General features: G+C 71.2%; 52 protein-coding genes and 1 tRNA gene (1 of these 53 only partly in view). 44 read left to right on the top strand and 9 right to left on the bottom strand.

Annotated elements, in window-relative coordinates; translation table 11 throughout:
• The 4 genes in view from B1H29_RS17630 to B1H29_RS17615 are tightly spaced (each overlapping or abutting the next) and all read left to right on the top strand, a layout consistent with a single transcriptional unit that may run on beyond the window.
• Positions 1-140 carry the final stretch of an ArsR/SmtB family transcription factor gene (locus tag B1H29_RS17630; RefSeq protein ID WP_055418785.1) on the top strand. 169 nt of this gene lie to the left of the window's left edge, so the window shows 140 of its 309 coding nt (coding positions 170-309); its start codon lies beyond the left edge, outside the window; it ends in the stop codon at positions 138-140.
• A complete protein-coding gene (arsB, locus tag B1H29_RS17625) occupies positions 137-1,246 on the top strand; it encodes an ACR3 family arsenite efflux transporter (protein WP_055418784.1) in 1,110 nt (369 codons plus the stop codon). Before B1H29_RS17630 ends, arsB begins: the two co-directional genes overlap by 4 nt.
• Positions 1,246-1,455 (top strand): hypothetical protein, encoded by a 210-nt coding sequence (locus B1H29_RS17620; RefSeq protein ID WP_055418783.1) that lies wholly within the window; start codon positions 1,246-1,248, stop codon positions 1,453-1,455. The genes arsB and B1H29_RS17620 overlap by 1 nt, the downstream gene beginning before the upstream one ends.
• Positions 1,452-2,510: an ArsO family NAD(P)H-dependent flavin-containing monooxygenase gene (locus tag B1H29_RS17615; RefSeq protein ID WP_055418782.1), complete on the top strand. Its 1,059-nt coding sequence runs from the start codon at positions 1,452-1,454 to the stop codon at positions 2,508-2,510. The genes B1H29_RS17620 and B1H29_RS17615 overlap by 4 nt, the downstream gene beginning before the upstream one ends.
• A gap of 278 nt (positions 2,511-2,788) precedes the next feature.
• Here the strand turns inward: B1H29_RS17615 and B1H29_RS17610 are convergent, their stop codons facing one another.
• A complete protein-coding gene (locus B1H29_RS17610) occupies positions 2,789-3,157 on the bottom strand; it encodes an ArsR/SmtB family transcription factor (protein ID WP_055418781.1) in 369 nt (122 codons plus the stop codon).
• A 315-nt stretch (positions 3,158-3,472) separates the two neighbouring features.
• On the opposite strand from B1H29_RS17610, the gene B1H29_RS38155 reads away from it, so the two are divergent.
• From B1H29_RS38155 to B1H29_RS17540, 13 genes are all read left to right on the top strand, one after another.
• A complete protein-coding gene (locus tag B1H29_RS38155) occupies positions 3,473-3,640 on the top strand; it encodes a hypothetical protein (RefSeq protein ID WP_159027834.1) in 168 nt (55 codons plus the stop codon).
• A 56-nt stretch (positions 3,641-3,696) separates the two neighbouring features.
• Positions 3,697-5,052 carry an NAD(P)-binding domain-containing protein gene (locus B1H29_RS17600; protein WP_055418780.1) on the top strand — a complete coding sequence of 452 codons (1,356 nt, stop codon included), beginning with the start codon at positions 3,697-3,699 and terminating at the stop codon, positions 5,050-5,052.
• A 29-nt stretch (positions 5,053-5,081) separates the two neighbouring features.
• Positions 5,082-5,531, top strand: coding sequence for an ArsI/CadI family heavy metal resistance metalloenzyme (locus tag B1H29_RS17595; RefSeq protein WP_055418779.1), 450 nt, complete (start codon positions 5,082-5,084; stop codon positions 5,529-5,531).
• An 830-nt stretch (positions 5,532-6,361) separates the two neighbouring features.
• A complete protein-coding gene (putP, locus tag B1H29_RS17590) occupies positions 6,362-9,970 on the top strand; it encodes a sodium/proline symporter PutP (protein WP_055418778.1) in 3,609 nt (1,202 codons plus the stop codon).
• Between the two features lie 418 nt (positions 9,971-10,388).
• Positions 10,389-10,628 (top strand): PIN domain-containing protein, encoded by a 240-nt coding sequence (locus B1H29_RS17585; protein WP_234393041.1) that lies wholly within the window; start codon positions 10,389-10,391, stop codon positions 10,626-10,628.
• Positions 10,629-10,865: 237 nt separating this feature from the next.
• On the top strand, positions 10,866-11,132 hold the full coding sequence (locus B1H29_RS17580) for a hypothetical protein (protein WP_234393040.1): 267 nt from the start codon (positions 10,866-10,868) through the stop codon (positions 11,130-11,132).
• A 1,212-nt stretch (positions 11,133-12,344) separates the two neighbouring features.
• Positions 12,345-12,812 (top strand): type II toxin-antitoxin system RelE/ParE family toxin, encoded by a 468-nt coding sequence (locus tag B1H29_RS17570; protein WP_409350913.1) that lies wholly within the window; start codon positions 12,345-12,347, stop codon positions 12,810-12,812.
• 9 nt (positions 12,813-12,821) lie between these two features.
• Positions 12,822-13,172, top strand: coding sequence for a helix-turn-helix domain-containing protein (locus tag B1H29_RS17565; protein ID WP_055418776.1), 351 nt, complete (start codon positions 12,822-12,824; stop codon positions 13,170-13,172).
• Between the two features lie 1,077 nt (positions 13,173-14,249).
• Positions 14,250-14,510 (top strand): hypothetical protein, encoded by a 261-nt coding sequence (locus tag B1H29_RS17560; RefSeq protein ID WP_055418775.1) that lies wholly within the window; start codon positions 14,250-14,252, stop codon positions 14,508-14,510.
• A 96-nt stretch (positions 14,511-14,606) separates the two neighbouring features.
• Positions 14,607-15,263 (top strand): PadR family transcriptional regulator, encoded by a 657-nt coding sequence (locus tag B1H29_RS17555; protein ID WP_055418774.1) that lies wholly within the window; start codon positions 14,607-14,609, stop codon positions 15,261-15,263.
• 204 nt (positions 15,264-15,467) lie between these two features.
• Entirely contained in the window at positions 15,468-16,208 is a 741-nt protein-coding gene (locus B1H29_RS17550) for an ABC transporter ATP-binding protein (RefSeq protein ID WP_030856708.1), read from the top strand.
• Positions 16,205-19,072 (top strand): FtsX-like permease family protein, encoded by a 2,868-nt coding sequence (locus B1H29_RS17545; RefSeq protein ID WP_055418773.1) that lies wholly within the window; start codon positions 16,205-16,207, stop codon positions 19,070-19,072. Before B1H29_RS17550 ends, B1H29_RS17545 begins: the two co-directional genes overlap by 4 nt.
• A gap of 77 nt (positions 19,073-19,149) precedes the next feature.
• Positions 19,150-19,293 (top strand): hypothetical protein, encoded by a 144-nt coding sequence (locus tag B1H29_RS17540; protein WP_234393039.1) that lies wholly within the window; start codon positions 19,150-19,152, stop codon positions 19,291-19,293.
• Between the two features lie 79 nt (positions 19,294-19,372).
• On the opposite strand, the gene B1H29_RS17535 is transcribed toward B1H29_RS17540, so the two are convergent.
• Positions 19,373-19,446: transfer RNA gene (locus B1H29_RS17535), tRNA-Gly, on the bottom strand.
• A gap of 609 nt (positions 19,447-20,055) precedes the next feature.
• Between B1H29_RS17535 and dcd the strand changes: the two genes are divergently transcribed.
• The 4 genes from dcd (at position 20,056) to B1H29_RS17515 (ending at position 22,983) form a co-directional block, all read left to right on the top strand.
• Positions 20,056-20,631 (top strand): dCTP deaminase, encoded by a 576-nt coding sequence (dcd, locus tag B1H29_RS17530; protein WP_055418772.1) that lies wholly within the window; start codon positions 20,056-20,058, stop codon positions 20,629-20,631.
• Positions 20,632-20,644: 13 nt separating this feature from the next.
• On the top strand, positions 20,645-21,154 hold the full coding sequence (locus B1H29_RS17525; protein ID WP_055418771.1) for a phosphoribosyltransferase: 510 nt from the start codon (positions 20,645-20,647) through the stop codon (positions 21,152-21,154).
• Between the two features lie 220 nt (positions 21,155-21,374).
• Positions 21,375-22,028, top strand: coding sequence for a DUF1326 domain-containing protein (locus B1H29_RS17520; protein WP_055419015.1), 654 nt, complete (start codon positions 21,375-21,377; stop codon positions 22,026-22,028).
• Positions 22,029-22,155: 127 nt separating this feature from the next.
• Positions 22,156-22,983, top strand: a complete 828-nt coding sequence (locus B1H29_RS17515) for a DUF2182 domain-containing protein (protein ID WP_055418770.1) — start codon at positions 22,156-22,158, stop codon at positions 22,981-22,983.
• 27 nt (positions 22,984-23,010) lie between these two features.
• Here the strand turns inward: B1H29_RS17515 and B1H29_RS17510 are convergent, their stop codons facing one another.
• From B1H29_RS17510 to B1H29_RS17500, 3 genes are all read right to left on the bottom strand, one after another.
• A complete protein-coding gene (locus B1H29_RS17510; RefSeq protein WP_055418769.1) occupies positions 23,011-24,093 on the bottom strand; it encodes a class I SAM-dependent methyltransferase in 1,083 nt (360 codons plus the stop codon).
• Positions 24,094-24,361: 268 nt separating this feature from the next.
• Positions 24,362-25,390, bottom strand: a complete 1,029-nt coding sequence (locus B1H29_RS17505) for a Yip1 family protein (RefSeq protein ID WP_055418768.1) — start codon at positions 25,388-25,390, stop codon at positions 24,362-24,364.
• Between the two features lie 537 nt (positions 25,391-25,927).
• Positions 25,928-28,210, bottom strand: a complete 2,283-nt coding sequence (locus B1H29_RS17500) for a heterodisulfide reductase-related iron-sulfur binding cluster (protein WP_055418767.1) — start codon at positions 28,208-28,210, stop codon at positions 25,928-25,930.
• Positions 28,211-28,544: 334 nt separating this feature from the next.
• On the opposite strand from B1H29_RS17500, the gene B1H29_RS17495 reads away from it, so the two are divergent.
• The 7 genes from B1H29_RS17495 to B1H29_RS17465 all read left to right on the top strand — a co-directional run bounded on the left by B1H29_RS17495 (position 28,545) and on the right by B1H29_RS17465 (position 36,511).
• Positions 28,545-29,711 (top strand): MraY family glycosyltransferase, encoded by a 1,167-nt coding sequence (locus B1H29_RS17495; RefSeq protein WP_055419014.1) that lies wholly within the window; start codon positions 28,545-28,547, stop codon positions 29,709-29,711.
• A gap of 94 nt (positions 29,712-29,805) precedes the next feature.
• On the top strand, positions 29,806-31,659 hold the full coding sequence (gene dnaK / locus B1H29_RS17490) for a molecular chaperone DnaK (protein ID WP_055418766.1): 1,854 nt from the start codon (positions 29,806-29,808) through the stop codon (positions 31,657-31,659).
• Positions 31,656-32,327, top strand: a complete 672-nt coding sequence (grpE, locus tag B1H29_RS17485) for a nucleotide exchange factor GrpE (RefSeq protein ID WP_055418765.1) — start codon at positions 31,656-31,658, stop codon at positions 32,325-32,327. The genes dnaK and grpE overlap by 4 nt, the downstream gene beginning before the upstream one ends.
• A gap of 33 nt (positions 32,328-32,360) precedes the next feature.
• Positions 32,361-33,557, top strand: a complete 1,197-nt coding sequence (gene dnaJ, locus B1H29_RS17480) for a molecular chaperone DnaJ (RefSeq protein ID WP_055418764.1) — start codon at positions 32,361-32,363, stop codon at positions 33,555-33,557.
• A 5-nt stretch (positions 33,558-33,562) separates the two neighbouring features.
• A complete protein-coding gene (locus B1H29_RS17475) occupies positions 33,563-34,018 on the top strand; it encodes a heat shock protein transcriptional repressor HspR (protein WP_055418763.1) in 456 nt (151 codons plus the stop codon).
• Between the two features lie 176 nt (positions 34,019-34,194).
• Positions 34,195-35,313: a sugar ABC transporter substrate-binding protein gene (locus tag B1H29_RS17470; RefSeq protein ID WP_055418762.1), complete on the top strand. Its 1,119-nt coding sequence runs from the start codon at positions 34,195-34,197 to the stop codon at positions 35,311-35,313.
• A gap of 151 nt (positions 35,314-35,464) precedes the next feature.
• On the top strand, positions 35,465-36,511 hold the full coding sequence (locus B1H29_RS17465; protein WP_055418761.1) for a helix-turn-helix transcriptional regulator: 1,047 nt from the start codon (positions 35,465-35,467) through the stop codon (positions 36,509-36,511).
• On the opposite strand, the gene B1H29_RS17460 is transcribed toward B1H29_RS17465, so the two are convergent.
• Positions 36,462-37,457: a helix-turn-helix transcriptional regulator gene (locus B1H29_RS17460; RefSeq protein WP_055418760.1), complete on the bottom strand. Its 996-nt coding sequence runs from the start codon at positions 37,455-37,457 to the stop codon at positions 36,462-36,464. The two genes, B1H29_RS17465 and B1H29_RS17460, sit on opposite strands and share 50 nt — an antisense overlap.
• Complete coding sequence (locus B1H29_RS17455) at positions 37,457-38,470, bottom strand: hypothetical protein (RefSeq protein WP_055418759.1); 1,014 nt, start codon at positions 38,468-38,470, stop codon at positions 37,457-37,459. The genes B1H29_RS17460 and B1H29_RS17455 overlap by 1 nt, the downstream gene beginning before the upstream one ends.
• Positions 38,471-38,584: 114 nt before the next feature.
• Here B1H29_RS17455 and B1H29_RS38150 point away from each other — a divergent pair, with 114 nt between their 5' ends.
• From B1H29_RS38150 to clpB, 3 genes are all read left to right on the top strand, one after another.
• Complete coding sequence (locus B1H29_RS38150; RefSeq protein ID WP_159027833.1) at positions 38,585-38,791, top strand: hypothetical protein; 207 nt, start codon at positions 38,585-38,587, stop codon at positions 38,789-38,791.
• 5 nt (positions 38,792-38,796) lie between these two features.
• Positions 38,797-39,132, top strand: coding sequence for a hypothetical protein (locus tag B1H29_RS17450; protein WP_055419013.1), 336 nt, complete (start codon positions 38,797-38,799; stop codon positions 39,130-39,132).
• A gap of 317 nt (positions 39,133-39,449) precedes the next feature.
• Positions 39,450-42,050, top strand: coding sequence for an ATP-dependent chaperone ClpB (gene clpB / locus B1H29_RS17445; RefSeq protein WP_055418757.1), 2,601 nt, complete (start codon positions 39,450-39,452; stop codon positions 42,048-42,050).
• 102 nt (positions 42,051-42,152) lie between these two features.
• On the opposite strand, the gene B1H29_RS17440 is transcribed toward clpB, so the two are convergent.
• A complete protein-coding gene (locus B1H29_RS17440; protein ID WP_159027832.1) occupies positions 42,153-42,680 on the bottom strand; it encodes a hypothetical protein in 528 nt (175 codons plus the stop codon).
• Positions 42,681-42,817: 137 nt separating this feature from the next.
• On the opposite strand from B1H29_RS17440, the gene B1H29_RS17435 reads away from it, so the two are divergent.
• Entirely contained in the window at positions 42,818-43,354 is a 537-nt protein-coding gene (locus B1H29_RS17435; protein ID WP_055418755.1) for a YbjN domain-containing protein, read from the top strand.
• A gap of 112 nt (positions 43,355-43,466) precedes the next feature.
• Here the strand turns inward: B1H29_RS17435 and B1H29_RS17430 are convergent, their stop codons facing one another.
• Positions 43,467-44,657, bottom strand: coding sequence for a pyridoxal phosphate-dependent aminotransferase (locus B1H29_RS17430; protein WP_055419012.1), 1,191 nt, complete (start codon positions 44,655-44,657; stop codon positions 43,467-43,469).
• A 174-nt stretch (positions 44,658-44,831) separates the two neighbouring features.
• Here B1H29_RS17430 and B1H29_RS17425 point away from each other — a divergent pair, with 174 nt between their 5' ends.
• The 12 genes from B1H29_RS17425 (at position 44,832) to kynU (ending at position 56,910) form a co-directional block, all read left to right on the top strand.
• Positions 44,832-45,080, top strand: a complete 249-nt coding sequence (locus B1H29_RS17425; RefSeq protein ID WP_055418754.1) for a hypothetical protein — start codon at positions 44,832-44,834, stop codon at positions 45,078-45,080.
• A 396-nt stretch (positions 45,081-45,476) separates the two neighbouring features.
• Positions 45,477-46,013, top strand: a complete 537-nt coding sequence (locus B1H29_RS17420; protein ID WP_055418753.1) for a DUF2617 family protein — start codon at positions 45,477-45,479, stop codon at positions 46,011-46,013.
• A 463-nt stretch (positions 46,014-46,476) separates the two neighbouring features.
• The gene (locus tag B1H29_RS17415) at positions 46,477-48,048 is read left to right on the top strand and encodes a polyamine aminopropyltransferase (protein ID WP_234393038.1); all 1,572 of its coding nucleotides are present in this window, start codon (positions 46,477-46,479) and stop codon (positions 48,046-48,048) included.
• Between the two features lie 441 nt (positions 48,049-48,489).
• The gene (locus tag B1H29_RS17410) at positions 48,490-49,761 is read left to right on the top strand and encodes a sensor histidine kinase (protein WP_055418752.1); all 1,272 of its coding nucleotides are present in this window, start codon (positions 48,490-48,492) and stop codon (positions 49,759-49,761) included.
• On the top strand, positions 49,758-50,495 hold the full coding sequence (locus B1H29_RS17405; protein WP_055418751.1) for a response regulator: 738 nt from the start codon (positions 49,758-49,760) through the stop codon (positions 50,493-50,495). The genes B1H29_RS17410 and B1H29_RS17405 overlap by 4 nt, the downstream gene beginning before the upstream one ends.
• A gap of 52 nt (positions 50,496-50,547) precedes the next feature.
• Positions 50,548-51,546 carry an SRPBCC domain-containing protein gene (locus tag B1H29_RS17400; RefSeq protein ID WP_055418750.1) on the top strand — a complete coding sequence of 333 codons (999 nt, stop codon included), beginning with the start codon at positions 50,548-50,550 and terminating at the stop codon, positions 51,544-51,546.
• A gap of 70 nt (positions 51,547-51,616) precedes the next feature.
• Positions 51,617-52,405, top strand: coding sequence for an aldose epimerase (locus B1H29_RS17395; RefSeq protein WP_055418749.1), 789 nt, complete (start codon positions 51,617-51,619; stop codon positions 52,403-52,405).
• 10 nt (positions 52,406-52,415) lie between these two features.
• Positions 52,416-52,964 (top strand): orotate phosphoribosyltransferase, encoded by a 549-nt coding sequence (gene pyrE, locus B1H29_RS17390; protein ID WP_055418748.1) that lies wholly within the window; start codon positions 52,416-52,418, stop codon positions 52,962-52,964.
• A 167-nt stretch (positions 52,965-53,131) separates the two neighbouring features.
• A complete protein-coding gene (gene fbaA / locus B1H29_RS17385) occupies positions 53,132-54,163 on the top strand; it encodes a class II fructose-bisphosphate aldolase (RefSeq protein WP_055418747.1) in 1,032 nt (343 codons plus the stop codon).
• 102 nt (positions 54,164-54,265) lie between these two features.
• Positions 54,266-54,679 carry a DUF3151 domain-containing protein gene (locus B1H29_RS17380; RefSeq protein ID WP_055418746.1) on the top strand — a complete coding sequence of 138 codons (414 nt, stop codon included), beginning with the start codon at positions 54,266-54,268 and terminating at the stop codon, positions 54,677-54,679.
• Positions 54,680-54,917: 238 nt separating this feature from the next.
• Positions 54,918-55,733, top strand: a complete 816-nt coding sequence (locus B1H29_RS17375; RefSeq protein WP_055418745.1) for a tryptophan 2,3-dioxygenase family protein — start codon at positions 54,918-54,920, stop codon at positions 55,731-55,733.
• Entirely contained in the window at positions 55,726-56,910 is a 1,185-nt protein-coding gene (gene kynU / locus B1H29_RS17370) for a kynureninase (RefSeq protein ID WP_055418744.1), read from the top strand. The genes B1H29_RS17375 and kynU overlap by 8 nt, the downstream gene beginning before the upstream one ends.
• Positions 56,911-56,951: the final 41 nt, after the last annotated feature.

Genomic DNA, 56,951 nt, shown 5'->3' with positions numbered 1-56,951 from the left:
GTGTCGTGGAGACGGAGCCGTGCGGCCGTTACACGTACTACAAGGTCCGCCCGGACGTCATCGCCTCGCTCGCCGGCCAGTTCGCCGACCTGGCCGAGTCCGCCCGTACCGCCGCCGAGAACAAGAGGGCCTGTCCGTGACCCGCACCGAGGCACCCGCGACGACCGTCGAGGAGTCCTCCGTCGTCGCGAAGCTGTCGACGCTCGACCGCTTCCTCGCCGTATGGATCCTCATCGCCATGGCCGTCGGCCTCGGCCTGGGTCGAGCCGTCCCGGGCCTCGACGACGCCCTCGCCAAGGTCGAGATCGGCGGCATCTCCCTGCCGATCGCCATCGGCCTGCTGATCATGATGTATCCGGTCCTGGCCAAGGTCCGCTACGACAAGCTCGACGCCGTCACGGGCGACCGCAGGCTCATGGCCTCGTCGCTGGTGATCAACTGGATCGTCGGCCCGGCGGTGATGTTCGCGCTCGCGTGGATCTTCCTGCCGGACCTGCCCGAGTACCGCACCGGCCTGATCATCGTCGGCCTGGCCCGCTGCATCGCCATGGTCATCATCTGGAACGACCTCGCCTGCGGTGATCGCGAGGCGGCGGCCGTCCTGGTCGCGCTGAACTCGGTCTTCCAGGTGCTGGCGTTCGGCCTGCTCGGCTGGTTCTACCTCGACCTGCTGCCCGGCTGGCTCGGCCTGGGCGACGGCGAACACCTCGACATCTCCATGTGGAAGATCGCCCTGAACGTCGTCATCTTCCTCGGCGTCCCGCTGCTGGCCGGGTTCCTCACCCGCCGCATCGGCGAGAAGAAGCTCGGCCGCGAGAAGTACGAGGCCGACTTCCTGCCGAAGATCGGCCCCTGGGCGCTCTACGGCCTGCTGTTCACGATCGTCATCCTCTTCGCCCTCCAGGGCAAGACCATCACCTCCCAGCCCCTCGACGTCGTACGCATCGCGCTGCCGCTGCTGGTGTACTTCGCCGTGATGTGGGCCGGCACCTTCCTGCTGGGCAAGGCCATCGGCCTCGCCTACGACCGCACGGCCACCCTCTCCTTCACCGCCGCCGGCAACAACTTCGAGCTGGCCATCGCCGTCGCCATCGCCACCTTCGGCGTCACCTCCGGCCAGGCCCTGTCCGGCGTCGTGGGACCGCTGATCGAGGTCCCCGTCCTGATCGGCCTGGTCTACGTGTCCCTGGCCTGGCGCAAGAAGTTCGCCCCGTCCGCTGTCACCACCGCCGGCAGGGACTACTGATGCACCGCTTGGACCACCGCGCACAGGGAGCGGCCGGCACGGCCGTCGGTGTCCGCCACGACTGCGGAGCCGTCGTCCGCCACGAGCACACGCACGTCGCCGACCGCGTCGTGCGGGAGGGTCCCCTCCTCGGACGACCCGGTGAGGTCACGGCCCGCACCGTCCGGTGCACCGATTGCGCGGCGGCACAGGCGGCACAGGCGGCATGACACAGCACACCGACGTGGTGGTGATCGGCGGCGGCCAGGCAGGGCTCGCCGCCGGCTACCACCTGCGCCGCCGGGGCCTGGACTTCGTCGTCCTCGACGCCCAGGCCACCCCGGGCGGGGCCTGGCAGCACGTCTGGGCCTCCCTCCACCTGTTCTCCCCGGCCGCCTTCTCCTCCCTCCCGGGCCGCTTCATGCCGCCGCAGCCCGGCGAGGAGTACCCGGACGCCGGGCACGTGGTGACGTACCTGAGCGACTACGAGAAGCGGTACGAGCTGCCGGTCCAGCGGCCGGTCCGGGTCCTCGGCGTACACGAGGACGGCCGGCTGCTGCGGGTGGAGACCGACTCCGGCACCTGGCACGCCCGCGCGGTGATCAGCGCGACCGGCACCTGGTGGCGCCCCTTCCTCCCCGCCGTCCCCGGCCGCGGGGACTTCGAGGGGCGGCAACTGCACACGGTCTCCTACCGGCGGCCGCAGGACCTCGCGGGCCGCCGCGTCATCGTCGTCGGTGGCGGCAACTCGGGCGCCCAGATCGCCGCCGACCTCGCGTACGACACCGAGCTGACCTGGGTCACCCAGCGCCCGCCCCGCTACCTCGCCGACGACATCGACGGCCGCGCCCTCTTCGACGCGGCCACCGCCCGCCGCCGGGCTCTCGACGCCGGCCGCACCGACACGGGAGGCGTCGCCTCGCTCGGCGACATCGTCGCCGTACCGCCGGTCCGTGAGGCTCGCGACGCTGGTCGGCTCAAGGCGTCACCCATGTTCGAACGCCTCGACCGCGAGGGAGCCGTCTGGGCCGACGGCACGCGGGCGCCCGCCGACGCGGTCATCTGGTGCGCCGGCTTCCGCCCGGCTCTCTCGCACCTGGCGCCCCTCGGTCTGCGCGGCGGGCGCGGGCACATCACCACCGTGGGTACGCGGGCCGCGGACGAGCCACGCCTGCACCTCCTCGGCTACGGCGACTGGACCGGACCCGCCTCCGCCACCCTCATCGGAGTCGGACGACCGGCCCGCGACGCCGCCCGTGAGATCGCCGGGCTCCTCGACGCCTGAGGTTGATGCACGCGTCATCGGCTCAACGTGCTGACGACCTTGCGCACGTCGGCGGTAACGGACTCCGGCAGCGGAGCCCCCTTCACAAGACAAACGGGTGGCAGGTCGACTGCGGTGCCGCGGCCTGGCCGTCGCGCTCACCCCACCCGCCAAGACATGGATGCTTGCCCATGTGGCGCCGGTGTTGGTGGCGCGGAGGCGAACGTCTGCTGACGCGCTCTTGTCGCCCAGGGGGCGATCCGTCGCGGGCGGGCGGCCGGAACTACGCCCAGAGCGGGCTACCGGACGGTCAGCAACTGTCCCATGGCCGCCAGCACCGACGGTTCGACCCGGTAGTAGACCCAGGTGCCGCGCCGCTCGGAGGTCAGCAGGCCGGCCTCCTTGAGCTTCTTCAGGTGGTGGGAGACGGTCGGCTGGGAGACGCCGACGTCGGAGATGTCGCACACGCATGCCTCGCCGCCCTCGTGCGAGGCGACGGCCGAGAAGAGACGCAGCCGTACGGGGTCCCCGAGCGCCTTGAACATGCGCGCCGTCCGCTCGGCCTCCTCGGCGGTGAAGGGACGCTCGCTCAGCGGCGGGCAGCACGGCACCACCGTGGCGTCGGGGGCCTCGGGGTCCAGGAGCGGCAGTGCCTTGACGTTCGACATACGTCTATGTTGACACACGTCAAACCAGGGTGCCCAGGGTCAGTGGGCGCGAAGGCGGGCGGCGAGCCGGCCGGCGACGCGGGCGGCGTCCCTGCCGACTTCCCGGGGAGCCGGCCGCGACGGCGGCACGGTAGTGGCCGTCGTCGAACACCGGCTGCGTCGGCGGCGTGCGCAGGAACCGTCCTCGATCACGGCGACGTCTACCTGCTCCATGACTCCGCTCCCGTTTCGATGACTGTCTATCTTGACGTTCATCGAAGCAGGTGTCATGCTGGCGGCGCAAGCCATTGACGGATATCAAAGCAAGGAGCGGAAATGGCCGCCGCCCGGATCCGCAGCGTCTTCACCGGCTCTGCCGACCGGCACCTGGCCGGCGTCCACTTCTGCGACATCTGCGCACAGGTGTGTGACGGCGCCTGTTGGGCCCGGGCTCAGCACCGCAGTGCACAGCTCGCGTCGGCACACCACGCCCCCCTCCGCTGAGCCGTCCACCGCTCGGACTCCGCCCATCCGAGCAACGAATCGAAGGAAGCACCGCCATGGAGAAGCAGAATCTGCCCGTCGTGGTCGTCGGAGCCGGCCCGGTCGGCCTGGCCGCAGCCGCGCACCTCGTGGAGCGTGGCATCGAGCCCCTGGTGCTGGAGGCCGGCGCATCGGCCGCCACCGCCGTGCGCGGGTGGGCGCACGTCCGCCTGTTCTCGACGTGGGCCGAGGTCACCGACCCCGCCGCCGAGAAGCTGCTCGCCCCCACCGGCTGGGCCCGCCCCGAAGGCACGACCTACCCGACCGGCGGTGACTGGGCCGAGCGCTACCTCCAGCCGCTCGCCGACACCCTCGGCGACAAGGTCCGCTACGGAGCGACGGTCACCGGCGTGGCCCGCGCCGGCCGCGACCGGATCGTCGACTCCGGCCGCGAGGAGCAGCCCTTCACCGTGCACATCGAGACGGCGGACGGCGGCGAGGAGCGGATCACCGCCCGCGCCGTCATCGACGCCTCCGGCACCTGGTCCGTGCCCGGCCCGATGGGGGCCAACGGCATCCCCGCCCTCGGTGAGAAGAAGGCGACCGACCGCATCTCCTACCGTGTCCCGGACCTGAAGGACCCGGCCGTCCGGGCCCGCTACGCCGGCAAGCGCACGGCGGTCGTCGGCTCCGGCGCCTCCGCCTTCACCGCCCTCGCGCTCCTCGCCGACCTGGCCGCGGAAGAGGCGGACACGCAGGCGGTCTGGATCCTGCGCCGGGGCATCGGCGACGCCACGTACGGCGGCGGCGAGGCCGACCAGCTCCCGGCTCGCGGCGCCCTCGGCCTGCGAGCCAAGGCGGCGGTGGAGGACGGACACGCGAGCGCCGTCACCGGATTCCGCACGGAGGCCGTCGAACGGACCGGCGACCGGCTGGTCCTCGTCGCCGAGGACGGCCGCCGCCCGGACCCGGTCGACGAGATCGTCGTCCTGACCGGCTTCCGCCCCGACCTCTCCTTCCTCGCCGAACTCCGCCTCGGCCTCGATGACCGCCTCCAGGCCCCGACCGCACTCGCCCCGCTGATCGACCCGAACGTCCACTCCTGCGGCACGGTCTACCCGCACGGCGTGAAGGAGTTGTCCCACCCTGAGCAGGACGTCTACCTGGTCGGCATGAAGTCCTACGGCCGCGCCCCCACGTTCCTCGCCATGACCGGCTACGAGCAGGTCCGCTCCATCACGGCCGCCCTGGCCGGCGACCACGCGGCGGCCGAGCGCGTGGAGCTGACCCTGCCGGAGACCGGCGTGTGCGGCGGTGCCGGCCTGTTCGACGAGCCCGACGCCGCGCAGGGCGACGAGGGCGGCGGCTGCTGCGCGGCCCCGGCCACGTTGCAGATCGGCACCGGCGCCCCGGCCGCCTCCGGCGGCTGCTGAAACATCACTCCCACCCCAGGAGGTTCACCATGTCGCGCGTGCAACTCGCCCTACGGGTCCCGGATCTCTCCGCATCCATCGCCTTCTACACGAAGCTCTTCGGCGTCGAGCCCGCCAAGCTCCGCGACGGCTACGCCAACTTCGCCATCGCCGAACCCCCGCTCAAGCTCGTTCTGATCGAGGGCGAGGCGGACGCGGCGACACGCATGGACCACCTCGGGGTCGAAGTCGAGAGCTCCGGAGCCGTCCACGCGGCCACCACCCGGCTCGGCGAAGCGGGACTGGCGACGGCCGAGGAGAACGACACGGCCTGCTGCTACGCCCTGCAGGACAAGGTCTGGGTCCGCGGCCCCGGCCAGGAGCCCTGGGAGGTCTACGTGGTCAAGACCGACGCCGACACCCTGACCAAGCAGAGCGCCCACCCCGCCGACGCGGACGCCGATGCCGAGGAACCGGCCGACGCTGCCGGATGCTGCTGACCCGCCGACGACCAACCTCCACATCAGCGAGGCCGTGACCGGAACGGGGGACCGGTCACGGCCTCGCGCCGCGCTGCCCGCCCTGTGCGCCACAGATCACCGGTCTGGGGAATCGTCACCACGCGTTCCCCGTCCCGAACCCGCGGATCACCGCCGACACCGGCTGGTCCCGCCTCCACCGCCATGCTCATCGACATGGCCTCCTCGTCGTCACCGTCGCGGCGAGGTGACACGCCGGGAAGCACCAACCCCCGGGTCAATGACCTGGGGGTTCGCGTTGGAGCGGGTGACGGGCATCGAACTCGCGCCCTCGGCTTGGGAAGCGATGGCGCTTGCGGACCCCGAGCGCGCATGACCTGCGGAGACGGGCCGCTGTGGGCCGCCACGGCGGTGATGCGTGGGCGCACCCTTGTTGACCGTGCTTGACTGTGCTTGACCGGCTTTGCGGGCACGCCGAGAGTGCGCCGCTCACCGAGGTGGTCGATCGCTCTCTGCGGCGGCGGGTGGCCGTCGGACGCGCCCGATGAAAGCCGGCGCCGACTCCGCTGTTGCAGCAGCACACAAGGCCGAGACCGCCGCAGGCCGTACCGGTAGCCCGGGCAGGCCCGGCGGATCCTGGCGCGGGCCGGGGCGTCCGGGTGAGAACCAGGAGGGAGAAGCCGCGGAAGTCGGCGGGCGGAAGTCGGCGGGCCTGCCTGTGAAGCCCTGCCGGCCGGCACCTCGCCAGGTCGCCTCTGCCGACCTGGATGTGTAGGTTTGTCACGCGGTGTACCACTGCCGAGTGCGCACGGGTCGTGCCGGCGCTTACGAGCCATGCAGGCGAGGGCCGTATGTTCGACTTGAGCGCGCCGATTGTGGCCATGTTCCTCGTGTATGTGGCCGCCATGATCGGAACGGGTGTCTGGGCCTACGCCCGCACGCACACGTTCACCGACTTCGCCCTGGGGGGCCGCAGGCTCAGCGGGCTCGTCGCCGCCCTGTCCGCGGGGGCCAGCGACATGTCCGGCTGGCTGTTCCTCTCGCTTCCGGGAGCGGTGTACGCGGCCGGACTCGGCGCCGGCTGGATCGCTGTCGGTCTGGTGGCCGGTACCTACCTCAACTGGCTCTTCGTCGCGCCGAGACTCCGCACGTACACCGAACGCGCCGAGAACGCCGTAAGCCTGTCGGCGTATCTGGAGGAGCGGTTCGAGGACCGGACCCGGGTGCTCCGGACGGCCTCGGCCGCGGTCACCCTGGTCTTCTTCACGGTGTATGTCGCCAGTGGGCTGGTGGCCGGCGGAGTGCTCGTCAACAACGTGTTCGACCTCCCCTTCGGGCTCGGAGTGTCCCTGACCGCCCTGCTGATCGTCATCTACTCGTGTCTGGGCGGCTTCCTCGCCGTGAGCCACACGCACGTCCTGCAGGGCACGCTGATGCTGCTGGCCCTGGTGGTGCTCCCGCTGACCGGTGTCGTGGCCCTCGGCGGCTTCGGAGAACTCGGCGACGCCCTCACCCGCAGGACACCGGGGCTGCTCGACCTGGGGACCGACGTCCACTACGCGGACGGCCGGTGGTCCGCGGGCGGGCCGCTCGGCGCCGTCGCCGTCGTCTCGCTGCTCGCCTGGGGTCTGGGCTACTTCGGCCAACCGCACATCCTGGCCCGCTTCATGGGCATCCGCAGCGTCCGTGCCATCCCCGCGGCCCGCCGGATCGGCACGCTGTGGGTCACCGTCGTACTGAGCGCCGCCACCCTCATCGGCCTCGTCGGGATCGCGCGGCTCGGCACCCCGCTGGCCGAGCCGAACACCGTGTACATCGTCCTGAGCCGGACCCTGCTCAACCCCTGGGTCGCCGGGTTGATGCTGATCGCCGTACTGGCAGCGATCATGTCGACCGCGGACAGTCAGCTCCTCGTGTCGTCCGTCGCGCTCACGGAGGACTTCTACCACGCCCTGTTCAACCGTCGGGCCCCGGACCGGGTGTTGGTGTGGGTGGGGCGCGGCGCCGTCGTCGTGGTGATCCTGATCGCCTGTGTGATCGCCCTGAGAGCCGACGGGCTGCTGAGCATCGTCGCCTACGCATGGGCGGGCTTCGGAGCCGCCTTCGGCCCGGTCGTGCTGCTCTCGCTGTACTGGCCGCGCATGAGCTGGGCGGGCGCCATGGCCGGGATCGTGGCGGGTGCGGTGACCGTGCTGCTCTGGGACAGGATCAATCCCTTGCTGGGTCCGCTCGAGTCGGACGTCTACGAGATGGTCCCGGGCGTGCTGGCCGCCACACTCGCCGCACTGCTCTTCGGCAGGTTCGTCGGCCGCCCCCCGAGGCGGGCCTTCTGGCGGATGCCGGGCAGCGGGGTGAACCAGCTGATGATGGACCCCTTCCTCACCCACGCACCGGTAGGCATCGCCGTTCTGGACACCGACCTGCGCTACGTCTGGGTGAACCAGCCGCTGGACCGCATGGTCCCGCTCGCGCGGCGGCTGGGGAAGCGGGTGCGCGAGGTGCTGCCCACGGCGAACGCCGAGGAGTTCGAGGAGCGCATGCGGACGGTCCTCGAGACCGGGCGCCCGGTGATGGACCACGAGTTCCGAGGCCCGGGCCCGACCGACCCCCTCCAGGAGCGGGCGTACTCCGTGTCCTTCTTCGCCATGAGGGACCGCCAGGACCGGCAGGTGGGCGTCTGGTACATGATCATCGACGTCACCGAGCGGTGGCGGGCCCAGGAGCGCCTGGCCCTGCTGAACGACGCCGGTGCCCGCATCGGCGGCACCCTGGATGTGACCCGGACCGCGCAGGAGCTGGCCGACGTGGCCGTGCCGTCCCTCGCCGACCTGGTCGCGGTCGACCTGCTGGACGCGGTCATGCGGGGGGAGGAACCGGCTCCCGGACCCGTGGGCCTGACCCCGGTCATCCGTCGCGCGGCGCGGCGGTCGGTGCGCGAGGACTGGCCGGAGGTGACCCTGGCCGTGGGAGAAACGGTACGGCGTGCGCCCTCGGCGCCCGTGACCCGGTGCCTGCTGGAGAGCAGGACCCTGGTGGAGCCTGTCCTGGACCCCGCCACCAGCGCCTGGGTGACCGAGGACCGGTCCCTGGGCGACTCAGTCCTGGCGTTCGGCCTCCGCTCGCTGATGGTGGTACCCGTGCGGGCCCGCGGTGTCACCCTGGGCGTCGCGACGTTCGCCCGGTCCCGTGCGGCGTGGGCCTTCGAGGAGGACGACGTACGCCTCGCCGAGGAGCTCGTCGCCCGCGCGGCGGTGAGCATCGACAACGCGCGCCGCTACCACCGGGAGCGCACCGCGGCCCGTTCCATGCAGAGCTCGCTGCTCCCGAACAGGCTGACGGGCGGCTCGGCCCTGGACGTCATGTCCTGGTACCTCCCGGCGGACGCGCCCAGCGGTGTGGGCGGCGACTGGTTCGACGCGATCCCGCTCTCCGGGGCCCGGGTCGCGCTCGTCATCGGTGACGTCGTCGGCCACGGCATGAACGCGGCGATCGCCATGGGGCGCCTGCGCACCGCGGTCCGCACGCTCGCCAACCTGGACCTCGCCCCGGACGAGGTGCTGGCCCACCTGGACGACCTGGTCATCGGTCTCATCGGGGGAGACGACGGCGACGAGCAGGAGCAGGCCGACGGCGGGACAGTGGGAGACGCGTTCCTGGGAGCCACCTGCCTGTACGCCGTGTACGACCCGGTCAGCAGGTGCTGCACGCTGGCCCGGGCCGGCCACCTCCCGCCCCTGGTCGTCCGTCCGGACGGACGTACCGATCTTCTGGACCTGCCCGCCGGACCGCCCCTCGGGCTGGGATACCTTCCCTTCGAGTCCGTCGAGCTGGAGCTGCCCGAGGGCAGTCTCATCGCCCTCTGCACCGACGGCCTAGTCGAGAGACGCGACCGGGACATCGATGTTGGGCTCTCCCTCCTCGGTACCGCCCTGGCGCGGGGCGGACAGACGCTGGAGGAGGCGGGCCGCAGTGCGGTCGACACCCTGCTCGCGGCGCCCCCGCCGGACGACTCGGCCCTGCTGCTCGCCCGGACCAGGGTCCTGAGTCCCGACCGGGTCGCCTCCTGGGACCTGCCCAGGGACCCGGCCGCCGTGGCGCAGGCCCGTGCCTTCGCCGAACGGAGGCTGGCCGAGTGGGGCCTGGACGCGCTGGCGTTCACCACCGAGCTCATCGTCAGCGAACTGGTCACCAACGCCGTCCGCCACGCGTCCGGACCGGTCCTGCTCCGCCTGATCCTGGACCGCGGACTGATCTGCGAGGTCTCGGACTCCAGCAGTACGTCCCCGCGGCTGCGCCATGCCCGGACCACCGACGAAGGCGGCCGGGGGCTGCTGATCGTCTCCCATCTCGCCCAGCGCTGGGGTACGCGCTACACGGCGACCGGCAAGACGATCTGGACCGAGCAGGTCACCCCCGCCGGGACGCCCGCCCCGGACACCGGCCGGACGCCGGCACCGTGACCGTCCCGAGCACGCCGTCTCGTCCGTGAGGACCCCCGGGCCCACACCGTGCCGCGCGTGCGCCGCGCCGCCACCACGCCGGGTACGCGGAGAGGGTGGCGCGCACGGCCCTCTTCCCGTGGGCTCCGGGGGGCCTCCTGGCGGCATGCCCGAAAGCCCCCGGTCAGGTCGGTCGTCCACTCTTACGGGCACGCTGTGGGCACGGGCCCGATCAGCAGTCGGGCCGCACAGCGCCCAACGCCTGCACCGGACGGACCGCATCGTCTCGGGTCTGACTGGAGGGCCCGTCACGAGTGCGTACACGGGAGCCGACATGTGGACCGGCCAATGTTGGTGACGTATTCGCATCCTGCTACGTGCGACGTACCGAGTTCCTGTACAACGCCGGAACCGCCGCGAGTACGACGAGATCGCGGAAATGTTCTCCGACCTCCATCCCGATGCGACGGTGCCGAAGAACGCAGAGCGTTGGATCAGCGCGGTGCAACACCGTATGGCTCAGGCCGGGGAGCACCGCAGTGCCTCGGCAGTGGACCTTGTCATCGCAGCCACTGCCGCCCACCACGGCCTGACCGTCCTCCACGACGATGCCGACTACAGCACTGTCGCCCGGTACGCGTCCGACCTGACCGAGCACAACATCCACGACGTCGTCTGACGTGCCTTGGTGTTTCCCCCGGTTCCCCGCTTGATCGGGCACGACTGGGGCACGGGCGACAGATCCGGCTTGGTGCCGACGGGAACGGCGCATCTGAGTACCCGTACTCATGTTGCAGTGCCCGCTGCAACACCATGCTGGCCGCATGGACTTGGCAGAGCGTCACCTGCAGACGGGACGGCAGTGGGCATGAGACGGGCGAGTGAGCCGTCAACCGGTCAGCAGATCGGGGTCAGCGTGCTGCTGCTTGTCATCGACTTCATGCTTATCGCTTGGTCGGTGTACGGCGTTGGGATGGCGGGATGGGCCGACGGCTACGAAAGCGACGGCGTCGCACCGTCGAGTGCGTCACAGGCGGCGTCGCAGGCATTGTGGCTTCTGGGGGGCGGTGCAGTACTGACAGGCGGTGGCCTCCTCGCCCTGGGGTGGCGCGTCCCCGGCGTTGTGCAGTTGGTCGTCCTCGGGTTCGGGGCGGCGCTGGTCTCTTCACAGGCTGCCGGTTGACAGCGCGCGCCTGACAATCCGGAGATTCCCACCCCTCACCCCCAGCTTCCCTCCCGTCCGCCGTCGACCCACACACCGTGGAGCGGGCGTGGTTCCTGGCGTCCAGGTGGAGCGCGCCACTGTACGAACGACCCAGACGCCCTGGGCCGCGTCTGCTCGGCTTCGCCTGGGTCGGCGGTGGTCGGGAAGGGAGCAACCCGCGCACGCCACAACGTTCCCGCGGTCGGCGACGGCGCCCCCTCCATCCCGGTGCCGACCGATCCCCGCCGGAGGCATCGTCTTTGACCGCGCCCCGTCTATGCGGTGACCGCCTCATGGCTTCCGGCCCTATCCACATGTGGGCGCGCGTCGGCGCAGCGCGGGCGGAGCGCAGCCGGGGCTTGATGAGCTGCTTGCGTCGCCGCCAGGCTCCACGACCTCGTACGCGCCGAGCGTGCGAAGCACCACACCGACGACCGTGCGCACCACATGGAGGAGCCGTCGGCGGGCTAATGGTGCGGTTGTGATGCGGCAGTCGCCTACCGTCTAGACAAAAAAGAACCCCCGGGTCGATGACCTGGGGGTTTCGCATGGGGCGGGTGACGAGAATCGAACTCGCGCTCTCAGCTTGGGAAGCGACGGCGCTTGAACGGGCTCTAGGTCTCTGAACTGGGCAGATGTCCTATCCTCAGCGTGGTCATGAGGGTCGGTTCGCACTGCTGTTGACCGTGGTTGCCCGCACTTACGGGCACGCTGTGGGCACGAGGTCGCGAGGTGGAGGAGTGTCGTGCCCGCGTCGCCTTCTCTGTGCTCGGGGCTCGTCGACGCGTAGGCCGGCTGAGGGAAGTCGTCGCGACCGCACATGGATGCCGATCCTCTGCCCTGGTTCGGAAGATCAAAAAAAGCCGGCTTTACGCCGCAGACTTCGATCTCCACGACGGGAAGCCTGGTACCCAAGGTGGCGAGCGCGGCGAGACACCGCGACTCAGGATCGAGAGATTTACCTCTCCAGGCAAAGACCTCAGTCCTCAATCTGAGGACCCTGCTGCCCGAGGTGAGGAGGCAGCCCGATGGAGTGGATCACCGCAGGATGCAGCGCCGTCGTGGGACTGTTGGTGATCCGAGTGCTGCTCCACCAGGTGAGAGCGCTCCTGATGGACGTGGGTGCCGTTGTTCGCGCGTGGCGTGAGCTTCTGAGTGTGGTGAGGGATTCAGGACCTCCCACCAGGAGTGGTGGTTCATGAGAGCCCTGTTGGTGGGATCAACGTCGGAACGGTCGGCTTGCCGTCAGTTAAGGAAAACCTTAAACTCGTGATGCTGGTGTCGAGGGGAGCCGTCTTGAGCTGGGCGATCAAGGTCACCGATGAGTACGCGGAGTGGTTCAGGCGGCTGATCAAGGAGGATCTCGGTTCTGCCTCTCAGGTCGCCCAGGCCGTTGCCGCTCTGCGTGACACAGGTCCCACCCTGGGGCGTCCCCTCGTGGACCGGCTGAAGGGATCGGAACTGCATCACCTCAAGGAGCTGAGGCCGGGGTCAGGTGGGCGGTCCGAGATGCGGATCATCTTCGCCTTTGATCCGACTCGTTCAGCCCTGCTGCTCCTCGGGGGCGACAAGGCAGGAAACTGGGAGCGTTGGTACCGCGACAGCATTCCTCTGGCTGAACAGCTCTACCGCGACTACACCGGTGACACGGAGGACTGAGGAGTAAGCATGCCCAAGAAGACCCCGCAGGACTGGGAGGCCCTGGAGCAGGAGCTGTACTCGGCCGGTGTGGCTCCCGCTGAGGTGGAAGCCGGTTCACGTCGACTGCTGGCGGAAGCCCGTGGCCATCAACTCGCTGAGGCGCGCAAGCAGTATGGGCTGGCCCAGAGGGACGTGGCTGCCCGTATGGGCGTGAGCATTGCTCGCGTGTCCCAGATCGAGCACGGCGAGGTCGCCACTCTCGATGTCATCGCACGTTACGTCGAAGCGCTCGGCGGCAGGTTGGACTTGATTGCCGACTTCGGTGATCACACACTGCGGATGCCGGCAAGTGGTGATCAGGGCAGCGCAGCGGCGTAGTCGGCCCGAAAGCTTTGCGCGCGGTGAGGCGACGCACCGTTCGGCAGCGTTTCTCGGGAACGGCAGGCTGAGGGCTTTTCCTGTTCGTTCCTGCAAAGCTTGAAACGAAACCACAGGTCAGCAGGCATGAACTAGCGTGAGAAGTAATGACTGGCCAGCCTCAACTAGGCGTCCGTGCCCTCCGCGTGCCCAATCTTCGAGTACGCGAGGGTGCGAAAAGCACCGAAAAGTCAGCGACAAAGAACAAACCCCAAGTCGCTGACCTGGGGTTTCTCCTGGAGCGGGTGACGAGAATCGAACTCGCGCTCTCAGCTTGGGAAGCGACGGCGCTTGCGCGGCCATAGGACAGCTGACCTGGGCAGATTCGTTGCCAGGCGGCAGGTGTGAGGGACTGGTTGCACCGTTGTTGACCGGGGTTGTCCGCTCTGAGGGGCACGCTACGGGCACGACGCAGGGAGGGGGGAGATCAGGGCCTCCGGTTAGCTGCCAGAGGCCGGGAGTGGCTCCGACTCGAACGGCAGCCGAGTGAGGCCGTCACGACTGCACACATGGCGTCATTCGGATGCAGTGGCGCGCATCAAGCATCCTGCTGCGAGTCGAGGACTCCTCGGGCCTCGATGCGCACGAGGGCGATGCACACGAGGGCGAGGGCGCGCTCCGCGCCGTGCGGAGCGCCGGCGCCTTCGGGCCGGAGGCCGCCGCCTTCGGGCCGGAGGCCGCCGCCGTGAGGCACCCCTCTGGGCCGCCCACCACCCCGTCCGTCCCGCGCCCGCCGGCCCCCTCGCGCCAGGCCACGGCGACGGTCTCCCCCGCACCGCCCGCTCACGCCCCCGCTCCGAACGGTTCCGCGGCCACGAACGCCGCACCCACCCCGCCCGATCGCCCGTCCGCCCCGTCGGCGTCGCCTTCCTCCGGACCCGCCGGACCCGCCCGTCCGGCGGCCCCCGAGCCGTCGGGGCCGCCCGACGCGCCCGCGCCCAGCGACTCCGCCTCCCTCGGGGGCGCCGACGGGGGAGGGCCGGGAGCGGCCCCGGCCGACCGGCCGACCCCTCCGACTCGCCGTCCTCCACGAGCCCGGTGAAGCCCGCTCGTACTACAACGGCAACAGAGGAGGAGCCCGCCGAGGAGTCGGACGAGGGGGTCGATGCGGTACCCAAGACGGACGCCCCGGCCGCCGAGAGCTTGCCCGCGGAGCAGTCGGCGGCCGCTCACGGGGCCGGCACCGAGGCCCCCCTCGGCCTCTCCGACCGGCGGATTCCCGTGTTCGCACTGGGCGTGGGGCTGGCTCTGGTGGGCCTCGGCATCGGCTTCCTCGGGGTGCGGATGCGCCGTCGCTGAGCGGCTCGCGACGGCCCGGGTCCCCCTTGAGTCGGACCTCCGGCGTCCGCCTCAGGACGCTTGCCCACGCGGACTTACTCGGTATACATACTCGGTATGTCCATCCGCCACGGGCTTCTCGCCCTCCTCGAACGCGGCCCGCGCTACGGCTCACAGCTCCGTACGGAGTTCGAGTCCCGCACCGGCTCCGCCTGGCCGCTCAACGTGGGTCAGGTCTATACGACGCTCAGCCGGCTCGAACGCGACGGCATGGTCGTGCAGGACGGTGAGGACGAGGCCGGCCACCCGCTCTACGCGATCACCGACAGCGGTCGCGTCGAACTTCGCAGATGGTTCGAGCACCCCGTCGACCGCACCAGCCCGGCCCGTGACGAGCTGGCCATCAAGCTGGCCATGGCCGTCGGGGCGCCCGGGGTCGACATCCGTGACGTCATCCAGTCCCAGCGCCGGCACACCGTGAAGGCCATGCAGGACTACACCCGGCTGAAGGCGCAGGCCCTCACCGCCGTGGAGAAGAACGGGGACCGGGAGCGGGACGACATCGCCTGGCTCCTCGTCCTGGAGCAGCTGATCTTCCAGACCGAGGCCGAGGCGCGCTGGCTCGACCACTGCGAGTCCCGGCTGATCCGTCTCTCGTCGACCGCCCAGGCGGCGGGGCCGGAGCCGGCCTCGCCGGGGGCGGTAGCGGGAGCGGCGGGGACGGGGGCACGGGCGGCGGCCGGGGCAGAGGAGGCCGCTCGCCACCGTCCGTGACGTCCGACCTTCACGACCGGCCCTGAGCGCCCGAACGACCGGACCCACAGGGCCGACCGAGTCCACCGGCTCCACCCGACCCACTCGTAGCACCTGAAGACTCCGAACCACCCGACCAGACCCATACCGTACGTACGGCGCTGCCAACGACCGTCCGTCGCACCGACGTCCGGCCGCTCGCCGGCGTACGCCCGAGGGGAAACCATGTCCACACAACAGCAGCAGCCCGTGCTGAGTCTGCGGAACCTGACCCGCGTCCACGGCTCCGGCGCCACCGAGGTGCACGCCCTGCGCGGCATCGACCTCGACGTCCACCCCGGTGAACTCGTCGCCGTCATGGGCCCGTCGGGATCCGGCAAGTCCACCCTGCTCACCATCGCCGGCGGCCTCGACAACCCCACCTCCGGGCAGGTCTTCGTCGAGGGCACCGACATCACCGCCCTCGGCATCAAGGGGCTCGCCGCCCTGCGCCGCCGCAGCATCGGCTACGTCTTCCAGGACTACAACCTCATCCCGGCCCTCACCGCCGCCGAAAATGTAGCTCTGCCCCGTGAACTGGACGGCATATCGGCCCGCAAGGCCCGCACTGAGGCCCTCGCCGCCCTCGCCGAGATGGACCTCGGCCAACTCGCCGACCGGTTCCCCGACGAGATGTCCGGCGGCCAGCAGCAGCGCGTGGCCATCGCCCGCGCCCTCGTCGGCGACCGCCGGCTCGTCCTCGCCGACGAGCCCACCGGTGCCCTCGACTCCGAGACCGGCGAGTCCGTGCTGGCCCTGCTGCGCTCCCGCTGCGACGCCGGAGCCGCCGGCATCATGGTCACCCACGAGCCGCGGTTCGCCGCCTGGGCCGACCGGGTCGTCTTCCTGCGGGACGGCGCCGTCGTCGACCAGACCCTACGCAGCGACGCCGACTCGCTCCTGACCGGCCGGGCGGCCCAGCGGTGACGACCTGGTTCCACTCCTGGCGGGCCGCGGTCCGCATCGCCCGCCGTGACGCCTGGCGCTCCAAGGGCCGCAGCATCCTCGTCCTCGCCATGATCGCGCTGCCGATCCTGGGCGTGAGCGCCCTGGACCTGACCCTGCGCAGCGCCGAACTCACCCCCGCGCAGCGGATGGAGCGCACCCTGGGTGCCGCCGACGCTCGCTTCTCCGACGCCCGGACGGGCGGCGTGGCCATCCTGCAGGACCCCGAGGGCGAGCAGCACACCCCGGCCGGGGACTACGAGTCGCCGGGCACGCCCTGGCCCGACGGCCCGACCGATGTCACCAAGACCATCCCGGCCGGTTCGACGGTGCTGACCGACAGCAGCGGCACCGCCAAGCTGACCACCACTCACGGTCTGCTCCAGACCGAGGTCCGTGAGCTGGCCGCCACCGACCCCGTCGCCCGGGGCATCATGCGGTTGCAGGAGGGCCGCTTCCCCGAGAAGAACGACGAGATCGCCGCGACCACCCGGTTCCTGGAGAGCAGCGGGCTGTCCGTCGGCTCCACCCTCACCGCCCGCGGCTTCGACCGCACCTATGTGATCAGCGGCTCGTACGAGCTGCCCAGCGACCTCACGGCACAGCAGGTCAACGCCCTGCCGGGGGCCTTCCTCGCGCCGTACGCCAAGGCGGTCGAGAAGGCCGGAGTGCCGAAGCCCGACGTCTCCACCACCTACCTGGTGAAGAAGGCCGGTGGTTTCACGTGGAACACGGTCCAGGCGATCAACGCCAAGGGTGTCCTGGTCACCTCGCGCGCCGTGGCCCTCGACCCGCCCGCCGACTCCGAGGTGCCGCTCTACCAGAAGGAAGGCTGGGCCAACTACGAGAGCAGCGGGGCCGCCGACGCCGCCGCGCTCGCCGCCGTGGGCACGGTCGTCGGCTTGGCGATGCTGGAGATCTGCCTGCTCGCGGGTCCCGCCTTCGCCGTCGGCGCCCGTCGTTCCCGCCGCCAGCTCGGCCTGGTCGGCGCCAACGGCGGTGCCCGCAGCCACATCCGGGCCATCGTGCTGAGCGGCGGCCTGGTCATCGGCGTCGCGGCGGCCCTGGTCGGCATCGTCCTCGCCCTGGTCCTGACCTTCGCCCTCCGGCCGCTCCTCGAGGACTACATGGGGCAGCGGTTCGGCGGCTTCACCGTCAGGCCGCTGGAACTGCTCGCCATCGCCGCGCTCGCCGTCCTCACCGGCCTGCTCTCCGCGGTCATCCCGGCCGTCACCGCCTCCCGGCAGACCGTCCTGGCCTCCCTCACCGGCCGTCGCGGCGTGCGCCGCAGCAACCGCGTGCTGCCGCTGATCGGCCTCGGCGCCTTCCTGCTCGGCGCGGCCATCGCCCTGTACGGCTCGGTCGTCTCCGACCAGTTCGTCCTGGTCGCGGGTGGCTCGGCCATCGCCGAGCTGGGTGTGGTCGCCATGACGCCCGCCCTGGTCGGCCTGTTCGGCCGGGCCGGCCGCTGGCTGCCGCTCTCGCCGCGCCTCGCCCTGCGGGACGCCGTCCGCAACCGGGGCCGTACGGCACCCGCTGTCGCCGCCGTCCTGGCCGCCGTCGCGGGCACCGTCGCCGTCTCGACGTACGCCGCGAGCCGCGACGCCCAGAGTCAGGCCGAGTACCGGGCCAGCCTGCCGCACGGGGCCGTCGCCGCGCTCGTCACCGAGGAGGGCGGCCGGGACGTCCCCGCCGTCCGCGACGCCGTGCAGCGGACGCTGCCCGTCGACGTCCGCGCCGACGTGTTCCGGATCGCCGTCGGAAAGCCCGGCTGCGCCCCGTACGGCGAGGGAGAGGGCTGTGGCCGCTTCGACGTCGTCATCCCGCCGGCCAACGAGTGCCCGCTGTGGGCCACCTCCCCCGACGGCTCCGACCCCGCGGAGAAGTACAGCAAGGAGCAGCGGCGCGCGCTCGCCAAGGACTGGCGCTGTCTCTCGCCCGACGGCAACGGCATCTACGTCGAGGAGGGTCTCCTCGTCGCCGACGCCCCGCTCCTGAAGGTCCTCGGCATCGACGACCCGGGTGCGGCCAAGGCCCTCGCCGACGGAAAGCTCGTCAGCTTCCACAGGCCCCAGGTCGACAGGAACAGCACCGTCGGCATCAAGCTGATCACCGACCCGGAGGCCGCCGACCGCGCCGCCGAGCAGAACAAGCCGGTCCCGGGCGAGCTGAAGTCCTTCCCCGCCTACCAGGTGTCCGGCTCGCCCGATTCCTACGGAGTGGAGAGCGTGCTCAGCCCCGCCGCCGCCAAGGCCGCCGGACTGACCACCGTCCCCCTCGGCGCCTTCTTCAGCACCGACCGGATGCCCAGCACCGAGCAGCGGCAGAGGCTCGACGCCGAGATCGCCAAGCTCGGCAGCAACGTCGAGCTGACCGTGGAGCAGGGCTGGGTCGACGGGAACGGGCTCGTCCTGCTCGCACTGACCGTCTTCGCCGGCCTGGTCACCATCGGTGCGGCCGGCATCGCCACCGGTCTCGCCCAGGCCGACGCGGAGGCGGATCTCAAGACGCTCGCCGCGGTCGGCGCCCCGCCCCGGGTGCGCCGCATGCTCAGCGGCTTCCAGTGCGGTGTGGTCGCCGCGATGGGTGTGGTCCTCGGCGCGGCGGCCGGTGTCCTGCCCGCGGTCGGGCTGCGGCTCACCGAGGAGCGCGAGCAGATGCGCTTCTATCAGGAGGCTCTCGACCAGGGGTGGGGCGGCGCCGGCGACGCCCCGCCGCACGTGCCGATCGTCGTCCCCTGGGAGACACTCGCCGCCCTCCTGGTCGCCGTGCCCCTCGGCGCCGCCCTTCTGGCCGCGCTGGTGACCCGCTCGCGCGGGGCGCTGGCCCGCCGCGAAGCGCACTGAGCCTCCGCTGCCTGACCGTGCCCCTGGACGAGGCTGGATCACCCTCGTCCAGGGGCACACCGTGTGGGAAAGCACGCGTGCGCGAGAACGGCTACCAGCACTCCGACGAGGACCGGCAACGGGAGGTCGCCGCCGGGCTCGACGACCTCGTGCGCGCCGAGCGTGCGAAGCACCACACCGGCGACCGTGCGCACCACAGGGAGGAGCCACCGGCGGGCTAATGGTGCGGTTGTGGTGCGGCATCCGCTCACCGGTCCAGACAACAAAGAACCCCCGGGTCGATGACCTGGGGGTTTCGCATGGAGCGGGTGACGAGAATCGAACTCGCGCTCTCAGCTTGGGAAGCTGATGTTCTACCATTAAACTACACCCGCGTAAGACTCCGACCGAGGTCGGTGCCTGGACGCTCGGTTACTCTACCTCATCGCTGGCCCCCGGTGTTCGCGCCGCGGGGCCTGCGTGCGTTGCGGCGGGGTGATGCGGCTGCGGGGGGCCGGAGTTGAGGCGTACGGTGGACGCGTGGGAGTGGTGCCGGGAGGGGCCGGAGTGCCGCTTGGAGAGTCGTCTCTTTCATCCCGTACTGTGGCTTTTGTCGTCAGGGTAGTAAGCCAGACGCGGCTCTTGGGGAAGGGACTTGAAGGACTTGATGGATCGCACCGTCCTCCGCTGTGCCGATGGGCACGTGTTCACCGCCGCCTCGTTCCCGATGCAGCAGGCCGATCGACTCGGCCCCGGCCGGCTCGTCCGATGTCCGCGGTGTGCGCGGCTGCGGAGCGCCGTGCCGGTGGGTTCGGAGAAGCGGTAGGCGGCCTTCCGCCCGGGGAGACCCCCAGCAGGAGGTGGAGCCCAGTGGGACGTAGGACCCAGTGGGACGTAGGACCCAGTAGGACGCAGGAAACAGTACGACGTAGGAAACAGTAGGGCCGGGCGCGCGGAGTGGCGGTGGTTGTCGCTGCTCCGCGCGCCTTGCGTATCCTCGGTGCGTGCTTCTCTCAGACAAGGACATCCGGGCCGAGATCGATTCCGGTCGGGTCCGCATCGATCCCTTCGACGACTCCATGGTGCAGCCGTCGAGTATCGACGTGCGCCTCGACCGCTACTTCCGGGTGTTCGAGAATCACCGGTACCCGCACATCGACCCCTCCGTCGAGCAGGCGGATCTGACCCGGCTCGTGGAGCCGGAGGGGGACGAGCCGTTCATCCTGCACCCCGGTGAGTTCGTGCTGGCCAGTACGTACGAGGTCGTCTCGTTGCCCGACGATCTCGCCTCGCGGCTCGAGGGGAAGAGTTCGCTGGGGCGGCTCGGGCTCGTCACGCACTCCACCGCCGGGTTCATCGACCCCGGGTTCTCCGGGCACGTGACGCTCGAGCTCAGCAACCTCGCGACCTTGCCCATCAAGCTGTGGCCGGGGATGAAGATCGGGCAGCTCTGTATGTTCCGGCTCACGTCGCCGGCCGAGCACCCCTACGGGAGCGAGCGCTACGGGTCCCGTTACCAGGGCCAGCGGGGGCCGACCGCCTCCCGGTCCTTCCTCAACTTCCATCGGACCCAGGTATGAGCAGGACGCGCGCATGAGTGATGTTCGGGAGAATCTGACCTACGAGCAGTTCGGCGTCGCCGTGCGCGAACTCGCGCAGGCCGTCGCCGACGACGGGTACGAGCCCGACATAGTGCTCTCCATCGCGCGGGGCGGGGTCTTCGTGGCGGGCGGGCTGGCCTACGCCCTCGACTGCAAGAACATCCACCTCGTGAACGTGGAGTTCTACACCGGTGTCGGGACCACGCTCGAGATGCCGGTCATGCTCGCGCCCGTGCCCAATGTCATCGACTTCTCCCGCAAGAAGGTCCTCATCACGGACGACGTCGCCGACACCGGCAAGACGCTCAAGCTGGTGCGGGACTTCTGCCTCGACACCGTCGCCGAGGTCCGCAGCGCCGTGATCTATGAGAAGCCCCACTCGCTCGTGAAGTGCGAATACGTATGGAAGCGCACCGACGAGTGGATCAACTTCCCGTGGTCCGTTCTGCCTCCCTGCCGCAAGTCCGGCACGCCGGTCACGCCCTCCCGAGAAGCCCTCTGAGCCAGGTCGGCACGGACGGGCCGGGGCACTTTCGCTTTCGTGTACGGCGGACAGCGGACAGCGGCCGGCGTTGGTGGGAAAATGGTGCGTGAGGCCCGCATGTCGCCGAGCGGATGGGGCGCCCGGCGGCGGTGACCCTCAGAGGGTGGCGCCGTCGGACGGGACTCCCCTCGGAATGCACCGGTACCCGCTCGGCGCGGACCCGGAAGAGGGTGAGGACATGTCCGAGACGACGCCGGCCGTACCGAAGTGGCACGCGTCCGGTGACTGGTTCGACACCTGTAGGTGTGACATTCCCTGTCCGTGCTCGTTCGCGCAGCCGCCCACCTATGGGGAGTGCGACGGGGTGCTGGTGTGGCACATCCGTGAGGGGCGCTACGGAGACGTCCCCCTCGACGGCCTCAATGTCGTGATGCTGGGTTCCTTCGTCGGCAATGTGTGGGCCGAGCACTCCGATGCCTACGCGGCGGTGTTCCTCGACGAGAGGGCCGACGGTGAGCAGCGTGCGGCCTTGCAGATGATCTTCGGTGGCCAGGCGGGCGGCTGGCCCGCGGAACTGGTCGGTGTGCTCGGGCCCGAGATGCGGGGCATGGACTTCGCTCCCATCGAGTTCGAGGCCGACGACGACCTCGGCGCGTGGCGGGCCCGCGTACCGGAGCGGGTCGAGGCGAGCGCAGTGGCCCTCACCGGACCGACCACGCCGGAGGGCGCGCGGGTCCAGACGACGAATCTGCCCGGGTCCGAGACCGGCCCCGGACAGGTGGCGACCTGGGGCCGCTCGGTGGCCGACCGCGCCGACGCCTTCGGTTTCCGGTGGAGCAGGGAAGGCCAGTCCAGCAAGCACATCACCTTCGACTGGGCGGGACCCGGCTAGCGACCGGGAGTGTTTCCCGGTCCTCGGCCTGTGACCCCCAGTACGCGCTCACCTGCCCGAACGCGCCGGCATGCCGCGAAGTACCCCGGCGGCGACGACCGCCGCGGGCGGAGTGGGGAGGTCAACGATGCCGCATCTCCGGATCGCCACGGAGCCGTCCACCACCCGGCCGGACTTCCCGCTGCCGAGACGTGAACTGGTCGCCGGCTGGGCTCTGATGGTGCTGATCGCCGCCCTGGCCTGGGTGCTCACGATCGCCCAGTCGCGCGACATGGGGATGGGGCCCGGCACCATGGGGTTGGCGTTGCCGCTCTTCCTGGCGCTGTGGGTGGTGATGATGGCGGCGATGATGCTGCCGTCGGTGGCCCCCGTGGCCATCACCTGGGCGCGGGCGATCGGGCGTACGTCGACGGGCGGTGAACGTGCCGCGCGGATCGGCGCCTTCGTCACCGGCTATCTGCTCGTCTGGACCGGGTTCGGGCTGGTCGCCTACGGCCTTCTCGTGGTGACCGGAGACCTGGTGGACACCCGGCCGGGGGCGGGGCGATGGATCGCGGCGGGCGTGTTCGTGCTCGCGGCGGTGCAGCAGTTCGGGCCGCTGAAGCAGGTCTGCCTGCGGCACTGCCGCAATCCGGTGTCCCAACTGGTGCGGTATGCCCGGTTCCGTCCGTGGGCCAAGGACCTGCGGGTGGGCGCGCACCACGGGCTCTACTGCGTCGGGTGCTGCTGGGGGCTGATGGTCGTCCTGATCCCCCTCGGCGTCATGAACGTGGCGGCGATGGCGGGACTCGCCGCCGTGATCCTCCTGGAGAAGCTGTGGCGCGGGGGAGTCTGGCTGAGCTGGGCGGTCGGTGCCGTCTTCCTCGTCCTGGCGGGACTCGCCCCGTTCCACGGCTGGCTGCTGCCCGGTCTGGAGGCGCCCGGTCCGGCGATGGACCGGATGGGGGCCGGATGAGCCGGGGGGGGGCCGACGGTAGCGGCTTCAGCCCTTGTTCGCGACGTAGTAGACGTTGACGGGATCGCCCTCCACGGGCTTGACGTCGATGTCCTGGAACCCGGCCTCGTTCAGCATCCGCACCGCCGTCTCCCGGCCCCACACCGTGCCCAGACCGGCCCCGCCGGTGCTGAGCGAGGTGGTCATACAGTAGAAGACGGAGAAGCCGAAGAGCGCCGGCCCGAACGGGTGCCCGATGTTCTCCTCCAGTCTGCTGGAGGCGGCGATGTCGCCCATGAGGAAGGTGCCGTCGGCGCGCAGGGCGCGCGCGATCGCCGTGAGCGTCTCGGCCGGTCGCGCGAGGTCGTGGATCACGTCGAAGGCGGTGATGAGGTCGTACTCACCGCTGGTCCGCGTCGAGTCCGCCGCGCGGTACCGGACGTTGCCGAGGCCGACGCGGGCCGCCTCGGCGCGTGCGGTTTCGACGGCGGCTTCGGACTGGTCGATGCCCAGGAAGCGGGAGGCCGGGAAGGCCTTCGCCAGCACCAGGGGGGCGTGCCCCTGCCCCGTGCCCACGTCCAGGACGTCGATGCCGGCGCGCAGGCGCTCGGGGAGCCCCGGCGCGAGCGGCACGATGGTGTCGACCAGGGCCTGGTCGTAGACCCGGGCGGTCTCCTCGGCCTGTAGTGCCTGGAACCGCGGATAGGCCGAGTACGGTACGCCGCCGCCCTCTCGGAAGCAGCGCACCACCCGCTGCTCGACCTCGCCCATCAGCCCGATGTACATCATCATGCCGGCCAGGTTGTCCGGGCCCGCGGCCGTGGTGAGCGAAGCGGCGTGCTCCGGCGGCAGGGCGTATGTGCCTTCCTCCGGCCGGTACTCGACGAATCCGCCGACCACCATGCCGCCCAGCCACTCCCTGACGTACCGCTCGTCCAGGTCCGCAGCCTTGGCGATGTCCGCGCCGGACGCCGGCGGCAGGGCGGCCAGGGTGTCGAACAGTCCGCACTGGTGGCCGACGCTGACGAGCAGGGCCAGAGCGCCTTTGTTGAGCACGTCGGTCACCTCGGCGGCGAACTGCTCCTGCCGGTCGGCGTCCTGGGGTGTCCGGGCGGCTTCGGAAGTCGACATGACCGCACCTCCACTGGTGCTCTGCCGTCGTCAGGCGCCACCGAGCATCGGCGAGACGCTCGTGTACCAGTTTATTGCGAAAAGCGGCCTTTGGTTACCGGTCACTGACGGGGGGGGTTGGTCACTGCGGGGTGGGCGCGGCCACACCGGGGTGCGACCGGCCCGGGGGGTCCGGGCCGGAGCCGCTCGGCAAGCTCTCGGTGCCGGTGAGAGGGATCGGAGAACACCGGCCCCCACCCCCTGGACCCAGCGGGTGGGGGCGAGGCGCCTAGAACGTGCCCAGCTTCACGATCGACAGCAGGGCGATCAACTGGATCGCCGCCGCGCCGAGCGCCTTCGGCCAGGGCAGGTCGTGGGAGCGGCCGACCATCAGGGTCAGCAGGGCGCCCGCCGCGACCCAGGTGGCCCAGCCGAGGACCTGGACGAAGGACGCGTCGCCGCCGAGGAACATGGCGAAGACCAGCCGCGGGGCGTCCGTGAGCGACATGATCAGCATGGAGAGGCCGACCGTGGGCTGCCATGCGCCGTCGCCGCCGAGCTGGCGGGCGAGGGTGTGGGTGACCACGCCCAGGACGAACGCGCTCAGCACCATCGCGACGGCAGTGGTCAGGACGATCGGGATGGCGTTCGAGAGGGTGGCGTTGATCGCCTCCTCGCGGGCGCCGTCGAAGCCGAAGACCGCCAGCAGGCCGTAGAAGAACGTCACGATGAGCGCCGGGGCCCACATCGCGTAGTCCCGCATCTGGAGGAAGGTCTGGTTGGGGGCGAGGACGACGCCCCTCAGCAGGGCCTTCCAGTGCAGGCGGGGGCCGACCGGGCCGGGGGGCGGGGCGGAGCCGGCGCGGTAGGTCTCGCCCTGGTTGTAGGGGTCGTCGCCGACGGTGAACGCCTGGGTGTGCCCGGGGTTGTTGGCCGCGTACGGGTCGTGCGGGGCCTGGCCTCCGTGGTGGCCGGCTTGGCCGTAGCCGCCGTCGCCGAAGTACTCCGGCTCGCCGTGCCCGCCGCCGTGCCCGCCGCCATGGTGCGGCTGCGGCCACGGTGAGCCGCCGGGGCCGGGGGCGCCGCCCCCGTACGGCTGTTGCGGGTACGGCTGCTGAGGCGTCGCCGGACCGCCGTACGGTGGTCCCTGGGGCGCCTGCTGTCCGTACGGAGGGTGTTGCGGTCGCGCGTGAGGAGCGCCGTTGTCCCGGCCGCGTCCGATCCTGAATCCAGCCACGCCTTCGAACGTACCTGGTCCCGCAGAGTGACGTGCGGGGCCGGGCCTTTCGGGGCCGCCTTTGCGGCCGACCTGTGACATCCCTTACGGGGGTTGCCCCGGGTGCCCCCTAGGGGGCCGCGGGGGCGCTCGGAACCCGACCAGCCGTGGGCCGGGTGGCCCGGCCGGGTGGCCCGAGCCGGTCGGCCCGGCGGTATTCGCCGTCAGCAGAAGTCGGTGAAACCCCACCAGCTCCCGTCGACGCGCCTGGCGTCCTCGAGGCGGCCGTCGCCCCGACCCAAGCAGGCCATCAGCCAACCGGGGTCGTCCGACCAGCCGTCGAGCACGAAGCTCTCGTTGGCGTTGGCGTTGGCGTTGGCGTTGGCGATGGCGATGGCCAGCAGGTCGGAGCGTCGCCACCGTTGGAGTGCCGACGGTGAGGAGGCGCCCCATGGCGTCCCAGCCGCCGGTGCCGGGCTTCGCGGCCCCGGCCCCGTGGGCTTCGCGGCCCCGGCGCCGTGGGCCCCCGGACCTGGCCCCGTGGGCCTCGCGGGCCCGGCCCCGGGAACGGCGGCGGCACCCGACCCGCTCGGGTCAGGGGCCGCCGTACCTCGGGCCGCCGGGGCGGGACGGGTCCGGTTACTTCACCGGCTCCGGCGTCGGCTCGTTCTCCGTCTCCGGCTCGCCCGCCGGGTCGGCCGGGGTCTTGACGGAGTCCAGCAGGAGCTGGGCGACGTCGACGACCTGGATGGACTCCTTGGCCTTGCCGTCGTTCTTCTTGCCGTTCACGGAGTCCGTGAGCATGACGAGGCAGAACGGGCAGGCGGTGGAGACGATGTCCGGGTTGACCGAGAGGGCCTCGTCGACGCGCTCGTTGTTGATGCGCTTGCCGATCCGCTCCTCCATCCACATCCGCGCGCCACCGGCGCCGCAGCAGAAGCCGCGCTCCTTGTGGCGGTGCATCTCCTCGTTCCGGACGCCCGGGACGGCGGCGATGATCTCGCGCGGAGGCGTGTAGATCTTGTTGTGGCGGCCCAGGTAGCACGGGTCGTGGTACGTGATGATGCCCTCGACCGGGGTGACCGGGAGCAGTTTGCCCTCGTCCACCAGGTGCTGGAGCAGTTGGGTGTGGTGGATGACCTCGTAGTCGCCGCCGAGCTGCGGGTACTCGTTGCCCAGGGTGTTGAGGCAGTGCGGGCAGGTGGCGACGATCTTCTTCGCCGACTTCGGCTTGCGGGACTCTTCGGTGACCTTGCCGTCGTCGTCCGTCTCCTCGCCGAAGGCGGCGTTGAGGGACATGACGTTCTCCATGCCGAGCTCCTGGAAGAGGGGCTCGTTGCCGAGGCGGCGGGCGGAGTCACCGGTGCACTTCTCGTCGCCGCCCATGATCGCGAACTTGACGCCGGCGATGTGCAGCAGCTCGGCGAAGGCCTTGGTGGTCTTCTTGGCGCGGTCCTCCAGGGCGCCGGCGCAGCCGACCCAGTAGAGGTACTCGACCTCGGTGAGGTCCTCGATGTCCTTGCCGACGACCGGGACCTCGAAGTCGAGTTCCTTGAGCCACTCCAGGCGCTGCTTCTTCGCCAGGCCCCAGGGGTTGCCCTTCTTCTCCAGGTTCTTGAGCATCGTGCCGGCCTCGGACGGGAACGCCGACTCGATCATGACCTGGTAGCGGCGCATGTCGACGATGTGGTCGACGTGCTCGATGTCGACCGGGCACTGCTCGACGCAGGCGCCGCAGGTGGTGCAGGACCACAGGACGTCCGGGTCGATGACGCCGTTCTCCTCGACGGTGCCGATCAGCGGGCGCTCGGCCTCCGCGAGGGCGGCCGCGGGGACGTCCTCGAGCTGCTCGGCGGACGCCTTCTCCTCGCCCTCCACGGTCTTGCCGCCGCCGGCCAGCAGGTAGGGGGCCTTGGCGTGCGCGTGGTCGCGCAGGGACATGATCAGGAGCTTGGGGGAGAGCGGCTTGCCCGTGTTCCAGGCCGGGCACTGCGACTGGCAGCGCCCGCACTCGGTGCAGGTGGAGAAGTCCAGCAGGCCCTTCCAGGAGAAGTGCTCGACCTGGGAGACGCCGAAGACGTCGTCGTCGCCGGGGTCGGTGAAGTCGATCGGCTTGCCGCCCGACGTCATCGGCAGCAGCTCGCCCAGCGCGGTGCCGCCCTTCGCGTCGCGCTTGAACCAGATGTTCGGGAACGCCAGGAAGCGGTGCCAGGCCACGCCCATGTCGGTCTTCAGCGCGACCGTGATCATCCAGATGAAGGAGGTCGCGATCTTCAGACCGGCGAAGAAGTAGACGAGGTTCTGGAGCGTTGCGAGGTCCAGGTCTCCGAGCGCGGAGACGACCGGGTACGAGATGAAGAACGACGCCTCGTAGCCGTCCACGTGGTGCAGGGCGCCCTCGAGGGCGTGCAGCATGAAGATGCAGACGCCGACGATGAGGATGACGGCCTCGACGAAGTACGCCTGGCCGAAGTTGGAGCCGGCGAAGCGGGACTTGCGGCCCGGCTTGTTCGGCTTGCTCACCTGGCGGATCGCGATCAGGACCAGGATGCCGAGCACCGTCATCGTGCCGATGAACTCGACGAAGACGTTGTACGGGGCCCAGTCGCCGATGACCGGCAGGATCCAGTCGGCCTGGAAGAGCTGGCCGATCGCGTTGACGATCGTCAGCAGCAGGGAGAAGAAGCCCACCGCCACGAACCAGTGCGCCACCCCGACGATGCCCCAGCGGTTCATCCGGGTGTGGCCGAGGAATTCCCTGACCACGGTGAGGGTGCGCTGAGCGGGGTCATTGGTCCGCGTGCCGGCCGGTACCGGCTGGCCCAGCCGCATGGAGTTGTAGATCTGCAGGACGGCGCGGCCGAACAGTGCGACGCCGACCACGATCAGGACCAGCGACACGATGATCGCGGCGAGTTGCATTTGGGGCTCCTCGGGCCTGCGAGGTTTCGAGGGGGGCGGTATTACTAAGCGGTAACTTATGCAGTCCGTCTGAGACTACCCCCATCCTCCGCCGCACTGTAGCCGGACGTGCGGTGATCTGCGTCGCTGAGGCAACCCTGACCGGCGGGCCAGGGGGTGACGCCGGCCGCCGGGGCTGACGGTGGCCCCTGACGGCGCGGCCTGGCGGTGACCGCACGGCCTGACGGCACCCCTGGCCGCCGGACCCGGTCGCCGGGTGGGTGTCCCGCCGAGTTGGGCGCGCCATTCGTCGCAAATCATGATATTCGGCCTGTTCGAGGCATAGGTTATGCCCGTGCTCTACGGGATCGCTGCAGCCACCGCCTCCTTTCTCCTCGCCGCCCTGCTCACCGCGTTGTTGAGGGCGCCGGCCCTGCGCCTCGCCCTCGTCGACCGGCGACGGCAGCGCCCCGTCCCCCTGCTCGGCGGTGTGGCCGTCGTCCTCGTCACCGGGCTGGCCGCGTGGGCCGGGGACTGGACCGGCGTCGTGCCGGTGGGTTCGGTGGTCGGCCGGCTGCTCGTGGCCGGGACCGCCGTCGGCGCGCTCGGTCTGGCCGCCGACGTCTGGCGGCTGCGGCGGCGCTGGCTCCTGGTCGGCACGGCCGTCGCGGCGGCGTGCGTGGTGCCGTACGGCGTGACCGGGCCGGTGGCCGGGGCGCTCGCCGTGGCCTGGATCGCGCTGGTCACCGTCGCCTTCAGGGGGCTGGACCACGCCGACGGGGTGGCCGGCACGGTGGGCGTGGTGACCGCCTTCGGCGTCGGTGCCTGCGCCGCGGCCGAGCTGATGGACGGGCTGGCGGTGCTGCTGAGCGCGCTGGCCGCCGCGCTGACCGGCTTCCTGCTGCACAACTGGCACCCCGCGCGGATCGCCCTCGGGGCGTGCGGGTCGCTCTTCGCGGGCTTCCTGCTCGCCGGGGCGGCCGTGTTCACCCGGGCGGGGCACGAGCCCGGGGCCGGCGTGGGGGTGCTGTTCGCGCTGACCGCCCTGGCGAGCGCCGACGCCGTCCTCGTACTCCTCTCGCGTCGGCTGGCCGGGCGGCCCCCGCTGCGCGGCGGGCCCGACCATCTCGCCCACCGGCTGCGGCGGCTCGGGCTCACTCCGCAGGGCGCGGTGGTGGTCCTGGGCGCGGCCTCGTTCTCCGGGGTGCTCGTGGGCGTCCTCGCGCACACCGGCCTGGCCGGGGGGACGGCGGTGCTGTGGGTGGCGGGTGTGACGGCCGTCGGAGTGCTGGGGCTGCTGCGGGTACGGGTGTACGAGCCCCGGCGGGCGGGAACGGACCCCCGCACCCGGACGTCACTTCACGGGCCGCGCGCGGAACCGCAGGGGCGGTCCCCGGAGTCCCGCGACGTGACGGACGTCCCGTCTCGCGCGTCGTCCCGGGCGGCGATTTTTCCGGTTCGTCAAGCCAGGCGCGGTGAGAAAGCGCAGGTCAGCGCGTCGTTGCGTGTAAGGAACGGATAAGAGTTGAGCCTGCCCGACTCACCTCTGTTGACCGAGCGGTCGGCGTCATGCACACTTGAGCCTGTTCCACTCAAGTCGCTGGAGGTTATTCACCATGGCACGTGCGGTCGGCATCGACCTGGGCACGACTAACTCCGTCGTCAGCGTTCTGGAGGGCGGCGAGCCCACCGTCATCACCAACGCCGAGGGCGCCAGGACCACGCCGTCCGTCGTCGCCTTCGCCAAGAACGGCGAGGTGCTGGTCGGCGAGGTGGCCAAGCGCCAGGCGGTCACGAACGTCGACAGGACCATCCGGTCGGTCAAGCGCCACATGGGCACCGACTGGAAGATCAACCTGGACGGCAAGGACTTCAACCCGCAGCAGATCAGCGCCTTCGTGCTGCAGAAGCTGAAGCGGGACGCCGAGTCCTACCTGGGCGAGAAGGTGACCGACGCGGTCATCACCGTCCCGGCGTACTTCAACGACGCCGAGCGCCAGGCCACCAAGGAGGCCGGTGAGATCGCGGGCCTCAACGTCCTGCGCATCGTCAACGAGCCGACGGCCGCCGCGCTGGCGTACGGCCTCGACAAGGACGAGCAGATCATCCTCGTCTTCGACCTCGGTGGCGGTACGTTCGACGTCTCGCTGCTGGAGATCGGCGACGGCGTCGTCGAGGTGAAGGCCACCAACGGTGACAACCACCTCGGTGGTGACGACTGGGACCAGCGCGTCGTCGACTACCTGGTCAAGCAGTTCCAGTCCGGTCACGGCGTGGACCTGTCCAAGGACAAGATGGCCCTCCAGCGCCTCCGTGAGGCCGCCGAGAAGGCCAAGATCGAGCTGTCCTCGTCCACCGAGACCTCGATCAACCTCCCGTACATCACGGCCTCCGCCGAGGGCCCGCTGCACCTGGACGAGAAGCTCACGCGCGCCCAGTTCCAGCAGCTCACGGCCGACCTGCTGGAGCGCTGCAAGACGCCGTTCCACAACGTCATCAAGGACGCCGGCATCCAGCTCAGCGAGATCGACCACGTCGTTCTCGTCGGTGGCTCCACCCGTATGCCCGCCGTCGCCGAGCTCGTCAAGGACCTGACCGGCGGCAAGGACGCCAACAAGGGCGTCAACCCGGACGAGGTCGTCGCCATCGGCGCCGCCCTGCAGGCCGGTGTCCTCAAGGGCGAGGTCAAGGACGTCCTGCTCCTCGACGTCACCCCGCTGTCCCTCGGCATCGAGACCAAGGGCGGCATCATGACCAAGCTGATCGAGCGGAACACGACGATCCCGACGAAGCGTTCGGAGATCTTCACCACCGCCGAGGACAACCAGCCCTCCGTGCAGATCCAGGTCTACCAGGGCGAGCGCGAGATCGCGGCGTACAACAAGAAGCTCGGTATGTTCGAGCTGACCGGTCTGCCCCCGGCGCCCCGCGGTGTCCCGCAGATCGAGGTCGCCTTCGACATCGACGCCAACGGCATCATGCACGTCACGGCGAAGGACCTCGGCACCGGCAAGGAGCAGAAGATGACCGTCACCGGCGGCTCCTCGCTGCCGAAGGACGAGGTCGACCGGATGCGCCAGGAGGCCGAGAAGTACGCGGAGGAGGACCACGCCCGCCGCGAGGCCGCCGAATCCCGCAACCAGGGCGAGCAGCTCGTCTACCAGACGGAGAAGTTCCTCAAGGACAACGAGGACAAGGTCCCGGGCGAGGTCAAGACCGAGGTCGAGGGTGCCGTCGCCGAGCTGAAGGAGAAGCTCAAGGGCGAGGACACCGCCGAGATCCGCACCGCCACGGAGAAGGTCGCCGCCGTCTCGCAGAAGCTGGGCCAGGCGATGTACGCCGACGCCCAGGGCGCGCAGGCCGCCGGCGGCGAGGCTCCGGGCGCCGGTGCCACCGGTGACAAGGGTGGCGACGACGACGTCGTCGACGCCGAGATCGTGGACGACGAGCGCAAGGACGGTGCCGCGTGACGGAGGAGACCCCGGGTTTCGAGGAGAAGCCTGACGTCCCCTCCGGCGCCACCCCTGACGACGCCGAGCCGCAGGCCGCCTCCGAAGAGGGGGCGGCCCCGGCCGGGGACGCGAGCGAGAACGCGGGCCTGGTGGCCCAACTGGACCAGGTGCGTACGGCGCTGAACGAGCGCACGGCGGACCTCCAGCGACTCCAGGCCGAGTACCAGAACTACCGTCGCCGGGTCGAGCGGGACCGCGTCGCGGTCAAGGAGGTCGCCGTCGCGAACCTCCTGTCCGAGCTGCTTCCCGTACTCGACGACATCGGCCGCGCCCGGGAGCACGGCGAACTCGTCGGCGGCTTCAAGTCCGTCGCGGAGTCGCTGGAGTCGACCGTGGCCAAGCTGGGCCTCCAGCAGTTCGGCAAGGAGGGCGAGCCCTTCGACCCGACGATCCACGAGGCCCTGATGCACTCCTACGCGCCGGATGTCGCGGAGACGACGTGCGTCGGGATCCTGCAGCCCGGGTACCGGATCGGCGAACGCACCATCCGCCCCGCGCGGGTGGCGGTGGCCGAGCCGCAGCCGGGCGCCCAGCCGGCCAAGCCGGCCGAGGACAACACCGAGGCGCAGGCCGACTCCGCCCAGGACGCCGGGCACAAGGAGAGCGGTGGCCCGGAGGAGGGCTGAGCTCGAAGTGACGAGAGAGGAGGGACGTCGGGGATGAGCACCAAGGACTTCATCGAGAAGGACTACTACAAGGTCCTCGGCGTCCCCAAGGACGCCACCGAGGCCGAGATCAAGAAGGCGTACCGGAAACTCGCCCGCGAGTACCACCCGGACGCCAACAAGGGAAACGTCAGGGCGGAGGAGCGCTTCAAGGAGATCTCCGAAGCCAACGACATTCTCGGTGACCCGAAGAAGCGCAAGGAGTACGACGAGGCCCGCAGCCTCTTCGGCAACGGCGGTTTCCGTCCGGGGCCGGGCGCGGGCGGCGGCACCTTCAACTTCGACCTGGGCGACCTCTTCGGAGGCGGCGCCCAGGGCGGGGGACAGGGCGGCGCCGGCGGCTTCGGCGGCGGCCTCGGCGACGTCTTCGGGGGCCTGTTCAACCGCACCGGCGCCGGCGGTCCCGGCACCGGCACGCGGACCCAGCCGCGGCGCGGCCAGGACATCGAGTCCGAGGTCACCCTGAGTTTCACGGAGGCCATCGAGGGCGCGACGGTCCCGCTGCGGATGTCCTCGCAGGCCCCCTGCAAGGCCTGTTCGGGCACCGGTGACAAGAACGGCACGCCGCGCGTGTGCCCGACCTGCGTCGGCACCGGCCAGGTCGCCCGGGGCTCGGGCGGTGGCTTCTCGCTCACCGACCCGTGCCCGGACTGCAAGGGCCGCGGCCTGATCGCGGAGGACCCCTGCGACGTCTGCAAGGGCTCCGGGCGGGCCAAGTCGTCCCGGACGATGCAGGTCCGCATCCCGGCCGGGGTCCTTGACGGGCAGCGCATCCGGCTGCGCGGCAAGGGCACGCCGGGCGAGCGGGGCGGACCGGCGGGCGACCTGTACGTGGTCGTGCACGTCAAGGAACACCCCGTCTTCGGCCGCAAGGGCGACAACCTCACCGTCACCGTCCCGGTCACCTACGCCGAGGCCGCCCTCGGCGGCGAGGTCCGGGTGCCGACGCTGGGCGGTCCGCCCGTCACGCTGAAGCTGCCGGCGGGCACTCCGGGAGGCCGCACCATGCGTGCCAGGGGCAAGGGCGCGGTCCGCAAGGACGGCACCCGCGGCGACCTCCTGGTCACCGTCGAGGTGAGTGTTCCGAAGGACCTGACGGGGAAGGCTCGTGATGCGCTGGAGGCGTATCGCGAGGCGACCGCGGACGAGGATCCGCGAGCGGAGTTGTTCCAGGCCGCGAAGGGAGCTTGACGGAGATGGACGGTCGTCGACGCAATCCGTATGAACTGACCGAGGACACCCCGGTCTACGTCATCTCGGTGGCGGCCCAGCTCTCCGGCCTGCACCCGCAGACGCTGCGCCAGTACGACCGCCTCGGCCTGGTCTCCCCGGACCGCACGGCTGGCCGCGGCCGGCGCTACTCGGCCCGGGACATCGAACTGCTCCGCACGGTGCAGCAGTTGTCGCAGGACGAGGGCATCAACCTGGCCGGCATCAAGCGCATCATCGAACTGGAGAACCAGGTCGCCGCGCTCCAGGCCCGTCTGGCGGAGCTGCAGGACGCCCTCGAAGGGGCGGCCACGGCGATGCGCCAGCGGGAGGCGGCGGTACACGCCTCGTACCGCCGCGACCTGGTCCCGTACCAGGAGGTACAGCAGACCAGCGCCCTGGTGGTGTGGCGGCCCAAGCGGCACGGCCAGTCCGCGGACTGACGGTCCGCACCAGGCGGAACGGCGCGACGACGGGCCCGGAGTCCCGACCGGTTCTCCGGGCCTGTTCGCAACGTTGCTGTCTCATTGGTCTAGTACTTCTTGACGATTTCGTGAAGACAGCGTTGGCTTCCCTCACCTGGGTCACCACAACACCCGTGTGTCGGAAGGTAAGCGCAGTGAACAGCCGTGCCCGTCGTATCGCCATATCCGTGGCCGCGTCCATGATGACCTTCTCGCTGGCCTCCTGTGGTGTGCTGGGCGCGTCCGAGAGCAGTGACGAGGCGAGTCCCACCAAGGGCAACGACATCACCGTGGCCCTGCTGCTCCCGGAGAAGGCGAACACGCGCTACGAGCAGTTCGACTACCCGTACTTCAAGGCGAAGGTCGCCGACCTCACGCGCGACCAGGGCGACGTCAAGTACGCCAACGCCGAGGCGAACGCCTCGAAGCAGGCCGACCAGATGCAGCAGATGATCGACGACAGGGTCGACGTGATCGTCCTGGACGCGGTCGACGCGAAGTCCATCGGTGACAGCGTGCAGAAGGCCAAGGACGCCGGTATCCCCGTCATCGCCTACGACCGGCTGGCCGAGGGTCCGATCGACGCCTACATCTCCTTCGACAACGAGCTGGTCGGCGAGGTGCAGGGCCGTTCCCTCGTCGAAGCGCTCGGCGACGGCGCGGACACCTCCGACAAGATCGTCATGATGAACGGCTCGCCCACCGACCCGAACGCCAAGCAGTTCAAGGCGGGCGCCATGTCCGAGCTGAACGGCAAGGTGACGATCGCCCAGTCCTTCGACACCAAGGACTGGAAGCCGGACAACGCCGAGGCGAACATGGCCGAGGCGATCGAGAAGATCGGCAAGAACAACATCGCGGGCGTCTACTCCGCCAACGACGGCATGGCGGGCGGCGTCATCAAGGCCCTGGAGGACGCGGGCGTCACCGACCTGCCGCCCATCACCGGCCAGGACGCGGAACTCTCCGCGGTGCAGCGGATCGTCACCGGCGAGCAGTACATGAGCGTGTACAAGTCCTACCCGCAGGAGGCCGAGAACGCCGCGGAGATGGCCGTGGCGCGGGTCCAGGGCCGGGACATCCAGTTCGAGGCGCTCGCCCGCGACAAGGTCGACAGCCCCACCCACAAGGGCATCCCCGCGCAGCTCGTCCCGGTCGTCGCCCTGACGCAGGACAACATCGAGCAGACCGTCGTCGCCGACGGCTTCTACAAGGTCTCCGACATCTGCACCGCCAAGTACGCGGCGGACTGCGCGGAGATCGGGCTGAAGTAGCCGGTCCCCCGGCCCCGGTGCACTGCCCGGACATACCGGAGGCAACCGGTGCTTTCCGGTCGCCGCGCCGCGTGGAGCCGTGTTGCGGACCCGGTCCCGGCCGCGCATAGTTGCGCTGCGGAAAGAGCCGGAACCGGGGGTGGGATGGGCGATGGCCGGGCACGGGGCGGATGAGCATCCTCACGGTGCCGACCGGCTGTGCGCGGCCGGGGACCGCGTGTACTCCCGGGCCGTACGACGCGGCCGGGTACCCCGCCGGGACGCCGAGCCGGTCCCCTGCCTCCTCGAACTGGCCCTGCTGCACCCGGACCCCGACGACATGGACTGGCTGGTGCCGACCTCACCGCAGGAGGTCATGACCCGGCTGCTGCGCGGGGTCCACGACGAGGTCAACGCCAGTCAGCGGCGGGTGGGCTCGGCGGTGGAGGCGTTCGAGCGGTACGCGGGCCTCGGCCGCCAGCTCCAGACCTCGGCCGGCACGGAGGGTACGGCGATCCGGGTCCTCGACGGGCTGGCGCGCATCCAGGCGGCCATGGACGAGGCGACGCAGGCGTGCACGACGGAGGTGCTCACCGTCCAGCCCGGCGGCATCCGGCGCGAGCCGGAGCTGTCGGAGGGCCTGCACCGGGCGCTGGCGCTGCGCGGGCGCGGGGTGCGGATGCGGGACCTGTACACGCACGTCGCCCGGCACGGTCAGGGCCTGCTCAACTACCTGGAACTCATGGGCGACGCGGTGGAGGCCCGCACCCTCGACGAGGTCATCGACCGCCTCATCCTCTTCGACCGCACGGTCGCCTTCATCCCCGCCAACACCGACCGCACGATGGCCCTCGAACTGCGCCACCCCGCCCTGATCGCCTACCTGGTCACGGTCTTCGAACGCCTGTGGCGCCTGGCCATCCCGCTGACCGCGCCCCTCCCCGACACCGGCATCAAGGGCATCTCCCACCGCGAGCAGTCCATCGCGGCCCTGCTGGCCGAGGGCCACCAGGACGCGGTGATCGCGGAGCGCCTGGGCATAAGCGTCCGCACGGCGCGGGCACACATCGCCCGCCTGTCCGAGACGCTGGGGGCGGCGAGCCGTACCCAGTTGGGGGTGCGCATCGCCCAGGCCGGCCTGGACGGCGCCCCGCGCCTGCCCGCCACGATCAGTCTGCCCGATCAGGCTTCTGGTCGAGAATCCCCGACTGCCCGATGAGGTAGCCGAGTTGCGCCCGGCTCTCGCTGCCGAGGGTGGCGGCGAGTTTGGCGATGTGAACGCGGGCGGTGCGGACGTTCATGCCGAGGCGTTCGGCGATGACGTTGTCGGTGTGGCCCTCGATGAGGAGGGCGGCTATGGCGCGTTGGCGGGGGGTGATGCCGTTGAGCGTGGGTTGCCGGACCGCCTGCGGGTGCATGGGGGTGGCCAGGTGCCAGAGGCGGTCGAAGGTGTTGATGAAATAGGCGACCAGGGCGGGGTGGCGGACTTCGAGGGCGAGGGTGCGGTCGGCGCTGGCGGGGATGAAGGCGACGGTGCGGTCCACGATGATGAGGCGCTCGGTGATCTCGTCGAGGGTACGGGCCTCCACGTCACCGGTCAGTTGCTCGTAGCGGGCACGCGCATATGGGGCGTGGCGGACGGTGTGCTGGTAGAGAGCGCGGATGCGGGCACCGCGGTCGAGGAAGGCCTGGTCTCGCTCCATGGCGGCTTCGTGGATGTCGGGGCGCCTGGTGAGGTGTGGATCGTACGGTTGGATGGCGAGCAGTTCGTCCCTGGCCTCCGCCATGGCTTCGGCGATGGCTTGGCTCGTACGCTCTTTGCTGCTGAGGATCCTGAGCGCCGCGGCGCCCTCGCTCGCCGCAGCATGGGTGCCGATGCGCATGAGGGGCTCGAAGACATCGGCGAGGCGTTGGCCGCGCCGCCGCTCGTTGGCGATGCGGTCCTCCGACACGCGAAGCAGCCGTTGCAGGGCGACGGTCGGTGCGACCGGCTCCAGCCGGTTCAGATCGTCGACGGCCGGGTGCAGGAGACCGATGTCGATCAGGCAAGGCGTCGTTGCCGCTGCGGCGCCGGTCACATGACCTTTGCGCAGTGCGCGGGCGTACAGGTCGAGACCCGCCTCGCACAGCTCCTCGTCTCCGTGCCGGTGCGTCTCGTCGGTCATCAGTGGCTTCGCCCTCTCGGGCCCCGGTGATCCTGCTCCAGGATCCCCGACTGGGCTATGAGATAGCCGAGCTGAGCGCGGCTTCCGCTGCCCAGGGCGGTCGCCAGTTTCGCGATGTGAGCGCGGCAGGTGCGCACGTTCATGCCGAGGCGGCGAGCGATGGCCTCGTCGACGTGGCCCTCCACGAGGAGCTTGGCTATGGAGTGCTGGATGCCGGTTATACCGTCGGGGGCGGTCTCGTAGGGGGCGCCGGCGGTGAGCGGGACCGCTCGGCTCCAGATGAACTCGAACACTTTGATCAGATAGCGGACAAGACCCGGGTGACGGATCTCCAGGGCGACCTGCCGGTCCTCACGGATGGGGATGAAGGCGACGGCCTCGTCACAGATGATGAGGCGCTCGACGAGTTCGTCGATGGTGCGGTACTCGACCTTGCCGTTCGCGAACTGGTCCACGTAGGCGAGTCGTTCGGGGTTGTACCGCGCGGTGTGCTGGTAGAGGGTCCGGATGCGCACCCCCCGCTCGATCAGCGGCTTGTCGCGCTCCAGCGCTTCCAGGAGGCGGTTCTCGGCGCTGCGGGCGCTGCTGCTCGGCTGAACGGTGAGCATCTCGGTCCGGCACTGGGAGGTGGCCAGGTCGAGAGCCGCGTTGATGCGGTCCAGACCCTCCAGCACGCTGATGGAGTGGGTCGGGGCGGTGTTCTGGACGCCGAGAGCCATGAACGGCTCGAAGACTTCGGAGAGTGCGATCGACAGCCGTCGATGCTCGGTGATCTCACGCTCGATCGGGTTGAGTCGCTGGGCCAGGGCGATCGCCGGAGGTGCGGGAAGCAACCATTTCGCGTCGTCAGGGTCGGGACGAAGCAGCGCGAACTCCGTCAGACACGGAGCAGACTCGGCATCCGTCCGCGGTATGCGTCCTCTTCGCAGAGCATCCGCGTAGAGGCGCCTTCCGTCCTCACAGAGCTCGGTGACCGCATGGGGATGTGTCGCGTTAGTCCCATTTGATATCAAATCTCCACCCCCCAGGGTCCTGAACGTGCAGGAACATGATGCACCGATTGTGTGGCCATGACGTGCCTGAATGAGCCATCGTCTTATCCGACGGGGGCTAGAGGGGATCTTCAAGTGAGGACGAAGCCGACTATGCGTAAGAAAATGCTTCGCTCGGTGCTTGTCGTCGCCGTCTCCGCCGTTGTGGCCTTCGGAGCTCTGGCTGGCCTCTCCGGTGCGAAGAGCGACGCGCACGGTGCGGTTGTTGGGGTCGAGATTGCGCCCGCCGTCGTGGTCGGCGACGAGGTAGTCAATCTCCCGGCGGACAGCAAGTGGGACTGATCGACATGACCACTCCACCCGACGACCGCTCCTTCCGTCGCGAGATGGCCACCGCCTACCGCTCCGGCTGGCACTTCATCGACCTGGTCACCGCGATCCCCCACCCCGGTGACTCCCTGATGGTGACCGTCTTCGGCGAGCCGGTCGTCGTCACGCTGGACGAGGACGGCGACGTACGGGCGTACCGGTGTCTGCGGCGGCCTCGGGGGGCGCCGCAGCCTGTGCGGTGCGCCATCCGGTACGGAATGATCTTTGTGAACCTGGACCAGAGGGACCACCGGCTCGCGCAGCCGGAGATCCCTGAAGTGAGGACCATCTCGGCCACCCCCCGCAGTGCCTGACGCGATTCCCCCGTCGTAACAGATCGCTCAGGTGCTTCCCCCCGGCAGCGGCGTCACCGTGACCTGAACACGGTGACGCCGCTGTCGTTTTCGGCGACATTTCGGAGTATCGGCCTGCTCCCGGCCTGGCCGAAAAGCTTCTCGCGCGGCGAAGCCGGTTACGCGAGGAAGGTCCGGAGACCCTGGTGTCCCGCCCGGAGGGAGCCGTCCGTTTCTCCCTTGAGTGGAATAGACTCAACTTTGTGTACGTTGTCTGAGTCAGCACTGGGAGACACGGCCGGACCGCCGACGGCCGACGCTAGGAGGGAAGCCAGAACGTGGACGCCGAGCTGACCAACCGGAGCCGGGACGCGATCAACGCGGCCAGCAACCGGGCCGTGACCGAGGGGAACGCCGACCTCACCCCCGCCCACCTGCTCCTGGCTCTGCTCCAGGGGCAGGACAACGAGAACATCACCGACCTGCTCGCCGCCGTCGAGGCCGACCTCGCCGCCGTGCGCACCGGCGCCGAGCGCATCATCGCCGGGCTGCCCAGCGTGACCGGGTCCACGGTCGCGCCGCCGCAGCCCAACCGTGAGATGCTCGCCGTGGTCGCCGACGCCCAGGCCCGCGCCAAGGATCTCGGGGACGAGTACCTCTCCACCGAGCACCTGCTCCTCGGCATCGCCGCGAAGGGCGGCGCGGCCGGTGAGGTACTGGAGGGGCAGGGTGCCAGTGCGAAGAAGCTGCAGGAAGCCTTCCGCAAGGCCAGGGGAGGGCGCAGGGTGACCACCGCCGACCCCGAGGGCCAGTACAAGGCGCTGGAGAAGTTCGGCACCGACCTCACCGCCTCCGCCCGGGAGGGCAGGCTCGACCCCGTCATCGGGCGGGACCAGGAGATCCGGCGGGTCGTGCAGGTGCTGTCCCGCCGCACCAAGAACAACCCCGTCCTCATCGGCGAGCCCGGCGTCGGCAAGACCGCCGTCGTCGAGGGGCTCGCCCAGCGCATCGTCAAGGGGGACGTGCCCGAGTCGCTCAAGGACAAGCGGCTGGTCGCGCTGGACCTCGGGGCGATGGTCGCCGGGGCCAAGTACCGGGGCGAGTTCGAGGAGCGGCTGAAGACCGTCCTCGCCGAGATCAAGGACTCCGACGGGCAGATCATCACCTTCATCGACGAGCTGCACACCGTCGTGGGGGCCGGGGCCGGCGGCGACTCCGCCATGGACGCCGGGAACATGCTCAAGCCCATGCTCGCGCGCGGTGAGCTGCGCATGGTGGGCGCGACCACGCTGGACGAGTACCGGGAGCGGATCGAGAAGGATCCGGCGCTGGAGCGCAGGTTCCAGCAGGTGCTGGTCGCCGAGCCGACCGTCGAGGACTCCATCGCGATCCTGCGCGGGCTCAAGGGGCGGTACGAGGCCCACCACAAGGTGCAGATCGCGGACAGCGCTCTGGTGGCCGCCGCCACGCTGTCCGACCGGTACATCACCTCCCGCTTCCTGCCCGACAAGGCCATCGACCTCGTCGACGAGGCCGCCTCGCGGCTGCGCATGGAGATCGACTCGTCCCCCGTCGAGATCGACGAACTCCAGCGTGCCGTCGACCGGCTGAAGATGGAGGAGCTGGCGATCGGCAAGGAGACGGACGCCGCCTCGCTCGAACGGCTGGAGCGGCTGCGGCGCGACCTCGCCGACAAGGAGGAGGAGTTGCGCGGCCTCACCGCCCGCTGGGAGAAGGAGAAGCAGTCCCTCAACCGCGTCGGCGAGCTGAAGGAGAAGCTCGACGAGCTGCGCGGCCAGGCCGAACGCGCCCAGCGCGACGGCGACTTCGACACCGCCTCCAAGCTCCTGTACGGCGAGATCCCGACCCTGGAGCGTGACCTGGAGGCCGCCTCCGAGGCCGAGGAGGAGGTCGCGAGGGACACCATGGTCAAGGAGGAGGTCGGCGCCGACGACATCGCGGACGTCGTCGCCTCCTGGACCGGCATCCCCGCCGGGCGGCTGCTGGAGGGCGAGACGCAGAAGCTGCTGCGGATGGAGGACGAGCTGGGCAAGCGGCTCATCGGGCAGGGGGAGGCCGTGCGGGCCGTCTCCGACGCCGTACGCCGCAGCAGGGCCGGGATCGCCGACCCGGACCGGCCCACCGGGTCGTTCCTCTTCCTCGGCCCGACCGGCGTCGGCAAGACCGAGCTGGCCAAGGCGCTCGCCGACTTCCTCTTCGACGACGAGCGCGCCATGGTCCGCATCGACATGTCGGAGTACAGCGAGAAGCACAGCGTCGCCAGGCTCGTGGGTGCCCCGCCCGGGTACGTCGGGTACGAGGAGGGCGGGCAGCTCACCGAGGCCGTGCGGCGGCGGCCGTACACCGTCGTGCTGCTCGACGAGGTCGAGAAGGCGCACCCGGAGGTCTTCGACATCCTGCTCCAGGTGCTGGACGACGGGCGCCTCACCGACGGGCAGGGCCGCACCGTCGACTTCCGCAACACCATCCTCGTCCTCACCTCCAATCTGGGCAGCCAGTACCTGGTCGACCCGCTGACCAGCGAGGTGGAGAAGAAGGAGCAGGTCCTGGAGGTGGTCCGGGCGTCGTTCAAGCCGGAGTTCCTCAACCGGCTCGACGACCTCGTGGTCTTCTCCGCGCTGAGCAAGGACGAGCTGAGCCGGATCGCGCGGCTCCAGATCGACGCGCTGGCCCGGCGGCTCGCGGAACGCCGACTCACCCTGGAGGTCAGCGACGAGGCGCTGGTCTGGCTGGCCGACGAGGGCATGGACCCGGCGTACGGCGCCCGCCCGCTGCGCCGCCTGGTGCAGACCGCGATCGGCGACCGGCTCGCCCGGGAGATCCTCTCCGGCGAGATCAAGGACGGCGACACGGTCCGTGTGGACCGCTTCGGCGACGACCTGATCGTGGGCCCGGCTGCGAGCGGCAAGACGCTGTAGCCCCGGCCGCGAGGCCCCTCCGCGACGCGCGGCCGGTCCGTCACCCCCGGTGGGTGGCGGGCCGCCGTGCGTCACCCCCGGTGGGTGGTGGGCCGCCGTGCGTCACAGGGTGAACGACGCGAACCGCACCAGTGCCGTACCGGCGTCCTCGTACTCCACCCGTACCTGCACGGCATCGGCGTCCACACCGTCCGGCAGGCCCCGCGCGTAGCCGAGATCCAGACACAGATCGGCGTCGGCGCCCGCGCAGAACTCGGTCCCGGGCGCGGGGGCGGCCGGGTAGGTGTGTGCCGGCCAGATCTGGACACCCGTGCGCGGCATGCGGAAGGACGCGCTGTAATGAATGTCCTGGAAGCCCTGCATCGTGCACTCCCCGACCGGCCGCGCGCCGTCCGGCAGGCCGGCCCCGCCGAACGCGAGCGCCTCGGAGCAGGGGACGTGGACGGGCTTCCGGCCGCCGCTCCGGTCGTCCGGTTCGGACCGGACGATGCCGGCCAGGACGATGAGGAAGGGCAGCAGGAACAGCGCCGGCAGCACCACGCGCGCCGCGGACAGCCCCCACCTGGTCCGCCCCCGGGGCACCTGCTCGCCGCCCGCGGACCCCGCCACCGCGCTCCGTGTCCGCCCCATGGCCCGCCTCCGTCCGCCCTGCGTCCACCCGACCGGCCGGATCATGTCAGCCCAGGGCTGACAGGCCCCCGGCGGGCTTGCCACGCCCCTCCCCGCATGGGGGAGGATGGCCAGATCCGTACGAAGGGAAATTCACGGTGACCATCGACCCGTCCTCGATTCCGAACTTCGGGGGCAAGCAGCCCGAGCCGCAGCCCCAAGGACCGGCGGGCCCCGTCGTCCCGGATCAGGATCTTGTGAAGCAGCTCCTCGAACAGATGGAGCTGAAGTACGTCGTCGACGACGAGGGTGACCTCGCGGCGCCGTGGGAGCAGTTCCGTACGTACTTCATGTTCCGCGGCGAGGACGACCAGCAGGTCTTCTCGGTGCGGACGTTCTACGACCGGCCCCACCAGATCGACGAGAAGCCGCAGCTCCTGGAGTCGATCGACGACTGGAACCGGCGCACCCTGTGGCCCAAGGTGTACTCCCACACCCACGACGACGGCACGGTCCGCCTGATCGGCGAGGCGCAGATGCTGATCGGCATGGGCGTCAGCCTGGAGCACTTCGTCTCCTCGACGGTCAGCTGGGTCCGCGCCGCCATCGAGTTCGACCGGTGGCTCGTCGAACAGCTCGGCCTGGAGCAGGAGGTCAACGAGTCGGAGAAGCCGACGGACGAGGACGGCGAATAGTCCGTCCCGTGTGAGGAGAGCCCGGCCGGGCACCGACCACCGAGGTCGTGTGCCGGGGCCGGGCTCTCGCCGTTTTCGGGCCCGGCTCCCGTCCCCGCGCCCGCTCTCCCGCTCACCCCGCCAGCGTTTTCAGCCGCCGTACCGCCTCCTCCAGCACGGAGGTCCGCTTGCAGAACGCGAACCGGACGAAGGGGGCGCCCGCCTCCCGGTGGTCGTAGAAGACCGCGTTGGGGACGGCGACGACGCCCGCGCGTTCCGGCAGGCCGCGGCAGAAGGCGAAGCCGTCGCTCTCCCCGAGGGGGCGGATGTCGGTGGTGACGAAGTACGTCCCGGCGGGGCGGTAGACGCCGAAGCCCGCCCCCTCCAGGCCCGCCGCCAGCAGGTCCCGCTTGGCCCGCATGTCCTCGCGGTAGGCGTCGAAGTACGAGTCGGGCAGCGCCAGGGCCTCGGCGATGGCGTACTGGAAGGGGCCGGAGGCCACGTACGTCAGGTACTGCTTGGCCGAGCGGACCGCCGTGACCAGGGCGGGTACGGCGGTGATCCAGCCGACCTTCCAGCCCGTGAAGGAGTACGTCTTGCCGGCCGACCCGATGGTCACCGTGCGCTCGCGCATCCCCGGGAAGCTCGCCAGGGGGATGTGCTCGGCCGTGTCGAAGACCAGGTGCTCGTAGACCTCGTCGGTCACCACCAGCAGGTCCCGCTCGACGGCGAGCTCGGCGATGGCCGCCAGTTCGTCGTGGGTCAGGACGGTGCCCGTCGGGTTGTGCGGGGTGTTCAGCAGCAGCAGACGGGTGCGGTCGGTGACGGCGTCGCGCAGCTCGTCGAGGTCGAGGCGGAAGGTGCCCTCGTGGGGGCGCAGAGTCACGGGTACGCGCGTGCCGCCCGCCATCGCGATGCAGGCCGCGTACGAGTCGTAGTACGGCTCCAGCGCGACGACCTCGTCGCCGGGCTCCAGCAGGGCGAGCAGGGAGGCGGCGATGGCCTCCGTGGCGCCGGCGGTGACCAGTACCTCGGTGTCCGGGTCGAAGGACAGGCCGTACCGGCGTTCCTGGTGGGCGGCGACCGCGGTGCGCAGCTCGGGGACGCCGGGGCCGGGCGGGTACTGGTTGCCGCGTCCGTCGCGCAGGGCCCGTACGGCGGCTTCCCGGATCTCCTCGGGGCCGTCGGTGTCCGGGAAGCCCTGGCCCAGGTTGATCGCCCCGGTCCGCGCGGCCAGGGCGGACATCTCGGCGAAGATCGTCGTCCCGAACTCGGCGAGCCGGCGGTTGAGGAAGGGGCGGGAGCTGGAGCTGATGGGGGTCATGCCGGCCATCCTGCGCCGAAGCTCTGGAGTTCCTCAACTCTGCTTTGGGGCGTGGCGGCGAAGGGCATCTCCCGTTCACGCAACGAGCTTCATGCGGAAGGCGAGGCGCCCAACGGGGGGTTGCTTCGGGGGAACTCCGGGTGCGAGCCCGGGAAGCGGAAGGAGGAGGACGCCATGGTCATCGGCATCATCCTGATCGTGTTCGGCGCCTTGGTGGTCGGAGGGCTCCTGACCGGCGCGCGGAGCGGCGGCGGAGGCAGGCACCACCACCGCGACCGCGGCAGCAGCAGGAGCTGGTGGGCCGGCGACTCGTCCTCCACCGGGCACTCCTCGGGCCACTCCTGCGGCGGCGGCTCGTCCTGCGGAGGCGGGTCGTCGTCCTGCGGGGGAGGGGGCGGCGGCGGATGCGGTGGAGGCAGCTAACACGGGGTAGCTGAGCTCCCGCAGGGGGAACCGCATCCCCGCCACGGGGCCCGCACCTGGGAGCGGGCCCCGCGCCCAACACGAGCGCCCGCCGGGAAACACTCCCGGCGGGCGCTCCCACGCACCGGCGCGCGCCGCGCGGGCGGGGGTGTGCGCCCCGGTTGAACAGTTGAACTGTGGAGCCCCCTGAGGGATGGAAACACCACGAAGTTGGGTAAAAACGCTGTGGTGGCGCCACAGTTCATGATTCCCTCTCCACACCAACGCAGCTCCTCGGACGACCTGTTGACCCCCCTCCTGACCGGCCGACTGGGCTGAGCGGGCCGCATCCCCGGCCATGACCGGGATGCGCAGGCCCCACACCTTCCTCTCCTTGTGTGCTTGCGGAGCCGATCCATGCTCACGACCCTGAAAACCGCCTACACCGACACGCGCGCAGCCGATCTCGCCTGGGCCCTGGGACGCGAGCCGCTGCCCGCGCTCGCCAGTCTCGATCTCGAACTGACGGGCGCCAAAATGCAGTTGAGACTCCTGGGGGCGTCACATCAAGTCCTGCTCGAGGAGGAGCGGGGTAGCTGTTCCGAGACGGTGGCGTGCATCCCCGGCAGCAGTACCCCCCTTCCGCTGGGCGTCGCCAAACGGAGGGGAGACTGGGAGTACGAGTTCGCCGCCCGCGTGGAGGTGCTGACGCCGGGCTCCTTCGCCGGACGTGCCCAGGAGCTGCTGGCTCTGGTCGCCGACCACCCGCACGGGCTGGCCGGCGTCTTCCCCGGCAGCCCGCACGCCTTCACCGCGCTGCTGGCGCATCGCCACGAGGGGCAGGTGCACTGGCGGACCTGGCACGCCTATCCGCAGGACGGCCACCTGGTGGCGACCCGGACCCGGGTGGGTGTCCGGGTGCCGACGCGGCAGCTCAGCCCGTCCGGGGTGTGAGCCGGCGCGGGGCGTGGTCCGGCCGTAGCCCGGGCAGGGTCGGACAGGGTCGGACAGGGTCGGGCGAGATAAACCTGTGGTGCCCAACGGAACGCCTGTTTCACACGTGTGGGTGACGAAGCGCAGTACGGGAGTGACGTAACGTCACCCCGTGATCGAACCGCACGCGCCCGCTCCGCCCGGCTCTCCGCCGTCCTGGGCCGGCCCCGGCGGCTCCCCTGACCCCACCGGCGGTACGTCGCCCGGCCGGTCCGGCTCGTCCGGCCCATCCGGCTCGTCCCGCGCGTCCGGCGCGTCCGGTCCGTCCGGCGCGTCTGTTCCGCCCGGCTCGTCCGGTCCGTCCGGCCTGCCAGGGCCGTCCGGTCCTGCCGGGTCCTCCGGGTCTGCCGGGTCCTCCGGGTCTGCCGGGTCTGCCGGGTCCGCCGGGTCCGCCGGGTCTTGCGGCCCCGGTGGGCCGGCGCGGTTGCCCGTCCGGCCCGCCGTCGGGCGGTTCCTGGTGCTGGCCGGCGTGTTCGTCTGCGCGGCCTGCGGGCTCGTGTACGAACTCGAACTCGTCGCCTTCGCCTCGTACCTGATCGGCGACTCGGTCACCCAGGCGTCCGTCGTCCTGTCCGTCATGGTCTTCGCCATGGGCCTCGGCTCACTCGCCGCCAAGCGGTTGCGCAGATTCGCGGCGGCCGGCTTCGGCGCGGTCGAGGCCGTGCTCGCCCTCGTCGGCGGCTCCAGCGCGATGGTGCTGTACGCCGTCTTCGCCTGGACCGGCGGCTGGGGCGGCCTGTGGGCCGACGGCCCGCGCTTCCTGCTGGTCGCCTTCTCGCTCGCCATCGGCGTGCTGATCGGCGCCGAGGTACCGCTGCTGATGGAGCTGATCCAGCGCGTCCGCCGCCAGGACGCGGGCGGCGCCGTCGCCGACCTGTTCGCCGCGGACTACGTCGGCGCGCTCGTCGGCGGCCTGGCCTTCCCGTTCCTCCTGCTGCCCTTCCTGGGGCAGCTCACCGGCGCGCTGCTCACCGGCACCGTCAACGCGGTCGTCGGCGCCGCCCTGGTCCTCGGCCTGTTCCGGCGGGACATGACCCGCCGGGCCCGCTGGCTCCTGCTGACCGCCAACACCGTCGTGCTGGCGCTCCTGGCCACGGCGACCGTCCTCGCCGACGACTTCGAACGGGCCGCCCGGCACGCCGTGTACGGCCAGGACGTCCGCGTGGCCGTCCAGACCGGCGTGCAGGAAGTGGTCCTCGCCGGCGACACCGACGGCCGGCCCCTCGACCTGTTCCTGGACGGCCGGCTGCGGGTCAGCGGCAGCGAAGAGCGGCGGTACCACGAGGCCTTGGTGCACCCCGTCATGAGCGGCCCGCACGCGCGCGTGCTGATCCTCGGCGGCGGTGACGGCCTCGCCGCGCGGGAGGTGCTGCGCCACCCGGACGTGCGCCGCGTCGACGTCGCCGAACTCGACCCCGGACTCGCCCGGCTGGCCCGGCACGACCCCGGCCTGTCCGCGCTGAACGAGCACGCCTACGGCGATCCGCGCCTCCACGTCACCACGTCGGACGCGTTCCGCCGGCTGCGCTCGACGCCCACCGCGACGTACGACGTGGTGATCTCGGACCTTCCCGACCCGGGCATCACGGCCAGCACCAAGCTGTACTCACAGGAGTTCTACGGCCTGCTGCGGAGGGTGCTCGCCCCCGACGGCCGGCTGATCGTGCACGCCGGCCCGGTCTCCGCACGCCCGCGTGCCTTCTGGACGGTGAACGCGACGCTCCACGCGGCCGGTCTGCGGACCGCTCCCTACCGCGTCGCCGCCCGGGAAACCGGCTTCGCGCCGGGGCCCGACCGTGCGGCCGTCACCTCGAACGTCCCCCGTGACTGGGGCTTCCTCCTGGCCGCCCGCGAGTCCCCCGCCCTGCGCCTCGAACCGACGGCCCCCCGCCCGCACACCCTCACGCCCCGGTCCCTGACCCAGGACGCCCGCGCCGCGTCCCGTACCCGGATCCCCGGCCTGCCACCGTCGACGCTGGTGCATCCGCGGTACTGAGCCCGCTCCCGTGCGCCTGTCCGCCTGTGCGCCTGTGCGCCTGTGTGCCTGTACCCGCGTGCCCGGGCGCCCCGTGCCCGTGTGCCTCCGCGTCCCTGCCCTCCGCGCCCTCCGCCCTTCTCCCTTTGCCCTCCGCCCCCCGTACGAGCGAACGCGTGGCACGTGCGCACGCGTTGTGTGGCGCACGCGTTGCGTGGCGCACGCGTGTCATGCGCACCCGTGTCATGCGGCGGCCCGCCCCCTCCCCCGGGAACGGACGGACCGCCACACCCCCCTGCGGATCGCTCGCACCGAGAACCTATGGCCGCTCCGCCCGTCCCGGAATCCCGCAGGGGGTGGAGACCGGACCCACCCAGCGCGGTAGGCGCCCGGTTCCTGCAACTTCCGCGGTACGGCGGAAGGATGACGCCGCCGTCGGACGGGCGGAATTACGCTGCCGCAATGCGCCTGCACCCTGTGGCGGCCGACGGCCTGATCGCCGCGGCGCTGACGACCGTGGCCGTACTGCTCGGCACCGAGGCCGTCGCCCAGGGGTGGCCCGCGCTCGACCCGCTCGCCTGGACGCTCGTCGCCCTGCTGAACCTTCCGCTCACCCTGCGCACCCGTGCCCCCGTCACCGTCTGCCTCGCCGTCCACGCCTGCTGGTCGGTCTACGTCACCCTCGGCTACTGGCCCGTGGTCGGCTCCTTCGGCCCCATGCTCGCCCTCTACACCGTCGCCTCCCTGTGCTCCACCCGTACCGCGGCCGCCGGCGCCGCCCTGCTCGCCGGTGTCTGGATCTACGCCGGAGTGGTCAGCGACGCCGAGGCGATGGCGTCGGTCGTCGGGCAGGCCGTGGGCTTCCCGCTGGTGCTGTGGCGGTTCGGGTACGTCGCCCGCCGGACCGGCGAACTCACCCGGCAGCTCCGTGCCGAACAGGCCGACCGGGCGCGGCGCGAGGTGGCCGAGGAACGCGTCCGGATCGCCCGTGAGCTGCACGACGTGGTCGCCCACCACATCGCGGTCATCAACGTCCAGGCCGGACTGGCCCGTTTCGTCTTCCACTCCGACGCCCGCACCGCACGCGGCGCCCTGGACACCATCGAGGGTGCCAGCGGCGAAGCCCTCGCCGAACTGCGCCGCATGCTCGGCCTGCTGCGTGCCGACGGCGTCCAGGGGGCGGACGGCGCCCCCGCCCCCGGCCTCGGCCAGCTCGACGAGATGGTGACGCGGGTGCGCTCCGGCGGTGTGAGCGTGGAGCTGCGCGTCACGGGCGCTCCGCGCCCCCTGCCGCCCGGCGTTCAGCTCTGTGTCTACCGGGTGGTGCAGGAGGCCCTCACCAACGTGCTCAAGCACGCCCCCGGGGCGAACGCCACCGTCGAACTCGCCTACCGCGCCGGCGAGGTGACGGTGTCGGTGACGGACGACGGCAGGGGAGAGGGAGGCCGGGCGGGGGATCGCGAGGACGGCCGGGAGGGAGACCGGTTCGGGGACCGGAAGAGGGATCGCCACGGGGACCGGCAGGGCGATCGGCACGGGGACCGGTGGCAGGGGGTGGATTCGGACACAATCCCCGAGCGCGGTGGCCATGGCTTGATCGGGATGCGTGAGCGGGCCAAGCTCTACGGCGGGACGATCGTCGTCGGCCCGCGCAGCGAGGGGGGATTCGGCGTGCGCCTGACCCTGCCGACGCCGGTACAGACCGCACGCCGGGGAGACGCCCTCAGAGAATGACCGACGCAGACCACCCCATGGCCCGGCCACCGGACGCCCCGATCAGACTGCTCGTCGTCGACGACCAGTTCCTCGTCCGCAGCGGACTGGCCGCGCTGCTGCGCGCCGCCCCGGGCATGGAGGTCGTCGGCGAGGCGTCCGACGGCGCCGAGGCGGTGGCGCTGGCCGCGCGGACCCGGCCGGATGTCGTCCTGATGGACATCCGCATGCCCGGCATGACCGGCATCGAGGCCACGGGGCGAATCCTCGCCGAGGCGGTCGACCCCGCTCCCCGCGTCCTCATCCTGACCACCTTCGACCTGGACGAGTACGTGTACGGCGCCCTGCGGGCCGGTGCGTCCGGCTTCCTGCTCAAGGACGCGGGCCCCGAACGGCTGCTGGCCGCGGTCGCCGCCGTGCACGGCGGCGACGCGCTGTTCGCCCCCGCGGTCACCCGGCGCCTGGTCGAGGCGTTCACACGGATGTCGGAAACGGACCGGCCGGACCACTCGGACCCGGGCCCGCCGCCCGAGCTGACGACGCTGACCACCCGGGAGGCCGAGGTCCTGGAACTGGTGGCCCGCGGCCTGAGCAACGCCGAGGCCGCCGACCGCCTGTTCATCAGCGAGGCCACGGTGAAGACCCACCTCAACCGCACGATGACCAAGCTGGGTCTGACCAGCAGGGCGCAGGCGGTGGTGGTGGCGTACGAGACGGGACTGGTGACGCCGGGGGGCCGGGAGGGCCGCGGATGACTTTGTGCGGCCGGGGGGTGTACCGGGCGCCCGCTGGGTAGGGTGGCGTGACATGGAGCATGAGGTGTTCGTTCCGGTTCCGGCCGAGCGGCTCAGGGACGTGCTGGCCGACCCGGCCCGGGTCGCCCGGGCCGTTCCGGGGCTCCAGCAGGACGCCGGTGCCGAGCCCGTGGCGGGTCGGCTGAAGGTGCGCATCGGCAGTCACTCCATCACCTACCGGGGCTCCCTGCGCCTGACCGCGCGGGGCGACGGTGCGTACGCCCTCGAGGGCGGCGCCGGCGAGTCGCGCGGCACGGGCACGGTCACGCTCGCGCTCACCCTCCGCGTGGCGGACGCCGACGGCGGCTCCACCCTCGCCTTCGCCGGGACGGCCACCGCGGACGGGCGCGTCACGGAGCTGCCCGAGGAGTCGGTGACGTCGGCCGCGACCCGGCTGCTGACCCGGTTCGCGGAGAACCTCGGCGCGGCGGCGGAGCGGGGGGCGGAGCAGTCCGCGGCGCGGACGGAGCCGCAGCGCACCTCCGTCTTGGACACCGAGGTGCCCCCGCCCTCCCTCGCGGACCCGCACGAGGGCGAGCCGGAAGCACAAAACGGAACGGACGGCCAGGACACGCAGGACGGCCAGGACACGCAGGACGGCCAGGACACGCAGGACGGCCAGGACACGCAGGACAGCCAGGACACGCAGGACGGGCCGGGCAGCCAGGCCGGGCCGGAAGAGCACGATGACCCGGACGCCCCCGGAGCTCCCACCGCTCCCGGGGCCCCCGCCGACCCGGGAACTCCCGCCGCCGACTCGGAAGCTCCCGCCGCCCCCGCCACTCCGGAAGCCGCCGAGCCGCCGCCCGCCGAGGCCGCGCACGCGCGCCGCACGATGATCGGTCGCAGCGCCGAGGAAGTGGATCACGCCCCGCCGCGCGGCCGGTACGCCCCCGTCCCCGCACCCCAGGCGGGCGCGGCCGGTGCTCCCCTGCGCTGGGCCGCTCCGGCGGCGGCGCTGGTCGTGGCGTCGGCGATCGTGGTGGGCCGGGCACTGCGCAGACGCCGCTGAACCGTCACCGGCACCCGCCGCCGGGCCGACCGTGCCCGGGTCCCCTTGATCGCCCCAGTAGGGTCATGGCGTGAGTAACGAACCCATCACGCTGACCGCGGGTGACGCGGAGGCGACCGTGCTGCCGGGCAACGGCGGCCGGATCGGAGGGCTGCGCGTCGGCGGCACGGAACTGCTCCGACAGGGCGAGCGCTACGGCTGCTTCCCGATGGTCCCCTGGTGCGGCCGGATCCGCGAGGGCCGCTTCCGGGACGGTGCCGTCGTCCACCAGATGCCGCTCAACTCCCCGCCGCACGCCATCCACGGCACCGCCCGCGACGCCGCCTGGCGCACCGCCCGCCTCACCGGCGACGAGGCCGTCCTCACCTACGACCTCACCGACCCCTGGCCCTACTCCGGCCGCGTCACGCAGGTGATCGCCCTCGCCGGGGACGCGCTGACGCTGACGATGTCCGTGGAGACGTACGAGTCGTCGTTCCCGGCGCAGATCGGCTGGCACCCCTGGTTCAACCGGACCCTCGACGGCGCCGATGCCGTGATCGCCTTCGACCCCGCCTGGCAGGAGGAGCGCGGCGACGACCACCTGCCCACCGGCAACCGCGTAGACCCGAAGCCGGGCCCCTGGGACGACTGCTTCGGCATGCCGGACGGCGTCGACGTCACCCTCACCTGGCCGGAGCGGCTGGAGCTGAGGGTGACCAGCCCGGAGCGGTGGGCCGTGGTCTACGACGAGCAGGAGGCCGCCGTCTGCGTGGAGCCGCAGACCGGTCCGCCCAACGGCCTGAACACCCTCCCGCGCCTGGTCACCCCCCTGGAGCCGCTGGAGGCCACGACGACCTGGCGCTGGACCCGGCTCTAAGCTGGTGCGCATGACGGACGTACGCGGCGCGCTGCTGCAGCAGATCAAGGACAAGGCCGTGGTGCACGGCAAGGTGACCCTCTCCTCGGGTCTCGAGGCCGACTACTACGTCGACCTGCGCCGCGTCACCCTGGACGGCGAGGCCGCGCCGCTGGTCGGGCAGGTGCTGCTGGACCTGACGGCCGACCTGGACTTCGACGCGGTGGGCGGGCTGACCATGGGCGCCGACCCGGTCGCCGCGAGCATGCTGCACGCCGCCGCCGCGCGCGGGAGGCGGCTGGACGCCTTCGTCGTCCGCAAGGCCGCCAAGGCGCACGGGCTGCAGCGCCGCGTCGAGGGCCCGGACATCAGGGGCCGCCGCGTCCTGGTCGTCGAGGACACCTCGACCACCGGCGGCTCCCCGCTCACCGCCGTCGAGGCCGTGCGCGAGGCCGGTGCCGAGGTCGTGGCCGTCGCGACGATCGTAGACCGGGCGACGGGCGCCGCCGAGAAGATCCAGGACGGCGCCGGGGTGCCGTACCGGTACGCGTACGACAAGGACGAGCTGGGCCTGGACTGAGCCGGGACTGAGCCGGGACTGAGCCGGGACGGACGTCCGGCGGACGTCCACTCGGAGTATCCCGCTTCGTCTGGAAAGATGGGGCCGACGATGACGTCGCCCCCCCCAGGTCTAGGTCAGGGCCGTAAGCACGTTTCACGCCCCCCGCACATACAAGGAGCGGACAGATGCCCATCGCAACTCCCGAGGTCTACAACGAGATGCTGGACCGGGCGAAGGCAGGAAAGTTCGCCTACCCGGCCATCAACGTGACCTCTTCCCAGACGCTGCACGCGGCCCTGCGCGGTTTCGCGGAGGCGGAGAGCGACGGCATCATCCAGATGTCCACCGGCGGCGCCGAGTTCCTGGGCGGCCAGCACAACAAGGACATGGTGACCGGCGCCGTCGCCCTCGCCGAGTTCGCGCACATCGTGGCCGAGAAGTACGACGTCACCGTCGCCCTGCACACGGACCACTGCCCGAAGGACAAGCTCGACGCGTACGTGCGTCCGCTGCTGGCGGTCTCCGAGGAGCGCGTCAAGGCCGGCCGCAACCCGCTGTTCCAGTCCCACATGTGGGACGGCTCCGCGGAGACGCTCGCCGACAACCTCTCCATCGCCACGGAGCTGCTGGAGCGCGCCCGCGCCGCGAAGATCATCCTCGAGGTCGAGATCACCCCGACCGGCGGCGAGGAGGACGGTGTCTCCCACGAGATCAACGACTCCCTCTACACCACGGTCGACGACGCGGTCCGCACCGTCGAGGCGCTGGGCCTGGGCGAGAAGGGCCGCTACCTGCTCGCCGCGTCCTTCGGCAACGTGCACGGCGTGTACAAGCCGGGCAACGTCGTGCTCCGCCCCGAGCTGCTCAAGGAGCTGAACGAGGGCGTCGCCGCCAAGTACGGTCAGCCGGCCGGCAGCAAGCCGTTCAACTTCGTCTTCCACGGCGGCTCCGGCTCCTCCGCCGAGGAGATCGCGACCGCGCTGGAGAACGGCGTGGTCAAGATGAACATCGACACCGACACCCAGTACGCCTTCACGCGTCCGGTCGCCGACCACATGTTCAGCAACTACGACGGCGTCCTGAAGGTCGACGGCGAGGTCGGCAACAAGAAGACCTACGACCCGCGCACCTGGGGCAAGCTGGCCGAGGCCGGCATGGCCGCGCGCGTCGTCGAGGCCTGCGGTCACCTGCGTTCGGCGGGCCAGAAGATCAAGTAACGGTCCCCTTCCGCACCGCTCGCGCCGGGCCCGGCACCCCAGGATCTCCTCGGGGTGCCGGGCCCTCGCACGTATGCCGGGGGCATGGCGCAGACTTGTGCCATGGCCATTCACGAGAACCTCCTCGGGGGACCGCCCCCGACCCACCTCCCCGACGACCCCGGGCCGCGCGAGCTGCTGGCGAGCGGGGCGACCGCCGCGGACGTCGCCGCGAAGTACCCGACGTCCTCGCTGGCCTGGGCCCGGCTGGCCGACGAGGCCTTCGAGCGGGGCGGCACCGTCGAGTCGTACGCGTACGCCCGTACGGGCTACCACCGCGGCCTGGACTCCCTGCGCCGCAGCGGCTGGAAGGGGCACGGCCCGGTGCCCTGGGAGCACGAGCCGAACCGCGGCTTCCTGCGCGCCCTGCACGCCCTCGCCCGCGCCGCCCAGGCGATCGGCGAGAAGGAGGAGTACGAGCGCTGCAGCCAGTTCCTGAGGGACTCCTCGCCGACGGCGGCCGAGGTACTCGGCTGAACCGGGGACCGGACACGTCCTGGCCCGCCCGCCGCGCGCGCGGGCGGGCCAGGGTTCGCCGCGCGGGGGGCGGCTCTCGCGTCCGCCGTGCGCGGGGGCGGGTCTCGCGTCCGCTGCGCGCGCGGGCGGGCCTTGCGGTTTCCTGCGACGATTGCGGAGGATGCCGTATGGGGACCGGGGCCCCGTGTCGGTAACGGCAGGGCGGACCGCTACCCGGAGTGCACATCAGGAGACAGCGATGTCCCACGACGCCCCGAATCTCGACTTCGAGGGCAGCACGCCGTACGAGGACTATGTCAAGGCGGACGTGCTCACCCATCTCCAGCACACCCTCTCCGACGATCCCGGAGAGATGGTCTTCCTGGTCACGACCCAGGTCATGGAGCTGTGGTTCACCGTCATCGTCCACGAGTGGGAGACCGCGTCCCGCGCCCTGCGCGAGGACCGGGTCCAGGTGGCGACCGACGCGCTCAAGCGCTCGGTGCGGGAGCTGGAGGCGCTGAACGCCTCCTGGACGCCGCTGGGGCAGCTCACCCCGGCCCAGTTCAATTCGTACCGCAGTGCCCTCGGCGAGGGCTCCGGCTTCCAGTCGGCGATGTACCGCCGCCTGGAGTTCCTGCTCGGCGACAAGTCCGCGTCCATGCTCGTTCCGCACCGCGGCGCCCCGCGCGTCCACGCGGAGCTGGAGAAGGCGCTGCACGAGCCGAGCCTGTACGACGAGGTGGTCCGGCTGCTCGCCCGGCGCGGCCACGGCATCCCGGACGCCGTGCTCCGGCGCGACGTCACCCGGAGGTACGAGGCGGCGCCCGAGGTGGAGGCCGCCTGGACGGCCGTCTACTCCGGTGACCAGAACGGCGAGCTGGCCCGCCTCGGCGAGGCGCTCACCGACGTCGCCGAGCTGGTCTGGCGCTGGCGCAACGACCACCTGGTCGCCACCCGCCGCGCGATGGGCTCCAAGACCGGCACGGGCGGCTCCGCCGGGGTGGCCTGGCTGGAGAAGCGGGCCCGGAACAACGTGTTCCCCGAGCTGTGGACGGCGCGGTCGCATGTCTGAGCTGAAGAGTGCGGCCGGGGAACTGGACGCCGCCGACGAGCTGGCGGCACTGCGCGAGCGGTTCGTCCTGGACGACGTCGTCTATCTGGACGGCAACTCGCTCGGCGCCCTCCCGGCCGGTGTCCCCGCGCGCGTGGCGGACGTCGTGGGCCGCCAGTGGGGTGAGCTGCGCATCCGGTCGTGGGAGGAGAGCGGCTGGTGGAGCGCGCCCGAGCGGATCGGTGACCGGATCGCCCCGCTGGTCGGGGCGGCGGCCGGGCAGATCGTCGTGGGCGACTCGACGAGCGTGAACGTGTTCAAGGCGCTCGTGGCCGCGGTGCGGATGGCGGGGGAGGGGCGGGACGAGATCCTCGTCGACGCCACCACCTTCCCCACGGACGGGTACATCGCCGAGTCGGCGGCCCGGATGACGGGCTGCGCCCTGCGCCCGGTCGCCCCGTCCGAGGTGCCGTCGGCGCTCGGTGACCGTACCGCCGCCGTCCTGCTCAACCACGTCGACTACCGCACGGGCCGGCTGCACGACCTGCCCGCGCTCACGGCCGCGGTGCACGCGGCGGGGGCGTACGTCGTGTGGGACCTGTGCCACAGCGCGGGCGCGCTGCCGGTCGGCCTCGACGAGCACGGCGTCGACCTGGCGGTCGGCTGCACCTACAAGTACCTCAACGGCGGACCCGGTTCGCCCGCGTACCTGTACGTGCGCCGCGACCTCCAAAACCGTTTCGACTCCCCGCTGCCGGGCTGGAACTCGCACGCCGAGCCCTTCGGCATGCGGCCCGCCTACGCCCCGGCGTCCGGTGCGGTGCGCGGCCGGGTCGGTACGCCGGACATCCTCTCCATGCTCGCCCTGGAGGCGGCGCTGGACGTGTGGGAGGGGGTGCCGGTGGAAGCGGTGCGGGCCAAGTCCCTGGCGCTGACCGATTTCTTCCTGCGCTGCGTCGGGGAGTACGTCCCGGACGGGCGGGTGGAGTTGCTGACTCCGGCGGCGCACGCGGAGCGGGGCAGCCAGGTCGCGCTGCGCTGTGACGACGCCGGGGATGTGATGAAGCGGCTGATCGAGCGCGGGGTGGTCGGTGACTTCCGGGCGCCGGACGTCCTGCGCTTCGGCTTCACCCCGCTGTACGTCGGCTTCGCGGACGTGGAGCGGGCGGCGCGGGTGCTGGCGGAGGCGGTGGTGTGACGGGTGGCGGTGGCGGACGCGGTGGTGTGACGGTGGCGGAG

It is taken from the genome of Streptomyces pactum (assembly GCF_002005225.1).
Taxonomy (GTDB): domain Bacteria; phylum Actinomycetota; class Actinomycetes; order Streptomycetales; family Streptomycetaceae; genus Streptomyces; species Streptomyces pactum_A.
Note: the sequence above shows the minus strand (reverse complement) of the source record. Positions and strands in the feature narration are given on the sequence as shown.

Excerpts from the sequence above, each read along its gene's own strand:
- B1H29_RS17620 (WP_055418783.1), top strand. The coding sequence starts at position 1,246 with ATGCACCGCTTGGACCACCGCGCACAGGGAGCGGCCGGCACGGCCGTC.
- B1H29_RS17615 (WP_055418782.1), top strand. The coding sequence starts at position 1,452 with ATGACACAGCACACCGACGTGGTGGTGATCGGCGGCGGCCAGGCAGGG.
- B1H29_RS17610 (WP_055418781.1), bottom strand. The coding sequence starts at position 3,157 with ATGTCGAACGTCAAGGCACTGCCGCTCCTGGACCCCGAGGCCCCCGAC.
- B1H29_RS38155 (WP_159027834.1), top strand. The coding sequence starts at position 3,473 with ATGGCCGCCGCCCGGATCCGCAGCGTCTTCACCGGCTCTGCCGACCGG.
- B1H29_RS17600 (WP_055418780.1), top strand. The coding sequence starts at position 3,697 with ATGGAGAAGCAGAATCTGCCCGTCGTGGTCGTCGGAGCCGGCCCGGTC.
- B1H29_RS17595 (WP_055418779.1), top strand. The coding sequence starts at position 5,082 with ATGTCGCGCGTGCAACTCGCCCTACGGGTCCCGGATCTCTCCGCATCC.
- putP (WP_055418778.1), top strand. The coding sequence starts at position 6,362 with ATGTTCGACTTGAGCGCGCCGATTGTGGCCATGTTCCTCGTGTATGTG.
- B1H29_RS17585 (WP_234393041.1), top strand. The coding sequence starts at position 10,389 with ATGTTCTCCGACCTCCATCCCGATGCGACGGTGCCGAAGAACGCAGAG.
- B1H29_RS17565 (WP_055418776.1), top strand. The coding sequence starts at position 12,822 with ATGCCCAAGAAGACCCCGCAGGACTGGGAGGCCCTGGAGCAGGAGCTG.
- B1H29_RS17555 (WP_055418774.1), top strand. The coding sequence starts at position 14,607 with ATGTCCATCCGCCACGGGCTTCTCGCCCTCCTCGAACGCGGCCCGCGC.
- B1H29_RS17550 (WP_030856708.1), top strand. The coding sequence starts at position 15,468 with ATGTCCACACAACAGCAGCAGCCCGTGCTGAGTCTGCGGAACCTGACC.
- B1H29_RS17525 (WP_055418771.1), top strand. The coding sequence starts at position 20,645 with ATGAGTGATGTTCGGGAGAATCTGACCTACGAGCAGTTCGGCGTCGCC.
- B1H29_RS17520 (WP_055419015.1), top strand. The coding sequence starts at position 21,375 with ATGTCCGAGACGACGCCGGCCGTACCGAAGTGGCACGCGTCCGGTGAC.
- B1H29_RS17515 (WP_055418770.1), top strand. The coding sequence starts at position 22,156 with ATGCCGCATCTCCGGATCGCCACGGAGCCGTCCACCACCCGGCCGGAC.
- B1H29_RS17510 (WP_055418769.1), bottom strand. The coding sequence starts at position 24,093 with ATGTCGACTTCCGAAGCCGCCCGGACACCCCAGGACGCCGACCGGCAG.
- B1H29_RS17505 (WP_055418768.1), bottom strand. The coding sequence starts at position 25,390 with ATGTCACAGGTCGGCCGCAAAGGCGGCCCCGAAAGGCCCGGCCCCGCA.
- B1H29_RS17500 (WP_055418767.1), bottom strand. The coding sequence starts at position 28,210 with ATGCAACTCGCCGCGATCATCGTGTCGCTGGTCCTGATCGTGGTCGGC.
- dnaK (WP_055418766.1), top strand. The coding sequence starts at position 29,806 with ATGGCACGTGCGGTCGGCATCGACCTGGGCACGACTAACTCCGTCGTC.
- dnaJ (WP_055418764.1), top strand. The coding sequence starts at position 32,361 with ATGAGCACCAAGGACTTCATCGAGAAGGACTACTACAAGGTCCTCGGC.
- B1H29_RS17475 (WP_055418763.1), top strand. The coding sequence starts at position 33,563 with ATGGACGGTCGTCGACGCAATCCGTATGAACTGACCGAGGACACCCCG.
- B1H29_RS17465 (WP_055418761.1), top strand. The coding sequence starts at position 35,465 with ATGGCCGGGCACGGGGCGGATGAGCATCCTCACGGTGCCGACCGGCTG.
- B1H29_RS17460 (WP_055418760.1), bottom strand. The coding sequence starts at position 37,457 with ATGACCGACGAGACGCACCGGCACGGAGACGAGGAGCTGTGCGAGGCG.
- B1H29_RS17450 (WP_055419013.1), top strand. The coding sequence starts at position 38,797 with ATGACCACTCCACCCGACGACCGCTCCTTCCGTCGCGAGATGGCCACC.
- B1H29_RS17440 (WP_159027832.1), bottom strand. The coding sequence starts at position 42,680 with ATGGGGCGGACACGGAGCGCGGTGGCGGGGTCCGCGGGCGGCGAGCAG.
- B1H29_RS17430 (WP_055419012.1), bottom strand. The coding sequence starts at position 44,657 with ATGACCCCCATCAGCTCCAGCTCCCGCCCCTTCCTCAACCGCCGGCTC.
- B1H29_RS17425 (WP_055418754.1), top strand. The coding sequence starts at position 44,832 with ATGGTCATCGGCATCATCCTGATCGTGTTCGGCGCCTTGGTGGTCGGA.
- B1H29_RS17420 (WP_055418753.1), top strand. The coding sequence starts at position 45,477 with ATGCTCACGACCCTGAAAACCGCCTACACCGACACGCGCGCAGCCGAT.
- B1H29_RS17410 (WP_055418752.1), top strand. The coding sequence starts at position 48,490 with ATGCGCCTGCACCCTGTGGCGGCCGACGGCCTGATCGCCGCGGCGCTG.
- B1H29_RS17405 (WP_055418751.1), top strand. The coding sequence starts at position 49,758 with ATGACCGACGCAGACCACCCCATGGCCCGGCCACCGGACGCCCCGATC.
- B1H29_RS17400 (WP_055418750.1), top strand. The coding sequence starts at position 50,548 with ATGGAGCATGAGGTGTTCGTTCCGGTTCCGGCCGAGCGGCTCAGGGAC.
- pyrE (WP_055418748.1), top strand. The coding sequence starts at position 52,416 with ATGACGGACGTACGCGGCGCGCTGCTGCAGCAGATCAAGGACAAGGCC.
- fbaA (WP_055418747.1), top strand. The coding sequence starts at position 53,132 with ATGCCCATCGCAACTCCCGAGGTCTACAACGAGATGCTGGACCGGGCG.
- B1H29_RS17380 (WP_055418746.1), top strand. The coding sequence starts at position 54,266 with ATGGCCATTCACGAGAACCTCCTCGGGGGACCGCCCCCGACCCACCTC.
- B1H29_RS17375 (WP_055418745.1), top strand. The coding sequence starts at position 54,918 with ATGTCCCACGACGCCCCGAATCTCGACTTCGAGGGCAGCACGCCGTAC.
- kynU (WP_055418744.1), top strand. The coding sequence starts at position 55,726 with ATGTCTGAGCTGAAGAGTGCGGCCGGGGAACTGGACGCCGCCGACGAG.